51 protein-coding genes and 4 tRNA genes (2 of these 55 cut by a window edge) are annotated in these 55716 nt (G+C 70.6%); 28 read left to right on the top strand and 27 right to left on the bottom strand.

The annotated features are described in order from the left end of the window. The 4 genes from ACIHCM_RS05010 to ACIHCM_RS04995 form a co-directional block, all read right to left on the bottom strand. A protein-coding gene (locus ACIHCM_RS05010; protein ID WP_399889220.1) for a copper chaperone PCu(A)C crosses the window boundary here: on the bottom strand, positions 1 to 409 show its 5' portion. 35 nt of this gene lie to the left of the window's left edge; 409 of the gene's 444 nt are visible here — the first part of the coding sequence; its start codon is at positions 407 to 409; the stop codon falls past the left edge of the window. Further along, on the bottom strand, positions 406 to 1059 hold the full coding sequence (locus ACIHCM_RS05005; protein WP_399889217.1) for an SCO family protein: 654 nt from the start codon (positions 1057 to 1059) through the stop codon (positions 406 to 408). Before ACIHCM_RS05005 ends, ACIHCM_RS05010 begins: the two co-directional genes overlap by 4 nt. Before the next feature lie 121 nt (positions 1060 to 1180). Beyond that, positions 1181 to 1930: a YcnI family protein gene (locus tag ACIHCM_RS05000; RefSeq protein WP_399889214.1), complete on the bottom strand. Its 750-nt coding sequence runs from the start codon at positions 1928 to 1930 to the stop codon at positions 1181 to 1183. Between the two features lie 182 nt (positions 1931 to 2112). Then, on the bottom strand, positions 2113 to 2940 hold the full coding sequence (locus tag ACIHCM_RS04995) for a hypothetical protein (protein ID WP_399889211.1): 828 nt from the start codon (positions 2938 to 2940) through the stop codon (positions 2113 to 2115). 268 nt (positions 2941 to 3208) lie between these two features. Between ACIHCM_RS04995 and ACIHCM_RS04990 the strand changes: the two genes are divergently transcribed. Next, positions 3209 to 3658, top strand: coding sequence for an ATP-binding protein (locus ACIHCM_RS04990; protein WP_399889208.1), 450 nt, complete (start codon positions 3209 to 3211; stop codon positions 3656 to 3658). Between the two features lie 64 nt (positions 3659 to 3722). Here ACIHCM_RS04990 and ACIHCM_RS04985 read toward each other — a convergent pair whose 3' ends face one another. Both ACIHCM_RS04985 and ACIHCM_RS04980 read right to left on the bottom strand, forming a co-directional pair. After that, positions 3723 to 5189 carry an aminopeptidase P family protein gene (locus ACIHCM_RS04985; RefSeq protein ID WP_399889205.1) on the bottom strand — a complete coding sequence of 489 codons (1467 nt, stop codon included), beginning with the start codon at positions 5187 to 5189 and terminating at the stop codon, positions 3723 to 3725. 111 nt (positions 5190 to 5300) lie between these two features. After that, on the bottom strand, positions 5301 to 6809 hold the full coding sequence (locus ACIHCM_RS04980; protein WP_399890539.1) for a PP2C family protein-serine/threonine phosphatase: 1509 nt from the start codon (positions 6807 to 6809) through the stop codon (positions 5301 to 5303). 504 nt (positions 6810 to 7313) lie between these two features. Here ACIHCM_RS04980 and ACIHCM_RS04975 point away from each other — a divergent pair. Both ACIHCM_RS04975 and ACIHCM_RS04970 read left to right on the top strand, forming a co-directional pair. After that, complete coding sequence (locus tag ACIHCM_RS04975; protein ID WP_399889202.1) at positions 7314 to 7979, top strand: bifunctional DNA primase/polymerase; 666 nt, start codon at positions 7314 to 7316, stop codon at positions 7977 to 7979. 55 nt (positions 7980 to 8034) lie between these two features. Continuing rightward, the gene (locus ACIHCM_RS04970; RefSeq protein WP_399889199.1) at positions 8035 to 8622 is read left to right on the top strand and encodes a hypothetical protein; all 588 of its coding nucleotides are present in this window, start codon (positions 8035 to 8037) and stop codon (positions 8620 to 8622) included. Between the two features lie 255 nt (positions 8623 to 8877). Here ACIHCM_RS04970 and ACIHCM_RS04965 read toward each other — a convergent pair whose 3' ends face one another. The 3 genes from ACIHCM_RS04965 to ACIHCM_RS04955 all read right to left on the bottom strand — a co-directional run bounded on the left by ACIHCM_RS04965 (position 8878) and on the right by ACIHCM_RS04955 (position 11859). After that, entirely contained in the window at positions 8878 to 9843 is a 966-nt protein-coding gene (locus tag ACIHCM_RS04965) for a DUF5926 family protein (protein ID WP_399889196.1), read from the bottom strand. 410 nt (positions 9844 to 10253) lie between these two features. Beyond that, entirely contained in the window at positions 10254 to 10892 is a 639-nt protein-coding gene (locus ACIHCM_RS04960; RefSeq protein WP_399889193.1) for an ATP-binding protein, read from the bottom strand. A 139-nt stretch (positions 10893 to 11031) separates the two neighbouring features. After that, complete coding sequence (locus ACIHCM_RS04955) at positions 11032 to 11859, bottom strand: glycerophosphodiester phosphodiesterase (protein WP_399889190.1); 828 nt, start codon at positions 11857 to 11859, stop codon at positions 11032 to 11034. Positions 11860 to 12096: 237 nt separating this feature from the next. On the opposite strand from ACIHCM_RS04955, the gene ACIHCM_RS04950 reads away from it, so the two are divergent. The 5 genes from ACIHCM_RS04950 to ACIHCM_RS04930 all read left to right on the top strand — a co-directional run bounded on the left by ACIHCM_RS04950 (position 12097) and on the right by ACIHCM_RS04930 (position 16293). Next, complete coding sequence (locus ACIHCM_RS04950; protein WP_399889187.1) at positions 12097 to 13587, top strand: S1C family serine protease; 1491 nt, start codon at positions 12097 to 12099, stop codon at positions 13585 to 13587. A gap of 218 nt (positions 13588 to 13805) precedes the next feature. Further along, the gene (locus tag ACIHCM_RS04945) at positions 13806 to 13976 is read left to right on the top strand and encodes a hypothetical protein (RefSeq protein ID WP_399889184.1); all 171 of its coding nucleotides are present in this window, start codon (positions 13806 to 13808) and stop codon (positions 13974 to 13976) included. A 174-nt stretch (positions 13977 to 14150) separates the two neighbouring features. Continuing rightward, a tRNA-Ser gene (locus ACIHCM_RS04940) sits at positions 14151 to 14234 on the top strand. A gap of 130 nt (positions 14235 to 14364) precedes the next feature. After that, positions 14365 to 15045, top strand: coding sequence for an HdeD family acid-resistance protein (locus ACIHCM_RS04935; RefSeq protein WP_399889181.1), 681 nt, complete (start codon positions 14365 to 14367; stop codon positions 15043 to 15045). Positions 15046 to 15291: 246 nt separating this feature from the next. Further along, positions 15292 to 16293: a diacylglycerol/lipid kinase family protein gene (locus ACIHCM_RS04930; protein WP_399889178.1), complete on the top strand. Its 1002-nt coding sequence runs from the start codon at positions 15292 to 15294 to the stop codon at positions 16291 to 16293. Here ACIHCM_RS04930 and ACIHCM_RS04925 read toward each other — a convergent pair. Continuing rightward, the gene (locus tag ACIHCM_RS04925; RefSeq protein ID WP_399889175.1) at positions 16221 to 17348 is read right to left on the bottom strand and encodes an AI-2E family transporter; all 1128 of its coding nucleotides are present in this window, start codon (positions 17346 to 17348) and stop codon (positions 16221 to 16223) included. The genes ACIHCM_RS04930 and ACIHCM_RS04925 overlap by 73 nt on opposite strands. A gap of 542 nt (positions 17349 to 17890) precedes the next feature. On the opposite strand from ACIHCM_RS04925, the gene ACIHCM_RS04920 reads away from it, so the two are divergent. After that, complete coding sequence (locus ACIHCM_RS04920; protein ID WP_399889172.1) at positions 17891 to 18307, top strand: hypothetical protein; 417 nt, start codon at positions 17891 to 17893, stop codon at positions 18305 to 18307. Positions 18308 to 18434: 127 nt separating this feature from the next. Here ACIHCM_RS04920 and ACIHCM_RS04915 read toward each other — a convergent pair whose 3' ends face one another. Then, positions 18435 to 18899, bottom strand: a complete 465-nt coding sequence (locus ACIHCM_RS04915) for a hypothetical protein (protein WP_399889169.1) — start codon at positions 18897 to 18899, stop codon at positions 18435 to 18437. Positions 18900 to 19681: 782 nt separating this feature from the next. On the opposite strand from ACIHCM_RS04915, the gene ACIHCM_RS04910 reads away from it, so the two are divergent. Next, positions 19682 to 19766 (top strand) — tRNA-Ser (locus tag ACIHCM_RS04910). A 715-nt stretch (positions 19767 to 20481) separates the two neighbouring features. Here ACIHCM_RS04910 and ACIHCM_RS04905 read toward each other — a convergent pair. From ACIHCM_RS04905 to ACIHCM_RS04895, 3 genes are all read right to left on the bottom strand, one after another. After that, a complete protein-coding gene (locus ACIHCM_RS04905; RefSeq protein ID WP_399889166.1) occupies positions 20482 to 21147 on the bottom strand; it encodes an FMN-dependent NADH-azoreductase in 666 nt (221 codons plus the stop codon). Positions 21148 to 21217: 70 nt separating this feature from the next. Continuing rightward, positions 21218 to 21949 carry a DsbA family protein gene (locus ACIHCM_RS04900; protein ID WP_399889163.1) on the bottom strand — a complete coding sequence of 244 codons (732 nt, stop codon included), beginning with the start codon at positions 21947 to 21949 and terminating at the stop codon, positions 21218 to 21220. Between the two features lie 45 nt (positions 21950 to 21994). Further along, on the bottom strand, positions 21995 to 22837 hold the full coding sequence (locus tag ACIHCM_RS04895) for a patatin-like phospholipase family protein (RefSeq protein ID WP_399889160.1): 843 nt from the start codon (positions 22835 to 22837) through the stop codon (positions 21995 to 21997). A gap of 198 nt (positions 22838 to 23035) precedes the next feature. Between ACIHCM_RS04895 and ACIHCM_RS04890 the strand changes: the two genes are divergently transcribed. Next, a complete protein-coding gene (locus ACIHCM_RS04890) occupies positions 23036 to 23641 on the top strand; it encodes a TetR-like C-terminal domain-containing protein (protein WP_399889157.1) in 606 nt (201 codons plus the stop codon). 133 nt (positions 23642 to 23774) lie between these two features. On the opposite strand, the gene ACIHCM_RS04885 is transcribed toward ACIHCM_RS04890, so the two are convergent. Further along, the gene (locus tag ACIHCM_RS04885; protein WP_399889154.1) at positions 23775 to 24206 is read right to left on the bottom strand and encodes a hypothetical protein; all 432 of its coding nucleotides are present in this window, start codon (positions 24204 to 24206) and stop codon (positions 23775 to 23777) included. 42 nt (positions 24207 to 24248) lie between these two features. After that, entirely contained in the window at positions 24249 to 25112 is an 864-nt protein-coding gene (locus ACIHCM_RS04880) for a bifunctional DNA primase/polymerase (RefSeq protein ID WP_399889151.1), read from the bottom strand. Between the two features lie 361 nt (positions 25113 to 25473). On the opposite strand from ACIHCM_RS04880, the gene ACIHCM_RS04875 reads away from it, so the two are divergent. The 7 genes from ACIHCM_RS04875 (at position 25474) to ACIHCM_RS04845 (ending at position 32208) form a co-directional block, all read left to right on the top strand. Further along, a complete protein-coding gene (locus ACIHCM_RS04875; RefSeq protein ID WP_365452897.1) occupies positions 25474 to 25797 on the top strand; it encodes a hypothetical protein in 324 nt (107 codons plus the stop codon). Positions 25798 to 26067: 270 nt separating this feature from the next. After that, positions 26068 to 26988 carry a bifunctional MaoC family dehydratase N-terminal/OB-fold nucleic acid binding domain-containing protein gene (locus ACIHCM_RS04870; protein ID WP_399889148.1) on the top strand — a complete coding sequence of 307 codons (921 nt, stop codon included), beginning with the start codon at positions 26068 to 26070 and terminating at the stop codon, positions 26986 to 26988. Then, positions 26985 to 27380, top strand: coding sequence for a MaoC family dehydratase (locus tag ACIHCM_RS04865; RefSeq protein WP_399889145.1), 396 nt, complete (start codon positions 26985 to 26987; stop codon positions 27378 to 27380). Before ACIHCM_RS04870 ends, ACIHCM_RS04865 begins: the two co-directional genes overlap by 4 nt. Next, positions 27377 to 28516, top strand: a complete 1140-nt coding sequence (locus ACIHCM_RS04860) for a lipid-transfer protein (RefSeq protein ID WP_399889142.1) — start codon at positions 27377 to 27379, stop codon at positions 28514 to 28516. The genes ACIHCM_RS04865 and ACIHCM_RS04860 overlap by 4 nt, the downstream gene beginning before the upstream one ends. A gap of 522 nt (positions 28517 to 29038) precedes the next feature. Next, positions 29039 to 29596, top strand: coding sequence for a SigE family RNA polymerase sigma factor (locus tag ACIHCM_RS04855; protein ID WP_399889139.1), 558 nt, complete (start codon positions 29039 to 29041; stop codon positions 29594 to 29596). Between the two features lie 128 nt (positions 29597 to 29724). Beyond that, on the top strand, positions 29725 to 31401 hold the full coding sequence (locus tag ACIHCM_RS04850) for a long-chain fatty acid--CoA ligase (protein WP_399890536.1): 1677 nt from the start codon (positions 29725 to 29727) through the stop codon (positions 31399 to 31401). A gap of 108 nt (positions 31402 to 31509) precedes the next feature. Next, positions 31510 to 32208 (top strand): hypothetical protein, encoded by a 699-nt coding sequence (locus ACIHCM_RS04845; protein ID WP_399889136.1) that lies wholly within the window; start codon positions 31510 to 31512, stop codon positions 32206 to 32208. Positions 32209 to 32274: 66 nt separating this feature from the next. Here ACIHCM_RS04845 and ACIHCM_RS04840 read toward each other — a convergent pair whose 3' ends face one another. Continuing rightward, positions 32275 to 36600, bottom strand: coding sequence for a PAS domain-containing protein (locus ACIHCM_RS04840; RefSeq protein ID WP_399889132.1), 4326 nt, complete (start codon positions 36598 to 36600; stop codon positions 32275 to 32277). A 608-nt stretch (positions 36601 to 37208) separates the two neighbouring features. After that, entirely contained in the window at positions 37209 to 37685 is a 477-nt protein-coding gene (locus ACIHCM_RS04835) for an SSI family serine proteinase inhibitor (protein WP_399889130.1), read from the bottom strand. A gap of 169 nt (positions 37686 to 37854) precedes the next feature. Here ACIHCM_RS04835 and ACIHCM_RS04830 point away from each other — a divergent pair. Both ACIHCM_RS04830 and ACIHCM_RS04825 read left to right on the top strand, forming a co-directional pair. Next, positions 37855 to 37945 (top strand) — tRNA-Ser (locus ACIHCM_RS04830). Positions 37946 to 38138: 193 nt separating this feature from the next. Continuing rightward, positions 38139 to 38211: transfer RNA gene (locus ACIHCM_RS04825), tRNA-Arg, on the top strand. A 91-nt stretch (positions 38212 to 38302) separates the two neighbouring features. On the opposite strand, the gene ACIHCM_RS04820 is transcribed toward ACIHCM_RS04825, so the two are convergent. From ACIHCM_RS04820 to ACIHCM_RS04805, 4 genes are all read right to left on the bottom strand, one after another. After that, positions 38303 to 38434: a hypothetical protein gene (locus ACIHCM_RS04820; protein ID WP_399889127.1), complete on the bottom strand. Its 132-nt coding sequence runs from the start codon at positions 38432 to 38434 to the stop codon at positions 38303 to 38305. A 607-nt stretch (positions 38435 to 39041) separates the two neighbouring features. Further along, a complete protein-coding gene (locus ACIHCM_RS04815) occupies positions 39042 to 39884 on the bottom strand; it encodes a protein kinase (RefSeq protein WP_399889124.1) in 843 nt (280 codons plus the stop codon). A gap of 72 nt (positions 39885 to 39956) precedes the next feature. Then, entirely contained in the window at positions 39957 to 40400 is a 444-nt protein-coding gene (locus ACIHCM_RS04810; RefSeq protein ID WP_399889121.1) for a glycine-rich domain-containing protein, read from the bottom strand. Between the two features lie 206 nt (positions 40401 to 40606). Then, positions 40607 to 40849, bottom strand: a complete 243-nt coding sequence (locus ACIHCM_RS04805) for a hypothetical protein (RefSeq protein ID WP_391253035.1) — start codon at positions 40847 to 40849, stop codon at positions 40607 to 40609. A 113-nt stretch (positions 40850 to 40962) separates the two neighbouring features. On the opposite strand from ACIHCM_RS04805, the gene ACIHCM_RS04800 reads away from it, so the two are divergent. Beyond that, positions 40963 to 42303: a hypothetical protein gene (locus ACIHCM_RS04800; RefSeq protein ID WP_399889118.1), complete on the top strand. Its 1341-nt coding sequence runs from the start codon at positions 40963 to 40965 to the stop codon at positions 42301 to 42303. On the opposite strand, the gene ACIHCM_RS04795 is transcribed toward ACIHCM_RS04800, so the two are convergent. Next, positions 42281 to 42814: an NUDIX hydrolase gene (locus tag ACIHCM_RS04795; protein ID WP_399889116.1), complete on the bottom strand. Its 534-nt coding sequence runs from the start codon at positions 42812 to 42814 to the stop codon at positions 42281 to 42283. The genes ACIHCM_RS04800 and ACIHCM_RS04795 overlap by 23 nt on opposite strands. A gap of 391 nt (positions 42815 to 43205) precedes the next feature. Here ACIHCM_RS04795 and ACIHCM_RS04790 point away from each other — a divergent pair, with 391 nt between their 5' ends. Continuing rightward, a complete protein-coding gene (locus ACIHCM_RS04790; protein ID WP_399889113.1) occupies positions 43206 to 44048 on the top strand; it encodes a DUF4231 domain-containing protein in 843 nt (280 codons plus the stop codon). Between the two features lie 139 nt (positions 44049 to 44187). Here the strand turns inward: ACIHCM_RS04790 and ACIHCM_RS04785 are convergent, their stop codons facing one another. Together ACIHCM_RS04785 and ACIHCM_RS04780 are read right to left on the bottom strand one after the other, a co-directional pair. Continuing rightward, positions 44188 to 44703 carry a hypothetical protein gene (locus ACIHCM_RS04785; protein WP_399889110.1) on the bottom strand — a complete coding sequence of 172 codons (516 nt, stop codon included), beginning with the start codon at positions 44701 to 44703 and terminating at the stop codon, positions 44188 to 44190. A 378-nt stretch (positions 44704 to 45081) separates the two neighbouring features. Continuing rightward, a complete protein-coding gene (locus ACIHCM_RS04780) occupies positions 45082 to 45642 on the bottom strand; it encodes a hypothetical protein (protein WP_399889108.1) in 561 nt (186 codons plus the stop codon). Between the two features lie 597 nt (positions 45643 to 46239). On the opposite strand from ACIHCM_RS04780, the gene ACIHCM_RS04775 reads away from it, so the two are divergent. Further along, positions 46240 to 46632 carry a hypothetical protein gene (locus tag ACIHCM_RS04775; RefSeq protein WP_399889105.1) on the top strand — a complete coding sequence of 131 codons (393 nt, stop codon included), beginning with the start codon at positions 46240 to 46242 and terminating at the stop codon, positions 46630 to 46632. A 148-nt stretch (positions 46633 to 46780) separates the two neighbouring features. Here ACIHCM_RS04775 and ACIHCM_RS04770 read toward each other — a convergent pair whose 3' ends face one another. Together ACIHCM_RS04770 and ACIHCM_RS04765 are read right to left on the bottom strand one after the other, a co-directional pair. Beyond that, positions 46781 to 47446, bottom strand: coding sequence for a 1,4-alpha-glucan branching protein (locus ACIHCM_RS04770; RefSeq protein WP_399889102.1), 666 nt, complete (start codon positions 47444 to 47446; stop codon positions 46781 to 46783). Positions 47447 to 47519: 73 nt separating this feature from the next. Further along, the gene (locus ACIHCM_RS04765; RefSeq protein WP_399889099.1) at positions 47520 to 47885 is read right to left on the bottom strand and encodes a DoxX family protein; all 366 of its coding nucleotides are present in this window, start codon (positions 47883 to 47885) and stop codon (positions 47520 to 47522) included. A 100-nt stretch (positions 47886 to 47985) separates the two neighbouring features. Here ACIHCM_RS04765 and ACIHCM_RS04760 point away from each other — a divergent pair, with 100 nt between their 5' ends. From ACIHCM_RS04760 to ACIHCM_RS04740, 5 genes are all read left to right on the top strand, one after another. Further along, entirely contained in the window at positions 47986 to 48885 is a 900-nt protein-coding gene (locus tag ACIHCM_RS04760; protein ID WP_399889096.1) for a DUF2797 domain-containing protein, read from the top strand. Between the two features lie 120 nt (positions 48886 to 49005). After that, positions 49006 to 49746: a response regulator transcription factor gene (locus ACIHCM_RS04755; RefSeq protein ID WP_399889093.1), complete on the top strand. Its 741-nt coding sequence runs from the start codon at positions 49006 to 49008 to the stop codon at positions 49744 to 49746. After that, a complete protein-coding gene (locus ACIHCM_RS04750; RefSeq protein WP_399889090.1) occupies positions 49743 to 51368 on the top strand; it encodes a sensor histidine kinase in 1626 nt (541 codons plus the stop codon). The genes ACIHCM_RS04755 and ACIHCM_RS04750 overlap by 4 nt, the downstream gene beginning before the upstream one ends. Before the next feature lie 883 nt (positions 51369 to 52251). Further along, positions 52252 to 53652 carry a glycosyltransferase gene (locus ACIHCM_RS04745; RefSeq protein WP_399889087.1) on the top strand — a complete coding sequence of 467 codons (1401 nt, stop codon included), beginning with the start codon at positions 52252 to 52254 and terminating at the stop codon, positions 53650 to 53652. Beyond that, positions 53649 to 55716 carry the 5' portion of an ArnT family glycosyltransferase gene (locus tag ACIHCM_RS04740; protein ID WP_399889084.1) on the top strand. Its footprint extends 86 nt past the window's final position, so 2068 of the gene's 2154 nt are visible here — the first part of the coding sequence; the start codon lies at positions 53649 to 53651; the stop codon falls past the right edge of the window. Before ACIHCM_RS04745 ends, ACIHCM_RS04740 begins: the two co-directional genes overlap by 4 nt.

Genomic DNA, 55716 nt, shown 5'->3' with positions numbered 1-55716 from the left:
TCACCGGCATCCTCACCGTGACCGTGCCGGAATCGGCGAAGCGCAGTTCGACGGAGACCGTCTCGCCCTGCTTCGGCCTGCGCGTGAGGTTCTCGAACATCAGGTGGTTCCCGCCGCTCTCCAGCACGAGTTCACCGTGCGCGGGCACCGGCAGTTCCCTGACCTCCCGCATCGCGGAGTCGACCGTCTCGTGCACGGTCACCTCGCCGATGTCGCTGGTCACGGACGTCAACTCGTCGTCCGTACCACCCTTGTTGGCAATGGTCAGAAAGCCGGCCGCCATCGAGTCCGAGAGGGGCTGCGGCATGTAGGCGGCGCTGACGGAGACGTCGGCCCCGGAGTCCGAGCCACAGCCCGTGAGTACCAGCGCACCCGTCAGCAGGGCCGCCGTCACCGTCGTGCGCCTCACGGCTTCTCCCCTTCGGCCAGCTTGGGGAGGTCCTTGATGTAGTCGTCGACGGTGGCGTCCTCGCCGTACAGGACGTAGCCCGCGTCGGTCCTCGGGGAGAAGGCCACGACCTGGGTGCCGTGCGTGGAGACGATCTTGCCCTTCTCCTTGTGCGGCGGCTCGATGGAGATGCCGAGCGTGCGGGCGGCGGCCTGGATGGTCGCGAAGTCGCCGGACAGGCCGACGGCTTGCGGATCGATGCCCTTGAGCCACTTGCCGAGCGCGGCAGGGGTGTCCCGGTCGGGGTCGGTGGTGACGAACACGATCCGCAACTCGTCCTGCTGCGCCTTGGGCAGCTTGGTCTTGGCGACGGCGATGTTGTTCATCGTCAGCGGGCACACGTCGGGGCAGTTGGTGTAGCCGAAGTAGATCAGTGTCGGCTTGCCCGCCGTCTCCTTGCGGAGGTCGTACTTCTGGCCCTGCGTGTCCGTCAGTACCAGATCCGGCTTCTCGAACGGCTGGTCGAGGACGGTGGCCGCCTTGGCGTCGCCGCCCTCCTCGGAGACCACGGAGACGGGCGAACCGCCGTCGTCCGCTCCGCCCCCGCAGGCGGACAGGGTCAGGGTGGCGGCGGCGATCAGCGCGGCCGCCGCGAACGTCTTCTTACGCATAGAAAAATGTCCCAGAGGTGAGATCTCCGGCATCCGCCAGGTGGCGTACGGCAAGCGTGTCACCCGTGGGTGGACCCGTGTGCCGTACGCCTTCCGGCGCACACCGTCGGAGCGGGAGGCTTCAGGCGGCGGTGCCGCGCCGGCGCCCGGCCAGCACGCCGTACGCCACACCGGCCGCGCCGACGACGATGCCGACGACGCCCAGGACACGGGCGGTGGTGTCGGTGCTGTCGGCCGGCTCCGCGGCCTCGGAGGTGGTCTTGGCGGCGGCCGAGGCGTCGGCGGCGGGCTCCTCGGAGTCCTTCTCGGGCCCGGCGGAGCCGTGGTGGTCGTCCGTCGCGGCGGACAGCTCCAGCACCGGCGCCGGGTTCTCCGGCTCCTCCTGGCCTTCCTGGGGCACCTCGATCCAGCGCACGACCTCGTCGTTGGAGTAGGTCTGGATCGCCTTGAAGACCATCTCGTCGGCGTCCTCGGGCAGCGCGCCCACGGAGACCGGGAACTTCTGGAAGTAGCCCGGCTCGACGCCCTTGCCGGTGGCGGTCCAGGTGACCTTGCTGACCGCCTCGGTGATCTGGTGGCCGTGCGACTCGATCGGCTTGTCCAGCTTGGACTCGGTGACCTGGACCTTCCAGCCCGGCACCGGCTCCGGCATCACCGAGGCGAGCGGGTGCTCGGTCGGGAAGCTGACCTCCAGCTTGGTGGTCGAGGCGTTGTCGCGCTCGTTGGGGACCTTGAAGTTCACGACCGCGTAACCGCCCTTGGCGGCCTCGCCCTCCGGCTGCACGCTGACGTGCGCGAAGGCGGGGGCGGACAGGACGACGACGGCCGAGGCGGCGACGGCACCGGCGGCGGCGAGACGGTAAGCCTTCATGGGGATGAGCACTCCACTTCGAGTGAGGGTTCCGTTGGTGAGGAGGGGTACGCGCGCGGGGAGGTGCCCGTTGCGGGCATCGCCGATCAGCGGGCCTGCCGGGGGGCGTTCGCCGGCAGGCGGGTACACGCGCGTGCCGCGCGACGGCGGCGGACCACGGAAGGAAGTGGCGGCGCGTCGCGTCAGGCGGCGAGAACGAGCACGGCGGCGGGCGGTCCGCGCCGGATCACGGTGTGCTGGAGTGCGGTGGTACGAGGCTCAGGGACGCCGCGTGCGGGAGCGCGCCCAAGGCGGCGCGCACGGGCGTCGGGCACCGTCGGGAGCCCGGTACGCAGGGCGCGCGCCAGCGCGAACGCCGCGCGCAGGGAACGTACGAGCGCCCCCTCCGCGATCGAATGCGCTGAGAGCGCCGAGAGTTCGGTGATCCGCAGCAGAGCGAGGTCACCGCGACGCAGCAGCCAGCCCGCGACGACCGCCGCGAGGACATGGCCGAGCAGCATCGGCAGGGACGGCAGGTGTGCGGCCGAGGAGCCGACGGCCGTGGACATGGCGTCGGCGGGGTGGTGCATGGCGTGCGCACCCGAATCGCCGCCCTGAGGGACCCGGGCCTCCACGAGGATCCGCTGGGCCTGCGCCGGGCTGATCGCCGCCGCGGTGCTCCCGCACACCAGCCGCGCGGCCCGCGCGACCAGCGCTGCGTCGGTCTGCGCCGCCTCGGAGGCCGCGGCCGCGGCGTGCTGACCCAGCCCGAACACGGTGTGCAGCACGGCCTGCCCGACCGCCAGCAGCGCGGCGATCCCCGCCAGCGAGCGCTCCCGCCCGGCGAGCGGCGCCGCGACCAGGAGCACGCCCAGGAACCCCGCGCCCAGCGTCCACAGCGGAACGGCGGCGCAGGAGGCGATGGCGTGCCCGGCCCCGGACAGCACGACGCAGACCGCGGCGAAGACCGCGGCCCGCGGGATCCGGAGCCCGGCTCCGGGGTGCGCTGTGCGCGGGTGGGGGGCAGACATGGCGGCCTCATCATCGCACTGCTCTTATGACGGCCATACGGCAGGTCCGCAAGATTCCGTACGATCCGGAAGGTCCGCCTCTGTGCCGTCCTGTCCGGTGCGGCTGCTCCCGCCGGTCACCCATCCGGAACACTCATGCCCCACATACACCGTTCGCCACCCTCGGCGCATCCCCCGTATGGGCGGCATCACGTTGATTCCGCGCTTACATACGCGTACGGGCGGTAATACGTAACGGTATGTCGAGCCGCGGCCAGGAGGCTGGAGCATGAGCATCTGGTGGTCACTCCATCTGCGGCGCGACGCCGCGAGCGTGCCGCTCGCCCGGCGCCTGCTGCTCGGCACGATGGAGACGGCGGGTGTCGACCCCGACGTCTCCTACGACCTTTCCGTCGCCCTCACCGAGGCCTGCGCCAACGCCGTGGAACACGGCGGGGACACCGCGCACGGCGTCTCCACCGGGGCGTACCGGGTCACCGCCTACCTCGACGGCGAGAAGTGCCGTATCGAGGTCACCGACTCCGGGCCGGGGTTCGCCCGCCCCCATCCCCGGCCACTGCCCGCCCGCCCCGACGCCGAACACGGCCGCGGCCTGTGCCTCATCGAGGAACTCGCCGACCACGTCCACATCGGCAACAACCCGGACCGGGACGGGGCCGTGGTGAGCTTCGACAAGATCCTCAAGTGGAGAGAGGACGCTCCGCTGATGGCGGTGTAGCGCCCCGAACCCGGCCCCTGGAGCGCGACGACGGCCGGGCGCCCGGCCGTCGGTCCGCTCCGGCTCAGCCCTTCAGCGAGGCCATCCACTCCTCGACCTCGTCCGACCGGCGGGGCAGCCCGGCCGACAGATTGCGGTTGCCGTCCTCGGTCACCAGGATGTCGTCCTCGATCCGGACGCCGATGCCCCGGTACTCCTCCGGGACGGTCAGGTCGTCGGCCTGGAAGTACAGCCCCGGCTCCACGGTCAGGCACATCCCGGGCTCCAGCACGCCCTCCACATACGTCTCGGTCCGCGCCGCGGCGCAGTCGTGCACGTCCATCCCGAGCATGTGGCCGGTGCCGTGCAGCGTCCACCGTCGCTGCAACCCCAGCTCCAGCACCCGCTCGACCGGGCCCGCGACGAGCCCCCACTCGACCAGCTTCTCGGCGAGCACGCGCTGAGCGGCGTCGTGGAAGTCCCGGTACTTCGCGCCCGGCTTCACCGCCGCGATCCCGGCCTCCTGGGCCTCGTAGACCGCGTCGTAGATCTTCCGCTGGATCTCGCTGAACCGCCCGTTGACCGGCAGCGTCCGCGTCACGTCCGCGGTGTAGTACGTGTGCGTCTCGACGCCCGCGTCCAGCAGCAGCAGATCGCCGGAGCGCACCGGCCCGTCGTTGCGCACCCAGTGCAGTGTGCAGGCGTGCGGCCCGGCGGCGCAGATGGAGCCGTAGCCGACGTCGTTGCCCTCGACGCGCGCGCGGAGGAAGAAGGTGCCCTCGATGTAGCGCTCGCTGGTCGCCTCCGCCTTGTCGAGGACCTTCACGACGTCCTCGAAGCCGCGCACGGTGGAGTCGACGGCCTTCTGCAGCTCGCCGATCTCGAACTCGTCCTTGACCAGCCGGGCCTCGGAGAGGAAGACCCGCAGCTCCTCGTCGCGCTCGGCGGTGACCTTGTCGGTGAGCGCGGCCTCGATGCCGGCGTCATGGCCCCGCACGACCCGCACCGGGCCGGTGGCCTCGCGCAGCGCGCCGGCGAGCTCGCGGACGTCGGAGGCGGGGATGCCGTGCAGCTGCTCGGCCTCGGCGAGCGAGTGCCGGCGGCCCACCCACAGCTCGCCCTGACCGTCCAGCCAGAACTCGCCGTTCTCCCGGTCGGAGCGGGGCAGCAGATAGATCGTGGCCTCGTGGCCGTCGCCCTTGGGCTCCAGGACCAGGACGCCGTCCTCGGTCTGGTTGCCGGTGAGGTAGGCGTACTCGACCGACGCGCGGAAGGGATACTCCGTGTCGTTTGAGCGGGTCTTCAGCTTGCCCGCGGGGATCACCAGGCGCTCGCCCGGGAAGCGGGCGGAGAGCGCGGCGCGGCGGGCGGCGGTCTCGGCGGCCTGCGGGATCGGCTGCAGGTCGTGCAGCTCCGTGTCGGCCCAGCCGGACTTCATGTTCTCGGCCAACTCGTCGGACACGCCCGGGTACAGTCCGTTCTTGCGCTGCTTGACGGGCTCTTCCTCAGAAGCCTCCACCGGGGTCTCCGGGAGCTCTTCGGCCACGGTCATCCTCCTAGATACGGCACTCGACCTCCTCCATCGTACGGTCGCACGAAAGGAGGCCCAGGGCCGTAGGACCCGTGACCGGCGCCGCCGGGCCGCCGCGGCCGCCCGGCGGCGTCACTCGAACCGCGCCGCCAGCAGCACCACGTCCTCCGCGCTGTCCGCCGAGTCCAGTCCGTCGGGGAGCATCGTGCGCAGGACGTGGTCGGTGAGGGCGTCCGGGTCCCGCCGTTTGGCGCGCGGCACACCGGCCGCCGCCGCGTGCAGCCGTGCGAAGGCCCGGTCCATGGGGTCGCCCGTGCGCTGGAGCAGCCCGTCGGTGTACAGCAGAACCGTCTCTCCGGGCTCCGCCTGCACCTCCACGCTGGGCGCCTCCCAGCAGGCGAGCATCCCGAGCGGCGCCGAGACAGACGTCTCCACGAACTCCGTGCGCCGCTCCCCGATCAGCAACGGCGGGCAGTGCCCGGCACCGGCGAGCGTGACCTTGTGCAGGGCGGGCTCGGCGTAGCCGAACAGGGCGGTGGCCGACCGGGCGGGCTCGGTGAGCCGGAGCAGCAGCTCCAGGTCGGACAGGACGGCCACCGGGTCCTCGCCCTCCATCACGGCGTACGCGCGCAAGGACGCCCGCAGCCGCCCCATCGCGGCGATCGCGCTGGGCCCCGCCCCGGTGACCGACCCGACGGCGAGCCCGAGCGCGGCGTCCGGCAGCGGCAGCGCGTCGTACCAGTCGCCGCCGCCGCGCGGACCGGTGCGGTGCCGGGCGGCGAGCTGGACGCCGGAGACGCGGGGGAGCCGGGACGGGAGCAACTCCTCGGAGATGGTCGCCATGCACGCGCGCGTGCGCTCGACCTCCAGCAGCCGGGCGAGGTGTTCGCCGGCGTAACGGGTGTACAGGCCCGCCAGATGGCGCTGTCGCTCCACCGGCTCGGCGGGTTCGTCGTAGAGCCACACGGCGGCACCGAGGCGGGCCGCGGCGTCCGTGGCCAAGGGGAGCGCGTAGCTCGCGGCGTAGCCGAGACGGCGGGCCACCTCGCGGTGCCGGGGGTCGAGGCCGTCCTCGGCGAGCAGATCGGGCCGGACGATTTCCCGGACGCCGCCCGGCGGCCCCAACGGGGCGTCCAGCAGATCGCCGTACGGCATCGCACCGCGCGGCACGGTCTCGATGTGTCCGAGATCCGCCTGGGCCAGGCCCAGACCGATGGTGCTGCCCGGTCCGAGGCCGTCGGCCGGTTCCAGTACGACGAGACCGCGCCGCGCGCCGACCAGGGCCGCTCCGGCACGCAGCAGCTCCTGGAGCGCGTCGGCCAGGGTGTCCGTACGGGCCAGGCGTTCGGTCAGTTCGTGCAGCGTGGTGAGGTCGGAGACCCAGCCGGCGAGCCGGTCCTGGAGGAGGACGCCGGGGCCGGTGGTGACGACGGCGGCGGCCGGTGAGGAGGGCGCGACAGTGTGTGCGGGGCTCGGAACCGCTGAATCGATTCCAGCCACTTTCGGAGGGTGCGGGGCGTTCATGGTGTCCGGCTTTCCGACCGGCGCGTTTTGCTCAGAAGCATCGCAAACCCCCATGTCATTTTGCGCCGCTAGCGGTGTCTCCACATGTACACGCACTCGTGAGGGGATGTCCAGCATTGTCCTGCTGGGATTCCTGGTGTCCATGGGCTTGTTGTGGTTCGGGGACGGATCTCCCGGGATCTCTTGCGGAAAGCGGAAGTTGGCTGAAAACTGCTTCAGGTAATGCCCTATTGCGGTCGACTGGGCTTGCTCGACGGAGCGTCACAGCGGTCGTGATGGGTACGTACTCGGTGAAGGCCAGGGGTGGTTGGGGAGCACCCGGAACCTGGTGACGGACCCGGGCGTCTTAACCACCGACGACCGAGCCCCATCCTCCCGTGACGGCGGCGAAGAGAAATGCGCGGGACGGCAAACGCCACACTTCGCCACCCCACGCCACGCCCGTGCTTCTGATGGACTCGGAATGGGCGCGGGCACTGCCAACGTTCGGCCCATAGGGGTTACCCGTGCTCGAGAGCCGGGATGTGATGCGCCAACAGGTACGCACAGTGAAGTGATCGACACATGATGTGATGTGGACCACGGTGTTGCCAGGCGTGCAACGGAAAGGAACGAGCGCTGATGCGCGAGATCCTCGGAAGGCGACGCAGGCTCCTGACCAGGCGGAACTATGGGAGGCCTGAGATGATCAGCGCGGCCCTGACCTTCGCGACGGAATGGAAATGGCCCGTACTCCCGGGCGTCACGGCGGACCCGCGGGGCGGAGCCCGCTGCGGCTGCCCCGACCCCGAGTGCACGGTGCCCGGCGCGCACCCCTTCGACCCCGGCCTCCTTGCGGCCACCACCGACGAGCGCATGGTGCGCTGGTGGTGGACCAACCGGCCCACGGCGCCGATCATCCTGGCCACCGGTGGCACGGCGCCCTGCGCGGTCAGCCTGCCGGCCCCCGCGGCCGCGCGCGCCCTGGCCGCGCTGGACCGCACGGGCATGCGCCTCGGCCCGGTCCTCGCCTCCCGCACCCGCTGGGCCGTGCTCGTCCGGCCGTACTCGATGGAGCAACTGGGCGAGCTGCTGTACGCGAAGGACTTCGTTCCCGGTTCGCTGCGCTTCCACAGCGAGGGCGGCTATGTCGCGCTGCCGCCGTCCCCGACCGGGGCGGGGCAGATCCGATGGGAACGCGCACCACTGCCCGGTTCGGCCGCTCCGTGGGTGCCCGACGTCGAGGCCGTGGTGGACGCCGTGGTCGACGCACTCACTCGTACGGGTGTGAGCGCACCCGAGTTCTGAGGGTGTCGGGCGCGCGCGGAACCGGGCGCCCGGCCCCAGTCGTTATCGTCCCCTCATGAATCTCCGCCTGCTCGCTCTCGCGGCCGTCGTGACGTGCGCGGTGGCGCTGCCGCTTGCCATGGCGTCCGCGGGGCCCGCGGGTGACGACCGCGATGCCAAGGCCGTGACGGTCCCTGGGCGCGGGGACGCCAGGGTGCCGCTGGAGGAGGAGCCCCGCCGTGACGCCGGGGCTCCCGGCGAGGACCCCGCCGCGCCCGGCCATGCCCGCTCCCCCCATCTCCTCGGCCTCGGCCTGGCCACCGCCACCCGCTGCGGCCCCGAAATCACCTCGCCCGACGGCATCGAGGCGCAGACCTGTGTGCTGACGCAGGGCGAGGAGACCTGGGCGCGCACGTACTACCGCAACGCGACCGGCGACGCCCTGGACGCCGTGCTGAGCATGATGGGTCCGGCCGGGCGGACGGTGCAGATGCGCTGCCAGGTGGGTGCCGAGGACGAGCCGGCCAGCTGTGAGACGCCACGGGAGCGGACACAGGGGGAGCCCGGGGCGTATGCGGCGATCGCGGAGTTCGCGGCACGTGGCGGACAGGGGCCGTCCCTGCTGCGCTCGGGAAGCAACTCCGGCGTGTCTACGGACAGTTGACCGACATCATCGGTGCGTGAGCGACTCCGCACATGGAAAGACCCGGTTGCTGGCGACGGGGGATGCACCAGCAACCGGGCTAATGAAACGGTAACAAGAGATCGGCGGTTCGCAAATTCGATCTCCCGTTTTCCTTGGCCTTTCGGACACCGACTGGCTTGTCAGCAGCGGGAGTTGCGCCTGAAGGCACCCGTTCCGAGGGAGCCTGTTCGGCTGACCGACCGGTCAGCCGAACGTCGGTGAGAAGGCTCTGCGTCAGCTGAGCGTGACCTGCCGGTTGGTCAGGCCGCCGCGCGCACGTCGCTCGTCCGCGGTGAGCGGCGCGTCCGAGGCCAGGGCGGCCGCGAGCCGCTCGGCGAACTCGGCCGCGGGCTTCTCGACGTCCTCGGCGGTGACACCGCTCGGCAGGTCCCACACGGGCACGGTCAGGCCGTGCGCCCGGAAGGAACCGACGAGCCGCGTGCCCTCACCGAGGCTGGACCGGCCCGCCGCGTGCAGCCGCGCGAGGGCGTCCAGAAGCTGCTCCTCCGGGTGCGGCATGACCCAGCGCAGGTGGTTCTTCTCCGGGGTCTCACACCAGTACGCCGAGTCGACGCCCTGGAGCTTGACCGTCGGGATGGCGGCGGCGTTGGCCCGCTCCAGCGAGGCGGTCACGTCCGGCGTGGCGTTCTCCGGATCCGGCACCCAGAACTCGAAACCGGGGTGCACGACCGGCTCGAACGGCGCCTTCGGGTCGAGCAGATCCTGCAGACGGGGCCCGTCGGCGGGGGCGCGGCGGCCCTTCACCGGCGTGCCGGGCTGTGCCTCGAGCGCGCGCGTCAGGGTGTCGGCGAGGTCGCGGCTGATGTCGCCGGACGCCGTGTCGTTCTGCAGGCCGAGCAGGACCGAGCCGTCGTCGCGGCGCAGCGCCGGCCAGGCCATCGGCAGCACCGTGGCGAGCGTGACCGAGGGGACGCCCTCGGGGAGGCCGGCCTTGAGGGTCAGTCCGGCGGTGGCCGCCGGAACCAGCTCGCGCAGGGCGACCCAGTCGCACTCGCCGGGCAGGCCCTCGAACGGGCGGTGCACCAGCTCGGTCGCGGCCTGGGCGGCGGCCCGGCCGTGGCACGCCTTGTAACGGCGCCCGCTGCCGCAAGGACAGGGCTCACGGGCACCGACGACCGGGATCTCTCCATCCGTGAGCTGCGGGCGCGTGGCCTTCGTCTGAGGTCGCTTCTTGGCCATGGTGGGTGTCTCCCGGTTACGGCTCTTCTCGTACGTCGGGAGCCTAGCCGTTTGTGCGCGGGGTGACGGGATCCTGTGGATGAGCGGGGCGTTGTGGACAACCGGGGCCCGGCTTTTGAGCTCGGGCGTCATCAGGGCCGGGCGCCGAACTCAGGCGCCACCAGCGCCGGGCATCGAGCCCGGGCGTGTTCGAGTCCCGTTGTCGCGCTTGGCGGTCCTCGAGGCCGGGGACGGCTGAGTCCGGGCTCCCCGAGCCGACGCATCCCGCGCCCGTCTCGGCCTCCTGGAGTCCGGGCGTCGCGCGCCCGTCTCGGCCTCCTGGAGTCCGGGCGTCGCGCGCCGTCTCGGCCTCCTGGAGTCCGGGCGTCGCGCGCCGTCTCGGCCTCCCGGACGCGCCCCCCGCCGAGACCTCAGTCCAGATCCTCGAACGCGTCCGCGAAATCCAGATCGGTGATGGCGGACACCGGCGGGGCAGTTACACGCGTAGCGAAATCGTCGCGGCGGTGCCCCGCACCTGGATCGTGTACGCCGTCATGGACCACCACCCACACGGTGACCTCGCCCTGGGTGTCGTCCCGTACGCCCCAGTCGTCGGCCAGTGCCGTGATGATGTTGAGCCCGCGGCCGCCGTGCGCGGTGACCGAGGGTGTCGCCGGGGCCGGACGTGTCGGCCCGCCGCCGTCCGTCACCTCGACCAGCAGCCTGCCGTCCGTGTCCACGCGCCATGCCGCCCGGACGTCACCGTCCCCGGCCAGGGCGTCGCCCAGCGGCCGGCCGTGCTTGCACGCGTTGCTCAGAAGTTCGGAAAGTATCAGTACGGCATCGTCGATGACCGACTCCGCGACACCGCCGTTGCGCAACTGATCGCGCATCCGGTGTCGCGCCTTGCCCACGCCCGCAGGGCCATGGGGTACGGCCATGCTTGACGACGTGGGCACCTCCTGTGCCACCACCAACGCCACCCCCGAGACCTCCTTCGCCCCACGCCACGGTGTGGATGCCCCATTGGCCTGTACCGGAAACCGGCCAACCCACGTCCGGCGACGCATTCGCAACGATCGAACACGGAACGAACGCGCCGGAGCACTCCCTGTAATGGACCTGTCAGTGCATGGCCGGATTTCGACGGTGTGGCCGAGATCGGAGAATGGTGCAGGCGGGCCCGGAGGTCAAGCTTCGTTTCATGGCTCAGCGACCCAGCTGGTCGAGAACCGCGCGCGGGCGGTTGGTGATGATGGCGTCGATGCCCAGGTCGACGCAGAGATTCACGTCCTCGGGCTCGTTCACCGTCCACACGTGTACCTGGTGGCCGGCCCGCTTCAGGCGCTGGACGTACGTCGGATGATTGCGCACGATCCGCATCGAGGGGCCCGCGATCCGGACACCCGCGGGCAGCCGTCCGTCACGCAGACGGGGCGAGACGAACTGCATCAGATACACGACCGGCAACGTCGGCGAGGCGGCACGGACGCGGTGCAGGGAGCGCGCCGAGAAACTCATGACCCGTACCGAGGACTCCCCGGGAGCGGCCGGAGCGTCCAGACCGAAGCGCTTCAGGAGCGTCAGCAGCCGCTCCTCCACCTGCCCGGCCCAACGTGTGGGGTGTTTCGTCTCGATGGCCAGCTCCACCCGCCGCCCGGCGTCCGCGACGAGGCCGAGCAGCCGCTCCAGGGTGAGTACGGAGGTCTCCGCCGGGTCCTCCGGCCGGTGCACCCAGTCGGGCTCCTCGTCCCGGTGGTGCAGTGACCCGCGGTACTTCCAGGAGCCGAAGTCCAGGGTGGCGAGATCGGCGAGCTCCAGGGCGGAGACCGCGCCGCGGCCGTTGGACGTACGGTTGATGCGACGGTCGTGGACGCACACCAGGTGTCCGTCGGCTGTCAGCCGCACATCGCACTCCAGGGCGTCCGCGCCGTCCTCGATCGCCTTCTTGTAGGCGGCGAGGGTGTGCTCGGGGGCGTCCTCGGAGGCCCCGCGGTGGGCGACGACCTGGGGCTTGGGCTGTCGTGCGTGGGTCACCCGCGTCATGGTGCCATCGGCCCTGGGTAGCCGTGAGGGCGGAGGCAATTTGGCCGCGGTCGGAATGCGGCCTTTTGACCGGACTGCTCCCATATAAAGGTAAGTCGAACACCCACAGCAACCGCTTATGGTGCCCTGACGGCCTGTGGGAAAAGCTGACGGCATACAAACTCACAAGCGAGCAGAGAAACAGTCGCATCGCGCCTGACCAACAGCAGTTGACCGAGGAGAAGAGCTGTGAGCACCGAGAACGAGGGCACTGCGGTACCCCCGGCCCCGTCTGCACCTCCCGTGCCGGTGGACATTCCCGCAGCCTCCCCGCAGCACCCCGCGCACGCCCCCGCCTACGCGCCCACCGACGACGACCCGACGGCGCAGATGCCGGTCACGCCCCCGGGCGCGCCCGGCACCCCGGGCGCCCCGGGGCAGCCGCCGCACGCACCCGGCGCGCCGGCGTACGCGGCGGCGAACTCCCAGGGCGGCTCCCCGGGTGCTGCCCCCGAGGGCGGCTGGCCGCCCCCGCCGCCCCCGCACGCGTACCCGGAGCCGGGCGCGGGCGGTCCGGGCGACGGATCCGGCTGGGGGACGTCGTACGCACAGCCCGCGCCGAAGCCCGGCGGCCGGCGCGGTGGCCTGCTGGCCGCGGTCCTGGGGGCCGCACTGGTCGCGGGCGGCCTGGGCGGTGGCATCGGCTACACGCTGGCCAAGGGCGACGACACCAGCTCCACCACCGTCTCCGCCTCCGACAGCGGCGGTGACCTCAAGCGCGACGCCGGTACGGTCGCCGCGGTGACGGCCAAGGCGCTGCCGAGCACGGTCACCATCGAGGCCGAGAGCAGCAGCGGCGAAGGCGGCACGGGCACGGGCTTCGTCTTCGACACCGAGGGCCACATCGTCACCAACAACCATGTGGTCGCCGAAGCGGTGGACGGCGGCAAGCTGTCGGCCACGTTCCCGAACGGCAAGAAGTACGACGCCGAGGTCGTCGGCAACGCACAGGGCTACGACGTGGCGGTGATCAAGCTCAAGAACGCCCCCTCCGGCCTGAAGCCGCTCACCCTGGGCAACTCCGACCAGGTGGCCGTCGGTGACTCGACCATCGCCATCGGCGCCCCCTTCGGTCTGTCGAACACGGTCACGACCGGCATCATCAGCGCCAAGAACCGCCCGGTGGCCTCCAGCGACGGCACCGGCAGCCAGGCGTCGTACATGAGCGCGCTGCAGACCGACGCCTCGATCAACCCCGGCAACTCCGGCGGCCCGCTGCTGGACGCCAAGGGCAATGTCATCGGCATCAACTCCGCGATCCAGTCCAGCAGCAACGGCGGCTTCGGCACCGGCCAGTCCGGCTCCATCGGCCTGGGCTTCGCCATCCCGATCAACCAGGCGAAGTACGTCGCCCAGGAGCTGATCAAGACGGGCAAGCCGGTGTACGCCAAGATCGGCGCGTCCGTCTCCCTGGAGGACACCAGCGGCGGCGCGAAGATCACCGACACGGGCGCGGGTGGCACGGACCCGGTCGAGGCGGGCGGCCCCGCCGACAAGGCCGGCCTGAAGCCCGGCGACGTCATCACCAAGCTCGACGAGACGGTGATCGACAGCGGCCCGACCCTGATCGGCGAGATCTGGACCCACAAGCCCGGCGACAAGGTCACGATCACCTACGAACGAGGCGGCAAGACCGACACGGTCGAGGTCACCTTGGGCTCCCGCGTCGGCGACAGCTGATCCGCTGCGCGCTTGTCGACCGACCTATAAGGGGTGCCCCCTCATCGGGGGCGCCCCTTGTGTATTGGCCCATCGCGTCCTCATCTCCCGCTCCGGGGGCAACGATCGGTGACGGTCATCACGCCGAACCAGGCGCCCGGCGCCGTCACCGCGACCAGCGGGCGGTGTGGCGAGGGTAAAGGTGTGCGCCGGCACCGTCGGACATCGATCGTGTCGCCGTGGCGAAACACTCGATCGCAGCCGGTGCCCTGGTGACGATCGCCGTCTGTGCGGTGGCCGCCACGGTGGACGTGGAGTGCGGGATCGCCCTCAGTTCCGCCCTGCCGTGGCTCACGGCCGCGATCACTGGCGTCCACGCCGTCCGGGAAGCCCTGCGCTCCCACGGCTGACGACAGCGTACGGCTGCCCATGCCTCGCTCGGCCGCGCATGGAGCCGACGCGACCCGCCCAGGCAGGCGCGCGACGAGGGACGGCGGACGTCCTCCGCCCCACAGCCCCCGGGAACCGGCCGCTCCCGGTACGGTGACCCGCTCCGCCCCTGGTGGGCGGCGCGAAGGTGGGTTGCCCGAGCGGCCTAAGGGAACGGTCTTGAAAACCGTAGGGACGTGAAAGCGTTCCCGTGGGTTCGGATGCCGGCCTGAGAACCACGCACGCCCCTGAGTGGTGCCCTGCCGCACCGCCCGAGGGACCACTTCCTCGCCAGGCGATACGGAGCCGGGCGGGCGACGATGGAAGGGAACAGACCCGCTTCCGTTGTTTCCGGAAGGGTGAGCTGATATGGCATCCTCCCCCGATTCGCACACCGGCACCGCGCATCCCTACGGCACCGAGCCACGTGACACCTCCCTCGACAGAAGTCTGGCGGCCTTGGCGAACACGGGCTGGCAGATCCTTCTCACCACCGGCCTGGCCTCCATCGCCCTCGGCGTCGTGGTCCTCGCCTGGCCCGAGGAGACGCTGAAGGTCGTCGGCATACTCTTCGGCGTCTACCTGCTGGTCATCGGTGTCTTCCAGCTGGCAGCCGCCTTCGGCACGCACATTCCCGGGCATCTTCGAGCGTTGCACTTCCTCACGGGTGCGCTCTCCGTCCTGCTCGGGCTGATCTGCTTCCGCGGCACGATGCAGTCGATCCTGCTACTCGCCCTGTGGATCGGCTTCAGCTGGCTGCTGCGCGGCACCATGGTGACGGCCACGGCGGCCACCACCCCGGCCACGCCGGCGCGCGGCTGGATGCTCTTCACCGGGATCGTCGGCATGCTGGCGGGCATCGTGCTGATCGTCTCGCCGTTCACCTCGATCGGCGCGCTCACCCTGGTAGTGGGCGTCATGGCCATCGTCCTCGGCGTGGTCGAGGTGTTCCACGCCATCAGGATGCGCATCGAAGTCGGTCATCTCGCTCCCGGGGGCACTGCCAAGCGGCGGCCTGCGTTCCGCTCCCAACCGCACCCCCAGCACTGATCTCGGCTGGAGACTCCGGCCGTCCCGCTGCCGCAGGCGTCCGCCGTGCCGGACAGACGTCTGCGGCGGACACATCTGTCCGGCTGCCCGCAGCGCACGGAGGCGCCTGGCCGGTGCTCCTCAGTGACGCCGCCACGTCTCAGGAGGCAGCGATGCCCTACGTCGGCCGGTGGTCGTAGACCGCCCAGAACGGTGAGAGTGGGTGTGCCAATGGCTGTTGGTCGGATGGGTGCCCGGGTGGTGATCGTGACGAACCCACGCTCGGGCGGCGGCAAGACCGCTCGTTACAGCCTGGTGCAGCGGGCCGAGGACATGGGAGCGCAGGTCTGGATGACCAGCGCGGAACGGGACGCGGCGTCGCTTGCGAGAAGGGCAGTCCGGGAGGGGGCGCAGCTGTTGGGGGTGGCGGGCGGCGACGGCACCGTGTCGGCGGTCGCCGCGGTGGCCGCGGACGAGGGCCGACCACTGGTCGTGGCCCCGGCGGGCACCCGGAACCATTTCGCCCGGGACCTCGGCCTCGACCTCCGGGATCCGGGGCGGGCACTGGACGCCCTGATCGAAGGTGAGGCGATGCAGGTCGACCTGGGGGTGCTCGGCTCGCGTGTCTTCGTCAACAACGTCTCTTTCGGCATGTACGCCGACGCCCTGCTGGAGCCCGGGTATCGGGAGGACAAGCCGCGCGCGTTCGCCACGGTGGCCCCCGACTATCTCAAGGGCAAGCAGTGGGTTGAGGCCCGTGTGGACACCCCGTGGGGGACCGTCGAGTACCCGCAGGTGGTACTGATCTCCAACAACCCCTACCACCTGGCCACACCGCGCTGGCTGGGGCGTCGCTTCTCCCTCGCCACGGGAGAGCTGGGCGCCATCGTCCTCAAGCGCCCGGCACAGGCGCCCCCGGACCTCCTGCGGCACCTGCGCGACGAACTGCGGCTCCGCAAGCGTGATGTGAGCCCGTCAGATGATGGGGTGGTCGTCTGGTCGGCTCCCGGCATCACGCTGCACGGTGACGTGCGGCACCTGGAGGCGGGTGTCGACGGCGAAGCGGTGCGGCTCCCTCTCCCCGTCGTTTGCGGAATCCGGCCGGGCGCCCTGCGGGTGCTGCTGCCGAAGGACCGGCCGGGGGTCCCTGGAGCTCCTGCCGCGTCAGCGCGTGGCGAAATCCTTGACAAGCCCGGTCAGGACCGGCCGCGTCCGCGCAGCAGACCACGCAGTCGTGCGGGCAGCGAACGTCCCTCCCTGTGCGGGTAGCGCTGGGCCTCCTCTCCACGCAGATCTTCCGCCACGTCGTACCGCTTCACATACACCCCGAGGAACGCCTGCAACGTGGCCACCACCGGAATGGCGATCAGTGTGCCGGCCACACCGAGCAGCGCGGTGCCCGCGACCACGGAGCCGAAGGCCACCGCCGGATGGATGTCCACCGTCTTGGAGGTGAGTCGCGGCTGGATCAGGTAGTTCTCGAACTGCTGGTACACCACGACGAAGATCAGCACCCACACCGCGTACCAGGGGTCGACGGCGAACGCGACCAGTATGGGCAAGGCCGCGGCCAGATAGGTCCCGATGACCGGGATGAACTGCGAAACCACGCCCACCCACACGGCGAGCGCCGGGGCGTACGGCACGCCCAGCAGGGCCAGCATGACGAAGTGGGCGACCGCGGATATGAGGGCCATCAGCCCGCGGGAGTAGAGGTAGCCGCTCGTCTTGTCCACCGCGATCTCCCAGGCCCGGAGCATCTCCGTCTGCTTGGCCGGAGGCAGCAGCGAGCACAACGCGCGGCGCAGCCGGGGGCCGTCCGCGGCGAAGTAGAACGCGAACAGGAAGATCGTCAGTATCCGGAACAGGCCGCCCAGCACGGAAGCAGAGAAATCGAACACTCCGCCCGCGCTCTTCTGTATGTACGTCCGCAGCCAGCCGGAGCGCGCCAGCCGGCCCTGGATGTCGACCCGTGACAGATCCGTGTGGAACGTCCGGTTGATCCAGCCGATGAGAGAGTCGGCGTACCTCGGGACGTCATCGGCGATGCCGCTTATCTGGCCCGCCAGGAGCGAGCCGAACAACGCGAAGAACCCCGCCGCCACCAGGGCCAGGACGAGGCACACCAGGAGGGTGGCCGTGCCCCGGCGCATCCCCCGGGCCACCATCCGGCTGACCGGCGGCTCGATCCCCAGCGCGAGGCAGGACGCGATCAGAATGCCGACCAACAGACCGGTGAGTCTGTGGAACGCCCAGCTGCCGAGCTGGTAGACGGCGACCAGCGCGAGAGCGAGCACCATGGCACGCGGCAGCCACCGGGGCATCCGGCCGCCACCCGCCGCTTCTGCGGCCCCGGCCTCGGAAGGCGAGGTTCTTTCAGGCGGCTCCGACTCCCGGCCGGGATCCGGCTGCGTCATCCGCGTTCGCAGTGGAGAGGAAGGGCTGCAACTGCCGACAGGGCGGCCTTGACCTCACCTGGGGGCGGGTGCACCGCCCGAACCGCTTGCCTGAAGAGCTCGCGCACAGGTGAACGGCAGAGCGCGGCTACTACTCGCCCGCCACCGGGCCCCGGCACGCGAGCATGCATGTGCGACGGATGCGGCACCGGCAGGGGCGCCCGGGCGCCCGACCGGGCACAGAACAACGTTCCACGCAGAGCGGGCGGTTCGGGAGGAATCTCGACTTCGTCCGGCCTGTTGACCCTCACCCTTCCTGTGTAACCTCTGCCGCGTTCCCGCGCATGTCCGCGCTGTCAGGAGCGGGCCGACCTGCAGCTTCCGTGCGAGTAGCAGCCCCTTGTCGGATATGTTCGAATTGATGTAAGTCCTCCTTTTGTTGCAATCGGAAGGGTCGGGCCATGTCGGAGATGACTGACCGCATCAACCAACTGACGGATTGGTCGAGGCAGGCACAGCAGCAGGTGGAAAGTGCCATCGCCAAGAACCAGGAGGAGCTGTCGGTCGCGATCGAACAGGTTCAGCGGGAGACGGAAGAGCGGGCAGAGCAACTCCGTCGGGAAGCGGCCGAACAGAAGGCCGCTGACGCCGCGTCACTGGAAGAGGCCAGGAACAAGTGGCAGGAGCACGTGGCGAAGGTCAAGAGCCGTATCCATGAGCAGAAGAGTGAGGATGACCTGACGCGTGCCGAGCTCAGGGCGGAGGACGCGGAGGGATACGCGTCGATGGCGATCGACTTCGCCGGATCCGCGATCCTGGAGGCGGAATCCGCTGCGCTGGAGGCATTGCGGGCCCGTGCGGAGGCCGAAGCTTTGGCCAGCAGGTAGGAACCCATGTCGGAGAAACGGCCTGCCTCAACCGACGCTCACCCCGGGGTCGGCAGAGAGCCTGCTGCATATGAGTCCCGCTCACCCTCCACATCGGTGAGCGGGACAGCTCGTGCTCTTCCGGGCGTCAGTCAGTGGCTTCCAACGCGCGTTCGATCTGTTGGTTCGCACGCGCCTGATTGCGGTGGATGGCCTTGGCGTAGAAGCGGAACAGGACCGCGATGCTGTGGCATGCCCGTCGTGCCACCTCAGCCGGGGTGACGCCGGACTCCAGCCAGAGTGAGACGCCCGCGTGGCGCAGGGAGTACGGCACGTCAGCCAGCGGCGAGGATGCCCCCGACTCCGTGAGCACCGCGAGCCGGGCCGCCTTCCACACCTCTCCGTACTCCTTGGACAGGAGGTGGCCGCCCTGTGCGGCACGGAACAGCCGGCCATCCTCGGCGGTGCCGAACTTCCTGATGTGCTCGCGGACCAGGCGCACCAGGACGGGCGGGACCGGAACGGGCAGGGTCGCCTTGCGAGCCCGCTTCTTCAGGCCGCGCGTACCAAACGACTCGCCTGTGTCGGTCCAGCCGGAGCCGACTCGCGGCATGCTCGTCGACAACAGGACTTCGCCCCAGCCGTCTTCCGAAGAGTGAAGTCGTCCTCACGGAGACTGGCGGCCTCCCCGGGGCGGTTGGCCGCGTAGTAAAGGCAGCCGAAGAACGCCATCAGGTGTCGTCCGCGTGCGCCCTGCTCACCGACGGCGTCAATCAGCGACTTCGCCAGCTTTGGCCCTGGGACGAACCGGAAGCCGATCTCGTCGTCAGTCTCGGGCGGGGTCCAGTCGACCTTGTCCAGGGGCAGAACCGTCAGCAGCTCCCTTTCCACGGCGTACCGGCGACAGTTGCTGAAGACCGTCCGCTTGCGGTTCACCGTGTTCTCGGCAGCGGCTGGTGCCGTCCTGCTCCAGTAGATGGGCAGGACTTCGCCGCAGAGCGGCGGGTGTGCGTTCAGCGGTAGAGCTCCGGTTGGTGGTGAGCCCGCCCCCGCGCCGGGGGGAACCGGGAAAGACGCGGGGGCGGAGGTCATCGGGGCGCGGGGACGGGGCTTGCGGGGGTGCCGGGCGGCGTGTGGGCAGCGGATACACCCGGAGGGAGTACCGGGCGTCGTAGTCGGGTGAGGCGCCGGCGGTCCAGAGGGCGGCGAGGCATCGTGCTCCATCCGTCGGGGCTTCTACCCGTGACGGTACCCAGGCCGCATGCCGCGTGTGGAGTTCTGCCGGTCACGAAGTGCCGGGCAAGGGTGCCAGTGGACCCCGTGTGGACCACGGAGCCCGCGCGGCGCACGAGCCCGGTACTCTGTAGCCGTTCCGCCGCTGGTAGGCGGGACGGAGGTGGGTTGCCCGAGCGGCCTAAGGGAACGGTCTTGAAAACCGTCGTGGCGCGAGTCACCGTGGGTTCAAATCCCACACCCACCGCTTGGCAGGTCAGAAGCTTGCAGGTCAGATGGGGTGCCACTCTCCGGAGCGGCACCCCATCTGCGTGACCTTGTCTCACCTCGGCTCGCCGGTTTCCCTGCTCTGACCAGGGTGTGCGGCCAACCTGCGGCCAGGAGTGACCGGAAACGCCCCCGCCCCTCCGGCGGAACTCTCACTGGTCCGCGCTCAGCACGGATACCTCCTCGGGACGCATCGCCGCATAGCGGATGCAGGCGGAGAACGCGGCCAAGTGGGCACCGTGTGGACCTTGCGCGCGGGCCGCGTCGAGCAGGGTCCGCGCCGGGCGGGCGTGGCGACGCCGCGTACGTCCAGCCCTCCCCCGCCTTGGGTGTCTCCCAGTGCGCACGGTCCAGAGGCTGCCGGGCAGCAGTTCGTGTTCCACGGCAGGCGCGTTGCGTTCCACCCGTCCCCACGCCCTTGGCCTCTGCCTCCGGTGGGTCCTGGTCGTGGCGGCCCGTGTTGAATCGGGTCGCGCACGACATTGTTCGGCCGGGTGGGGTTCCCGCCGCTCAAGGGGAACCCCACCCGGCCAGGGTGCGCCGCGCCCGTCCCCACGGTGCGGCGCCTTCAGGCCGGTCGTCCAGTCATCCCGGTGGACGGCGGCCTGGGTCTGGGATGAGGCGCCGATACGTACTGCAACGCCCTTTGACCGGGGGCGACTTCCTGTGGCCGGCCCAGCGCCGCAGCGGACGTGTCACGCGGTGAGCTGCTGGCTGATCTTCTCGGCGTGCAGGCGGGCCTGCTCGTGGGCGTTGGCCAAGGAGGCCTCGTGGACCGGGATGAGGTGGGCGAGCGCCGGGACGACAGGAGCCTTGGTCAGGTCGGCGGTGAGGGTGGTGATCTCGAGGCCGAGGTAGGCGGTGTCGCTCAATACGGACTCCAGCGCCGGGACGAGGAAGTCCTTGCCGTGGTTGGGGGTGCCGGGGCCGTAGCCGCCGCCGCGAGCCGAGATCAGCACGGCCGGGCGGCCGGCGGCAGGGGCGTCGCCGGAGGGGTCGATCGTCCGGCCCGGGACGATGATCTGGTCGAGCCAGGCTTTGAACACCGAGGGCATCAGGCGGTTGTACATCGGCACGGTGAAGAGGTAGGCCCTCGCCCCGAGGAACTCCTCGACGAGTTCGTCTTGCACAGCGGCGGCTTCGGCCTGCTCAGCAGTGTGCTGGGAGGGGTCGGTCGATCGGGCGGCCAGGGTCGCCGCGCTCAGATGCGGCACGGGTGAGGCGGCCAGGTCCCGGTGGACGACGTCGCCGGTCCAGGCGCTGCGGAAGGAGTCGGCGACCTGGCGGGAGACCGAAGCGGTACCGAGGGAAGAGGAGTCGATGTGCAACAGGTAGGACATGGAGAACGGTGCCTTTCGCACGGTGTGATGCATGGTGGGCCGCGATTCCTGCGGCGCACCGGGCCATGAGCGGAGCGGACCGGAGCGACGGTCAGTCACGGGCAGCGTGATCGGCGGGCAGCACGCATCCGTCAGGCCCGCAGATCGCCTCGTTGTCCTCGGCCAGGCTCTGGATGACCGGCGGGTGGGCGGCGTCCCACACCTGCTGGAAAACGCGGAGGAGTGTGTCGGTGTCCTGGGCGCCGGAAAGAGTGTGCCGGCCTTCGACAAGGAGGAAGGGCACGCCCTTGGCGCCGAGGGTGGCGGCGCGGCGGACCTCGTCGTGGACCTGCTGCCGGTAACGGCGTTCCAGCAGCGCCTGCCGGGTCTCGTCCCGGTCCAGTCCGAGTTCGTCGCTCAGTTCGAGCAGGGCGTCCACGTCGAACAGCGAGCGGGCCTCACCGAAGTAGGCGCGAAAGCTCAGGTGCCACGCCTCCGCGTGCTTGCCCTGGGTGGTGGCGTGGGCAAGGAACTCGTGGGCCAGTTGGGTGTTGGCGACCGTGTTGTCCAGCACGATGTACGGCTTCAGCCCCTCGCCCTCGGCCAGCACCTCGACCCGGTGGGTGGCCGCTTCGGCCTGAGCGCCGTTCATTCCGTACTTCTGCTTCAGCAGCTGCCGGGTGGGCAGCGCGGGGCTGGTCGGCAGATCGGGGTCCAGCGGGAAAGAGCGATGGATGAGCTCGATGTCGCCGCCATGGGCGAACCGCTCCACCGCCTTGTCGAGACGATGATTGGCCAGACCGCACCACGGGCACGTGAGGTCGGACCAGATTTCCACGTTCATGACGGGCATCTCCGATACATGACGTTCTGGATGTGAGGGTCGGGGTCAGACGCGCCAGGCGATGGACAGCCCGCGCCCCTGCGCGCGGCCGGCTTCGGCGGCGGGGGTCCGCGTGGCCGGGTCCAGGGCGTTCGGACCGATCGCCGCGAGCGAAGCCTCGTCGGGTTCGAGGACCGCGACCTCGGCACCGGCGGCCCGCAGTTCCCGGACGGCCACATCGAGAGGCTTCTCGCTGGGGAAGAGCCCCTTCGCCCCCGTGGGGGCGATCACAAGCACCCGTGACGCGCCAAGGGCGTAGTCGGCGTTCACGCTGGACCGCACGCCACCGTCGACGTACCGGCGCCCGTCGATCGTCACGGCAGGCCAGATGCCTGGTACGGCGCAACTCGCCGCTACCGCGTCGACCAGACTCACCCCTGAGGCGCGGTCGAAGATCCGGGGCTCCCCGGTCTCGGCGTCCACGGTGACGATCCGCAGCGTGTGCGTGGTGGGCCACTCGTGCGACGGCAGACGGGACTCGATCACCGCGCGCCGAGCTGTTTCGGACACGGTCTCTGCTGCCATGGCGAACCTGCCGAGCGCACGCCGCATCCCGGGCAGTGCCCCGTCCGACTGCAGTACGTCGGTGAGGTGCGCGCGATAGTGCGCCAGGTCCACCTTGGCTGCGATCTCGGTGGCCTGCGATGCGGGCTCGGCCTGTCTGGTGTAGAGCTCTTCAAGGGAGAGCCCGCTGCCGAGTTGTGCCGCGACCGTGGCCCCTGCAGAGGTCCCGATGATCAGATCTGCCGAGGCGATGCCCTGTCCGGTCTCATCGAGGCCGGTGAGTAGCCCCGTCATCCAGGCGATCGCTCCTACGCCTCCGCCACCCATGACCATCGCGTCACTCACGTTGTGTCCTTTCCACGATCGCTGCTCCTCCTGCCGGGGGCCACGGAGGCGCCGGATATCCCGTGCCACCGCGGCGGAGCCCGAATGCGGCGCGGCCTGGGCTGCTCGCGACGATCGAGACCTCCGACTAATGTGGACAACCTGTCCACTAATCACGGTACACAGAAATGTACAAGAAGTCCACAAGAGGGGTTGTCCATGACCGAGGACACAGGCGCCCGTCGGGGGCGAGGCCGACGTCCGGCAGCAGAGGTGCGCGCCGGCGTGTTGGCGGCTGCGGGGCGAATCCTGCTGACAGACGGCCTGCGGGCTGTCACGTTCGACCGCGTCGCGACGGACGCGGGATCCAGCAAGATGACTCTCTACAAGTGGTGGCCGTCGCCGGGTGCCCTGGCGGCCGAGGCGTACTTCGCTCAGAGCAACCTCGTACTGGACTTCGCCCACACCGACGATCTGCGCGCGGATCTGCTCGCTCAACTTGGCTCTTTCGTGCGCTGGTTGACCGAAGAGGGGGCGGGGAGGCCCGTGTCCGAGCTCATCGGCGCCGCCCAGATGGATCCGGAGGTCGCACGCGCGTGGACGGAGAGCTATGCCCTGCCCCGCAGCGAACTCGTCCGGGGGCGGCTACGTGCTGCTCAGCAGGATGGTCAGCTGCGTGAGGACGCGGACCTCGACGTCATCATCGATCAACTGTGGGGAGCCTGCTACCACAGGTTGCTCGTGCTGAGGGCCCCACTTGACGACTCGCTCGTCGAGCGCCTGGTCGACCAGGCGCTCAACGGTGCGGCGCCACGGCAAGCGTGACCGGAGCCAGCTCGGTCGGTATCCGGCAGATGCCACACCCGCCGCCGCCCACTGAATCGGCCGCTGACCTGGTGTTCGGGTCGGCGGCCGACGGGCTTCCGGGGCACAGATGGGGCCTGGCTCGTACCGGTGATCAGAGCTCGTCGTCCTGGGCCAGTTCCTCCCAGGCCAAGCCGAGCAGCCCGGCATCGGCCTCGTGGCCCGACGGCGGTGTCGGGGCCGGCTGGAACCACACCAGCGTGAGGCGGGAGCGGTAGAGGGCGGGGTCGTGGGACTGGTCCACCGGCGAGGAGCAGAACGCCCCGACGCACCCCACCGCCGGCAGCACCTCCACCGGCCCGAAGGCGCCGCCGTCCTGGCCGGGGTAGTCGCGCTGCGGTGGGATCAGGTGGACGCGCGTCGTGGGGTAGGCCCGTTGTGCGCCCCGTATCAGCGCGTTGATCTTCATGTCGTTGACCGGTGCGCAGGGATAGCCCTCCAGCATCCCGCCGTACGTCGAGGACATGCGCAGCTCGGTCAGTTCGATCGAACGGCCGGAGGAGAGGACGACCCGGGTCAGCGACATGGCCCCACCCTAGGGCGGGGTCCGGGGCCGATCAGCCGGTTTTCACGGGTGGTGGCCGGTCAGGCGGGCCGCCGAGGCGATGGTGGCGCGGGCCTCCCGTTCGCTGAGGCCCGTTCCGAGGGCCGCCTCGATCAGTGCGGGGACAAGGTCCGGAGCGAGCCCGTTCTCGTAGGCGCGGCAGGCCGCCCAGAAGAGGCGGGTGTTGCGCTGCCCCTCGTGCGCCGCGAGGACGAACTGGACGAGGCCCTGGCCGTGACCGGCCCTGGCAGCTGATGCGGCCGGCGTGCGCGGCGGGGGGAGGAGCAGGCGGAGCAGGGCCGGGGGGCAGGTGGCCGGGGTCAGATGGGCCGTGCCGGGTGCGGTGCCGTACACGCCGTGGTCGGTGCGGGAGCCGGGGCCGACGAGGTAGCCGCCGGCGCCGCGGACGTCGATGCCGGGGGCGAGGCGGCCGGCCGAGTTGGGGACGGCGGTGTCCGGCGGGCCGGTGAGCCACAGGTGGCGGCCGCCGCTGGGGGTGAGGACGACCACCGTCTGCGGGATCGTGAACAGATGCCGCAGCGCCAGTTCGCGCAGGGCGGCCGAGGAGTCCGTGCCCGACTTGGTGTCCAGGTCGATGCCGATCAGATGGTGCGGGGGCAGCCCGCAGGCGATGCCGTACCCGGTGGCCCAGGGTGCGGCGGCGAACAGTTCGCGGATCCGGCGCGGGTCGGTCGAGGCGTCGTACACGCCGTGTCCGAAGCGCCCGCACTCACCGTGGCAGGGCGGGGTCGCCGGGTCGGTGCGGTGGGGGGAGCGCAGGGCCGGGAGTTTGGTCCGGGAGAGGGGGATGACGGCCAGACCGCGTTCGGCGGCTGACAGGGCGTGCGCGAGGGCCAGCGTCGTGGCCTGCCGGTCGATGGTGGCCATGCCCTCATTTTCGTACGAGTGTTCGAAGAAGGGAAGAGGGGGCGCGCCCGACCCGCCGGTGACCAGCGGATTGGCGGAAAAGTTGATGGAACGCTTCGCCTCTTGTGCCGCTTGGTGTCGAGGCGTCCTGTGTGCCCCGAAGCGTGGTGTCGACGTGACCTAAGGGGTTTATCGACTTGTCATCACGCTTGAGGTTGAATCACCGCTTCCGGGATGGTTCGCCGGGGATTCGGTGGGCAATCCTGATCTCGCGACGTCGTGCTCACACAGCCGGGGCGGTCGGCCAACTGCCCTGGTGAAAGCCGTACTTCACGCGCTCGAGGCCGTCCGGCCGGGCGTATTGCTACTGGAGGAACCCAACATGGCAAGCATCCGTACCGCTCGCGTAGTCGCCGCCGTCTCCGCCCTTCCGCTCGCAGCCGCCCTCTTCGCCGGTGTCGCGACGGCGGACAACGGCTCCTTCGCGGACAACGGATCGACCGCCTCCGTCACCAACGCGTTCGCGGGCATCATCGGCAGCGGTGTCGGCGACGACAACAACGGCAACTCCTCGACCACGCAGCAGCAGGCCGTCGGCGCCGGCGCCTCGAACCAGAGCAACACCGCGCAGGTCGACGACTCGGCGTACACGGCCATCCAGCAGGGCAACGAGAACGTCGCCGTCAACTTCTACCCCTGGTGGTGATCTGAGGGGGCGGGCGCACCGGCGCCGCCCTCTCAACTCACGTGTGGGGCGTGTTCAGTGGGGTGAACAAGGTCAGTCCGCGCGGCGGTGCTTCGGCGCCGCCGCGCAGGCGTTTCCCTCAGGGGCAGGTGCCGACCCCGTGCGGGCCGGGTGGATTTCGGCCTTGACAGAGACCTTTGCCTGACGGACAGTCAGATTTCTGAGGGTGCTGATCGGTGGCACTCCTGATGGAACGTCAGAAACTGTCCACGGGAGGCGGGTACGGCTGCCATGACCGACCACGACGGCGACCTGACCGCGCGCCTCAAGGCCTACGAAGGGCGCCCCGCCACGCTCGCCGGGACCGGCAAGGACCCCGTCAATCTGCCCATGATCCGCCACTGGTGCGAGGCCCTCGGCGACACCAACCCGGCGTACACCGGCCCCGGCGCCGTCGCCCCGCCCACCATGCTCCAGGCCTGGACGATGACCGGCCTCTCCGGGCACCCCAGCGGCTCCGGCCCCACCACCCGTAGCCAGGCCTACGACGCACTCCTCGCCCTGCTCGACGAGGCCGGCTGCACCTCGGTCGTCGCCACCGACTGCGAGCAGGAGTACCTGCGCCCCCTGCGCCCCGGCAACGAGATCACCTTCGACACGGTGATCGAGTCGGTCTCGGCGAGGAAGACCACCAAGCTCGGCACCGGCTACTTCGTCACGACCCGCACCCGCGTCCACGCCGCCGGCGAACTCGCCGGCGCCCACCGCTTCCGCATCCTCAAGTACGCCCCCGCCCGGCGGAAGCAGTCCCCGGCCGAGACCCGCCCGCGTCCTGTCGTGAGCCGCGACAACGCCGGCTTCTGGGAGGGCGTCCAGCGGCACGAGCTGCTGATCCAGCGCTGCGCCGGCTGCCAGGCCCTGCGCTTCCCCTGGCTCCCCGGCTGCGACAGGTGCGGCGGCCTCGACTGGGACACCGTCCGGGCGGCCGGGAACGGCACGGTCCATTCGTACGTCGTCATGCACCATCCGCCCTTCCCTGCCTTCGAGCCTCCGTACGCCGTCGGCCTGATCGAACTGGCGGAGGGCGTGCGCATCGTCAGCAACGTGGTCGGGGTGCCGTACGACAAGGTCCGGATCGGGATGCCGGTACGGCTGGAGTTCCGGCGGTACGACGACGTGGTGCTGCCGGTCTTCCGGGGAGGACTGTCATGAACGTGGGCGACGCACTGCCGCCGCTGGAGATCGGGATCACCCGCACGCTGATCGTGGCCGGGGCGATCGCCTCACGCGACTACCAGGACGTCCACCACGACCCGGAGCTCGCCCGGCAGAAGGGCTCGCCGGACGTCTTCATGAACATCCTGACCACGAACGGCCTGGTCGGCCGCTACATCACCGACCACTTCGGCCCCACCGCCGAGCTGCGCAAGGTCGCCATCCGGCTCGGCGCGCCCAACTACCCGGGCGACACCATGGTGCTGAACGGCCGCATCGAATCGGTCGACGGCGGGACGGCAGTGGTCCGGGTGACCGGCGACAACGGCATCGGCCGGCACGTCACCGGCACGGTGACGGTCACGCTGCCCGCCGGGAGCACCTCGTGAAGGCCGCGATCGCGGGCATCGGCGCCACCGAGTTCTCCAAGGACTCCGGGCGCAGCGAACTGCGCCTGGCCGTCGAGGCGGTGCGGGCCGCGCTCGACGACGCCGGGCTGACGCCGGCCGACGTGGACGGCATGGTGACCTTCACGATGGACACCAACCCGGAGATCACCGTCGCCCGGGCGTGCGGCATCGGCGAGCTGTCCTTCTTCTCGCGCGTCCACTACGGCGGCGGCGCGGCGTGCGCGACCGTGCAGCAGGCGGCGCTGGCGGTGGCCTCCGGGGCGGCGGAGGTCGTGGTCTGCTACCGGGCGTTCAATGAACGTTCGGGCCGCCGCTTCGGTTCCGGCGTCCGGCACCGGGAGCCGACGGCGGAGGGGGTGGCGCTGGGCTGGGTGATGCCGTTCGGGCTGCTGACGCCCGCGTCCTGGGTGGCGATGGCGGCGCAGCGGTATCTGCACACGTACGGGCTGACGTCCGAGGAGGCCTTCGGGCCGGTCGCCGTCATGGCCCGGCGGCACGCAGCGTCCAACCCCGCGGCGTACTTCCACGGCCGCCCCATCACGCTCGCCGACCACGCCGCCTCCCGCTGGATCGCGGAACCCCTGCGGCTGCTGGACTGCTGCCAGGAGACCGACGGCGGCCAGGCCCTCGTCGTCACCTCGCCCGAACGCGCCCGGGACCTGCGGCACACCCCCGCCGTGATCGCGGCGGCCGCCCAGGGCGCGGGCCGCGCCCAGGAGCAGATGACGGGCTTCTACGCCGGTGACCTCACCGGGCTGCCGGAGGCCGCGGTGGTGGCGCGCCGGCTGTGGCGCACGGCGGGCTGCGGGCCGGCCGACATCGACGTGGGGATCCTGTACGACCACTTCACGCCGTTCGTGCTCATGCAACTCGAGGAGTACGGGTTCTGCGGGCGGGGCGAGGCGGCCGGCTTCGTCGCCGAGGACCGGCTGCCGATGAACACGCACGGCGGCCAGCTCGGCGAGGCGTACCTGCACGGCATGAACGGGATCGCGGAGGCGGTACGGCAACTGCGCGGCACGTCCGTGAACCAGGTGCCGGGGGCGGAACGGGCGCTGGTGACGGCGGGCACGGGCGTGCCGACGTCGGGACTGGTGCTGACGGCGGCGGGGTGAACGTCCGTTGGCGGCCGTCGACGCAGTGCGCAGCGAGGCTCCAGGAAGGCAGTGCCCCCTCTGGGGGCAGCGGCGATGACGGGGGCGCTTGGGGTGTGCGGCGACGACGGGCGGCGCTTCGGGTGCGGCGGCGATCGTGGGCCGCGCCTGGGGGTGTGGCGCCGATGACGGGAGCCCCCGGACGCCGGTCGCCCAGGGTGGGAGCGCCCTGGACGGCAGTGCCCTGCGCCCTGTGCCCGGTGCCGGTGGCGGCGCTTGGTTGGTGGTGCCTGATGGTGTCGGTGTCCTTCGTTGCGGCGTCCCGGTGCTGGTGGCGGCCCCCGGAAGCGGCGCCAGGGAAGGAATCAGCAGCCCGGCAAGGGTGCCCCTTGCGTGCCCCCTAGGGGTCGCACCCGCAGGGGGGTCCACCCCTGGTCCACCTCCAGGAGGTGCAGCCGGCCCCACCTCTACACCCTGAGGGGGACCCCGCTTCGGGACCTGCGGGCGATCCGCGTGAGGGGGCCCGGAACCTAGCTTGGAGCCATGACCACACCCGTCTGCACCACCGCCTCGAACGCGGCCGCACCTCGGACGCAGACCCTCACGTACCCGTCGTTCGCGTCGTACGTCCGGGCCCGCCAGCCCGTGCTGCTGCGTACCGCCCGGTCGCTCACCGCGAACCCGAGCGACGCGGAGGACCTGCTGCAGACCGCGCTCACCAAGACGTACATCGCCTGGGAGCGCATCGAGGACCACCGCGCGCTGGACGGCTATGTCCGCCGCGCGCTGCTGAACACCCGTACCTCGCAGTGGCGCAAGCGCCGGGTGGACGAGTTCGCCTGCGACGAGCTGCCCGAGCCCGAGCCGGTGCCCGGCGGTGACGACCCGGCGGAGCAGCAGGCGCTGCGCGACGCGATGTGGCGGGCGATCATGAGACTCCCGGCCCGGCAGCGGGCGATGGTCGTCCTCCGGTACTACGAGGACCTGAGCGAGGCTCAGACGGCCGAGTTGCTCGGCGTGTCCGTCGGCACGGTGAAGTCGGCGGTGTCAAGGGCTCTGGGCAAGCTGCGTGAGGACGCCGAGCTCGGGCTGATCCGGTGAGCTGAGCTGGGCATTGTTCGATTCAGCGTCGTTCTGTCCGGCAACGTGAAGTGATCGATCAGCCGGATCTAGTGACATACCGCTCGGTATGTGCGCAGAATCAGCGCACAATGACCGCCGCGCAGGCAATGTCGCCCCGGGAGGACGCCGTGCTGAGCACCATGCAGGACGTACCGCTGTTGATCTCAAGGATCCTGACCCATGGGTCCACGATCCACGGATCGTCGCAGGTGATCACCTGGACGGGCGAAGGGGACCCGCAGCGCCGCTCCTACGCAGAGATCGGGGCCCGCGCGGCCCAGTTGGCGCACGCCCTGCGCGACGAACTCGGGGTCGAGGCCGACGACCGGGTGGCAACCCTGATGTGGAACAACGCCGAGCATGTCGAGGCGTACTTCGCGATCCCCTGCATGGGCGCGGTCCTGCACACCCTCAACCTCCGCCTGCCCCCGGAGCAGCTGGCCTGGATCGTCAACCACGCCGCCGACCGGGTGGTGGTCGCCAATGGCTCCCTGCTGCCGCTGCTGGCGCCCCTCCTGCCGCATCTGAAGACGCTCAAGCACGTCGTCGTCACCGGCCCGGGCGACCGCTCGCTCCTCGCCGAGGCCGACGTCCAGGTGCACGAGTACGAGGACCTGATCGCCGGCAGGCCGGACACCTTCGACTGGCCGGACCTGGACGAGCGGCAGGCCGCCGCCATGTGCTACACCTCCGGCACCACGGGCGACCCCAAGGGTGTGGTCTACAGCCACCGTTCGGTCTACCTGCACTCCATGCAGGTCAACATGACCCAGTCCATGGGCCTGACCGACGAGGACACCTCCCTCGTGGTGGTCCCCCAGTTCCACGTCAACGCCTGGGGCCTGCCGCACGCCACCTTCATGACCGGCGTCAACATGCTGATGCCGGACCGCTTCCTGCAGCCCGCCCCGCTCGCCGAGATGATCGAGCGGGAGAAGCCGACGCACGCCGCCGCGGTCCCCACCATCTGGCAGGGCCTGCTCGCCGAGCTGACCGCGAACCCGCGGGACGTCCGTTCCCTGACCCAGGTCACCATCGGCGGCTCGGCCTGCCCGCCCTCGCTGATGAAGGCGTTCGACGAGCTGGGCATGCGGGTCTGTCACGCCTGGGGCATGACCGAGACCTCCCCGCTCGGCACGGTCGCCCGCCCGCCGGCCCACGCGGTCGGCACGGACGAGGAGTTCGGCTACCGGCTCACCCAGGGCCGTTTCCCGGCCGGCGTCGAGGCCCGCCTCACCGGTCCCGGTGGCGAGCGCCTGCCCTGGGACGGCGAGTCCGCGGGCGAGCTCGAGGTCCGCGGCCCCTGGATCGCGGGCGCCTACTACAACGGCCCCGACGCCGAACCCCTGCGCCCCGCCGACAAGTTCAGCGAGGACGGCTGGCTCAAGACCGGCGACGTCGGCACGATCAGCGCCGACGGCTTCCTGACCCTCACCGACCGCGCCAAGGACGTCATCAAGTCCGGCGGCGAATGGATCTCCTCGGTGGACCTGGAGAACGCCCTGATGTCCCACCCGGAGGTCGCCGAGGCCGCCGTGGTCGCCGTCCCCGACGAGAAGTGGGGCGAGCGCCCGCTGGCCACGGTCGTGCTGAAGGAGGGCGCCACCGCCGACTTCGAGACCCTCCGTGCCTTCCTCGCCGACGAGGGCAGGATCGCCAAGTGGCAGCTCCCGGAGCGGTGGACGGTCATCCCGGCGGTCCCGAAGACGAGCGTCGGCAAGTTCGACAAGAAGGTGCTGCGCAGGCAGTACGCCGCAGGGGAACTGGACGTCACCCAGCTCTGAGCCACGCCCACGCCCGCACGGCGGTGACCGGCACCGCCGTGCGACGGCGTCCACAGCGCTCCGAGAGTGATCCACAACGCACCGTGTCCGGCGCACCGGAGCGGCCGGGTGATCGTCTACTACGTCATGAACCTGACGTACTCGGCCTGTGGCGTCCCGCCCCGCCCCGTCGCGCTGTTCCTGGCCCTCGCGGGTGTCGCCGGAGCCGTGCTGGTCGGCCGCGGCGGGCTGGACACGGTGGTCGGCTGCGGTCCGGCGCAGGATTCCTACCCCTCACAGACCGCCGAGGACTGGATCGGGAACGCCGGCCACGTCGTCGTCGCCACGCCGGTCCGTGAGGAGGAGACCGGCAGGCGCGAATTCGAGAAGGGCACGTACCGCTACGAGACCGACCGGACGGTCACCTTCCGTACGGATGACGTCCTCTGGTCCGGCCCGCGTCCCGGCCGGTCGATCGACGGCACCTTCGAGCTGACCGCCCCCGGCTGGCGCGTCCACCGCGTGAGCGGCGCGCGCCTGAAGCGGACCGCAGGCTACGCGCCCCGCCTGGAGCCCGGCCACACCTATCTGCTCGCCGTGCGCCGCACGGCAGGAGGCTGGACCGTCCTGGGCGAGGGCGCCGCCGTCCCGTTCGACGACCGCACGGCAGGGCGGGGCGAATGGTGCGGGCGGGTCCTGTCCGAGGAGGACGTGGCGCGCGGCGAACGCTTCTCCCGCCGCTCCGACGGAAGCCTGGAGAAGGCCGTCAACGGCCGTGACGAACAGGCCGTCGTCCGTGCCCTCAAGAGCGCCGGCGCGCCCGGCTGACCGGGTACGCCGCCGCCTCTGACCAGCCCCGCAGGGCCTACGCCTCTTACCGGCCCCGCGGGACGGTCAGTTGGTCCCGATCCGCGACAGCAGGTCCACGATCCGGCTCTGCACCTCCGTGCTGGTGGAGCGCTCGGCGAGGAACAGCACCGTCTCGCCGGACGCGAGCCGCGGCAGGTCGGCCTGGTCGACGGCGGCCGTGTAGACCACCAGCGGGGTGCGGTTGAGCTGCCCGTTCGCGCGCAGCCAGTCGACGATCCCGGCCTGGCGCCGATGCACCTGCATCAGGTCCATCACCACCAGGTTCGGCCGGAACTGCCCCGCCAGCGTCACCGCGTCCACGTCGCTCGCCGCCCGCGCCACCTGCATCCCGCGCCGCTCCAGCGTCGCCGTCAGCGCCAGCGCGATCTCCGCGTGCTCCTCGATCAGCAGCACCCGCGGCGGATGCTGCTCACTGTCCCGCGGCGCGAGCGCCTTCAGCAGGACGGCGGGATCGGCACCGTAGGCCGCCTCGCGCGTCGCCTGGCCGAGCCCGGCCGTCACCATGACCGGCACCTCCGCCGCCACGGCCGCCTGCCGCAGCGACTGCAGCGCCGTCCGTGTGATCGGCCCCGTCAGCGGGTCCACGAACAGCGCCGCCGGGAACGCGGCGATCTGCGCGTCCACCTCCTCGCGCGAGTGCACGATCACCGGCCGGTAGCCACGGTCGCTGAGCGCCTGCTGCGTCGACACGTCCGGAGCGGGCCAGACCAGCAGCCGGCGCGGGTTGTCGAGCGGCTCCGGCGGCAGTTCGTCGTCCATCGGCTGCGGCCGTGGCGGGTCCGCGACCTCGACGGCCCCACCGGGACCATCCAGCGGTTCGGGGCCCTCGGCGGCGTTCTCGTCCGGTGCGCCTATGGCGTACGACCGTCCCGCGCCCTCACTCGCCGGCCCGCTGAGCCGGGACTGTCCGGACTGCTTCTGCGGGGCGGACGGCTGCTCGCCCTGGGGGTGCGGGCGCCCGGCGGCAGGCTCCGGCGGTGTGCCGAGCTTGCGTCGCCGGCCCCCGCCCGCCGTCTGGTGCGGAGGGGGCGTCGCCCCGGCCGGCGGCTGCTGCACCTGGGCAGCCTGCCGCGTGAACGGCACCCCCTGACCCAGGGTCCGCACGCTGATCGCCCGGCCCTGCGTGGAGTTCGGATCCACCGGCGCACCGGCACCGCCGGCCTCCGCGGGCAGCGGCTGTGCCATCCGCGCCTGCGTCGCGGCGGTCGGCCCGGCAACTGACTCGGGCGGCAGCGGGCCACCGGCCGAGGGGTGCCGCGGTGCGGGCGCCGCCTGCGTGCCGGCCCCGGTCCCGGGCTGCGGCTGCGGTACGGGAGTGCCCGCGCCGGGCGTCTCGTCCGCACCGGCACTGGCGGGCCACTGCTGCGGGGGCGGCGTGCTGCCTGCCGGTGCCGCCTCGGCGGGCAGAGGCTGACCGGCGGCCGGCGTCTGCGCCGGCTGGGGGGCGGGCCGCCCGGAGGTGGGCCGTGCCGGGGACTGCTGACCCGGCAGCGGCTGTGCGGCACCCGGCGCGGCGGGCTGCTGCGCGGGGACGCCGCGCGGCTGGGCGGCCGGTGCGGTCTGGGGAGCCTGGGCCACCGAGGCCGCGGTGACCGGCTGCGGCTGGCCGTGGACGACGGGCTGCGCCGACGGCGCCGGAGTCGCCTGGACCGGAGTCGTCTGAGCCGGAGTCGCCTGGACCGGGATCGCCTGCGCGGGCGCCCCGTTGCCCTCCGCCTGCGGGGCGGCCACCCGGCGGCGGCGGCCCGTCGGGGCGCTCGCCGGATGCGGCTGCGGCGGGGTGTGGTCCCCGGACTGGTCATGCGCCACGGCGTCATGCCGGCCGCGGTCGTCGGCGGGCGGAGCACCGGGCGTGCCCTGGCTCGGCACCTGGGCCTGCGCCGCACCGATCTGCGGAACAGCCTGCGGACCAGCCTGCCCCGGTACCTGAAGGGCCGCCGGTCCCGGATCCTGGGGCTGCGCGGGCGCGGGAACCGTCGCCTGAGCGGCCGCCCCCCGATCCGCGTCGGCGGGAGGCAGCGCGAACACCGTACGCGGACCCGTCTCCTGGGCTGCGGCGCGTTCCTGGGCCGCGGCGAGCGCCCGGCGCCGGCGGCCGCTCGACTGCTGCCGGTTCTCGGCACCGGCACCGGCACCGGCGGGAACGACCGCGGCGGCAGGGTCCGGCGCGGCTGCCGCCGGAGCGTCCGCGGCAGCCGCGGGCAACGCCGCCGGCAGAGCGTGCTGTTCGCCCGCCGCGCGCCGGGCCCGCCGCCCGCCGCCGGGCGCGGGCACGCCCTGCGGCGGAACCGTCCCGCCCAGGCCGTTCGCGGCCGCGGCCGTCCCCGCGGCGTGCTCGGCCGCGGTGAGGACGGCGCCCTCGCTCACTCCGTCCTGCGCCGCACCGTCCGGCGTGGCGTCCGGCAGGGCGAGCTCGGCGCCCTCGGCCGGCCGTCCGCGCCGCCGCCCGGTACCGCCGCCGGCCTCGCCCGCGTCGACGGCCTCGGGCGCCGGTGCCGCCTCGGGCGCGGCCCGCCGCCTACGGCGTCCGGTCGGAGCGGCGGCCTCGATCTCGGCGGCGGCGGCCTGCGGCACCTCGCTCTCCAGGAAGGCGTCCACGGAGGCCCGCCGCGCGCGCCGCCGCCCGCCGCCGGAGGTCTCCTCGCCCTCGGGCGCGGTTTCTGGCGCGGCGGGAGCGGCAACGGCCCCCGCCCCGCCGCCGATCGGCACTTCGAGCACGTAGGCGCTGCCGCTCATGCCCGGTACCTCGTGCGTCTGGAGCACACCGCCGTGCGCACGCACGATCCCGCGCACGATCGGCTCGTGCACCGGGTCTCCCCCGGCGTACGGCCCGCGCACCTCGATCCGTACGACCTCGCCGCGCTGCGCCGCCGCGACCACGACCGTGTTGTCCATGTAACCGCCCGCCGAGACGGGCGCGTTGCCGGTGGCGTCGACGCCCGCGACGTCCGCGACGAGATGCGCGAGCGCGGTGGCCAGCCGCTGCGGGTCGACCTCGGCCTCGATGGGCGGCGCGTGGACGGCGAACTGCACGCGCCCCGGTCCGACGAGTTCGACGGCGCCGTCGACACCGGCCGCGACGACGGCGTCGAGCATCACCTTCGTACGCGTGATCGCCTCGGCCCCGGCGTCGATCCGCTGGTAGGCGAGGACGTTGTCGATGAGCTGGGTGATCCGGGAGTACCCGGCGGAGAGGTGGTGCAGGACCTGGTTGGCCTCGGGCCACAGCTGACCGGCGTCGTCGGCGGCGAGGGCCGCGAGATCGCGGCGCAGCTCGTCCAGCGGCCCGCGCAGCGAGCGGGCGAGCAGCGTCAGCAGCTGGTCGTGGCGCCCGGCCAGCGCCTCGTACCGGTCCTTCTCCCGCTCGGCGAGCGCGGCGTACCGCTCCTCGCTCGCCGCCACCTCCTCCATGTGCTGCTCGCGCAGCTCCTCCAGCTCGGTCACGTGCTGCTGGCGCAGGGCGGTGAGATCGGAGGCGTGCTCCTCGGAGAGCCGCTCCAGTTCCTCGGTGTGCCGCCTCTCGACGGCGGCCTTCTCCTCGGCGAGGACGTCGTACGAGCGCCGGTCGGCGAAGGTCATCACGGCGCCGACGAGCTGGTCGCCGTCCCGGACGGGCGCGGTCGTGAGGTCGACGGAGACCTTGTCGCCGCCCTTGGACCACAGCACCTGCCCCCGCACCCGGTGCTTGCGCCCCGAGCGCAGCGTGTCGGCCAGCGCGGACTCCTCGTACGGGAAGGGGGACCCGTCGGCACGGGAGTGGAGGACGAGGTGGTGCAGCTCCTTGCCGCCGAGTTCGCCGGCGCGGTAGCCGAGGATCTGGGCGGCGGCCGGGTTGACGAGCACGATCCGGCCGTCGGTGTCCGTGCCGACGACGCCTTCGGAGGCGGCCCGCAGGATCATCTCGGTCTGCCGCTGCGAGCGGGCCAGCTCGGCCTCGGTGTCCACGGTCCCGGACAGATCGCGTACGACGAGCATGAGCAGCTCGTCGCTGCTGTAGCCGTAATTGTCGTAGGCCTGCTGACCGTTCTCGAGGTTGGCGCTGGTGACCTCGACCGGGAACTCGCTGCCGTCCGTGCGCCGGGCGATCATCCGGGTCGGCTTGGTCCGCCCGCGCGGGTCGATGTGGTCGGGGCGCCGCATGGAGCCCGGGATGAGCTTCGAGTCGAACTGCGGGAGCAGATCCAGCAGCCCGCGCCCGACCAGGGCGGTGCCCGGCGCCTCGAAGGCCTCCAGGGCGATGGTGTTCGCGTTGACGACGGTCCCGTTGGCGTTGACCAGCACCAACGCGTCGGGCAGCGCGTCCAGTATGGCTGCGAGGCGAGCAGCGCCTCGGGATGGCCTGCTGCTCACGAGACGCTTCCCTCCTGTTACCGCACCTTGCCGACCGCTCGGGCCATCTTGCCAACCGGCCCGCGACGTGTCACGCGAGGGAGTCTAAGGGCTGGGGTTGTCCTCGCGACGCGGGATGAGAGAGAGGTCGCACGACGAAGTGACACCGAACGGGAGTACGTCCCGGGCCCCGCCACACCACCGCCACGCGCCGTTCGCGCCCCCTGTGCCGGATCTTTACGTGCGGGGTGGTCGGGGGGTGGCTTCGGCCGGTGTCGGGAGCCGGGGGAGGAGGCCTCCCGGCGGGGGCGGTGGTGAGCAGCCTTGCCTGCGGGGATGCGGGCCCGGTGGCGGGGAGACCTCCCGGTGCGGGTGCGGGAGGTCGGCGGTGGTGGTCCGGACCGACCGGCGGGGGCTGGCCGGACCGGCCGCGGTGGAGCGACAGAGTGGGGGCGCGTGCACCGGCGGTGAGGCTACGGGCGGGATGGTCTTCGCCGCCTGCGGTGGCGGCGAGGCGACAGCGGGGGCGGGGGGCGGGGGCGTCGGAGCGGCGGCATCAAGGCCTAAGCGCGGGCCGCCCCCGGCAGGAGCGGCACGAGCTGGTCCCGGCGGGCGGGCGGCATCAAGGCCTATGCGCGGGCCGCCCCGGGGAGCAGTGGCACGAGCCGGTCCCAGCGGGCGATCTCACACCCGTTGCTGCGGTCGAACGTGGCATCGACGGGTCGTCCGGCCCACGTCCCGGTGACGCGGGCGGTGCCGGGGCCGCCGTACTGCATGGTGCACATGCCGTCCCGGGGCACCGGCGCGAAAACGTCCTGCCCCCACCGGGTCTCCCGCTCCAGCGCCTGGCAGGCGCCGTCGGCGTCCGGATGACTCCCGCCGTTCGGGTGGCACCGCACCTCGAAGGTCCCGTCAGCACCACTGCTCACACCGCTGACGGTGACTGTGAGGTAACCGGTGTCACCGAGGGGAGGTTCGAGGTGCGGCCCGGAAAAGGGGGAGGGCGCGGCAGCGGCCGGGGCGGCGGAGAGGGAGGTGAGCGCGGCGAGGGAGGCGCCGGCGGCGAGGGCGAGCCGGGGCAGCGTGTGGCGCATGACCTGCAACATGACCTGACTAACGCCCCACGCCCCGGTACGTTGCGCGGCGCCCCACCGGCGGGGAAGGCCTTTGCCCTGCGGCCCGCCTGCCTAGTACCGTAGGGGGCGATTGGTGACAGCGCGCTCGACTGTGTCATCATCTGCACACACCACTCGCGCACGCGTGAGCGGCTGTGCTGGAGGCGTCGCCTAGTCCGGTCTATGGCGCCGCACTGCTAATGCGGTTTGGGCCTTAAAGCCCATCGAGGGTTCAAATCCCTCCGCCTCCGCGCAACACCGAAGCCCTGGTCCTCCCCGGACCGGGGCTTCGGTCGTTCCAAGGGCCTCTGAGTGACGTTTTCGCAGGTCACAAGGGGTGCGGCTAACGGATTTCACATGACGGCGGCAGTCATGTAATGTTCTTCCTGTCGCCGCGAGCGGGCCGAAAGGGCCGGGAGCGGCGGGACAATAGAACAAAGACAAGCACTCGTAGCTTAACGGATAGAGCATCTGACTACGGATCAGAAGGTTGCAGGTTCGAATCCTGCCGAGTGCACAGCATGTCAGAGGCCCTGGGGATCACTCCACAGGGCCTCTGCTTTATGCCTTGACGGCAGTGTTTGACGGCAACCGGTTTCGGTGGCCGATCACACGGCTACCGGGACACCGGCCGCCCCGTCATTGTCGTCCGGATCGTTGCCGTCACCCCTCAGCGCGTCGCCGACGCGATCGAAAGCGGAACGCTGGGAGTCGAGCCGCACGAAGGTGTAGATGTCCATGGTCACGCGGATCAAGGCGGCCCGCCTACGGCGGGCCGCGCGCGCGGGCGGCCCGTGGCCGCCGCCGCTCCTTGTCTCCGCCACCGCTCCGGCGGCCCCCCGGCCGCTCAGCGCGCACAACCGCCAGGGCGGACAACCAGACCAGGAAGCAACGCGCCCACTCCGAGCACCAGGACCAGGCCGGGACGCGTCAAGCTCGACCGCGCCACCAGACCGCCCCCAGCTCACATCCGCGCGGCCGGTGGAGTCGCAGGGCATGTCGGCAACGCTCATGCAAGATCGAGGGCCAGGCCGTGACGTTTGGAAGAAGCGTGGTTGAGGCCGGCGAGTGGTTGCTGGAAGCACACGTGGCGGGTGCTCGTTCGGCTCGCCCGCCGTCATGGCTGACTTTCGGTGGCTCAGGTCAAGGCCCTTCCTCGTTGGACAACATGAAGCCGAGGGCCCGCACCCGCATCCGAGCACGCCAACTGCCCCGGCTACCATCGGCACCGGGGTCCTGATCAGGGCTTCCGCGACCGGACCACCCGGAATGCTGTCCAGGCTGAGGGGTGGTCCGGTCTCTTGTTGTTGGTCTTGGTTATGCGAGCGTCGCCGGGCGAACCAGGCTCTAGAGGCGGCTCAGGGCCTTACCCACCTCGTAGATGGTCGGCCGGTCTTGGGGGACATGGCTGAGCATGGCTTCGATCAACTCGCCCAGCTCACCGCGCGCCTTGACGGGGCGGCGTCTGCCGTTGGCCACGGCCTCTCTCTGGACGGGGCGCGGAGCGTCGTCCGGATACTCGACAGCCCGCCAACCAGTGGCCGAGATGAGCAGTGAGGCGCCGAGGGCGTAGACGTCGGCTTCGGGCGTGGGCTCGGCTTCGCCCGTGGCGAGCACGCTGCGCGCGATCTCCGGTGCTTCGTAGTGGACGAGGCAGCCGCGGAACGGGAAGTCGTATCCCTCGGGGACGTGTCCGCCTCGGGACAGAGCCAGGTCGATGAGATGCGTCCGTTCCGGCCCGATGATGAAGTGGGCGGGCTGCACGTCGCCGTGGGCCCATCCCTTGGCGTGCAGTTCGGCCAGGGCCTCGACACAACCCAGAGCCACGCTGGCGTGCGGTGCGACGGACGAGCCTTCGCTACGGCAGGGCTCCCACAGCCGGTACAGGTCCGGCCCTTCATGCCACGGCTGGAAGTTCCACGTCCCGCTCTCCCATTCTCCGTACGCGAAGTCGTCGAAGCCGAGGCGATGCAGCACGGCCCCTTCGCGTGCGGGTGCGAGGGCGGTCCAGGGCTGGGCAGGCCAGTCGGCCGTAGCCTCGATCGGATAGCCGACCTTGACGGCGTAGTGACCTCGATGGCTCTGCACCTCCCAGACCATGGAGCCCCGGCGGTTCAGGACCAGGCGCTGAGACGTGGGCATCAGGGCGTCGAGCACCACGATCGGCAGTTCAGAGGGTGAGCCGGACAACGTCTGTTCTCCTTCCGGGGGCGAACGCGGCCGACCACGAGTCGTGGCCGGCCGCGCTGCCGCTGTCTGGTGCTACGCCTGGCCGTACGGGCGGCCGCAGTCGGAGTCGCACTGGGCAAGGTTCGTGCCGTTCACGGTCCACAGGTCATCGAAGACCATGAACCCGGCCGTCTTCATGGCGCGTGCCGAAGCGGCGACCTGCTTCGGGTCACGGGCCCCGCCGCCGGGCTTCGGGTTGTGGTGCAGGAAGCGGCCCGCGTACCGCTCGCACAGCTCGGCGTACTCCTTCGTGTGCAGGATGAGCGCGTGCAGACCCAGGTCCACGTCGTCCGACGGGACCATGGGGACGATGGCGGTGGCTGCGGTGACCACGAAGGCCACCGCCTGGTCCGCGATCCGCTCGGCACGCTCGGGTGACTGCCTGCTGTGGACGACCACGAAGTGGGCGAGGCTCTGGAACAGCTCCTCGCCAGCCACCGCGCGGCCGGTCCTCTGGTCGTTGGCCGTTGCCGTCATGCGAGTACTCCCTTATGGGTAGTGGAGCGTGGCATTTACGGAGATGGGAGGCCGCCCCGAACGGTGGTGGGGGAACCGGGGAATAAGCACCCGTCCGGGGCGGCCGGTCTACTGGCCGACAGCGAGAGCCATGCCGATCACCAGGCCGCATGACCCGCTGATCATGATGACGAAGAGGACTCCCGCGTATCGGCCGATGGCGCGCATCACAGCCCGTCCCTGCTGTTGCCGTTCCTGATGGCCAGGCGTGCGCTCAATTCCTCCCGAGCACTCGGCTGCACCACCATGTCCGGCATGGCGTCCCACTCCCGGCCGCCGCCGATGGGCCGTATCTGCACTCGGCCGCCGAGCTCACCCATGACGATGCCGATACGTCCCTTGGCGGTGTCCTTCGCCAGTTCACCGATGCCTGGTCTGGTCTGCTGGTTGCTCGCCATGCACACGAGCATCGCCATCGGAGGGCCGCCGCTAAAAGGTCAGGCTGATTACCCAACTTGGGTAACATCGCGGGAAGTAGAGAACCAGCGACGTTGCGTAGCCCTCGCAGTTTGGGAGCTTGCCGATGCCCGACCCGGACCGGCCGCAGGAACTGCCGGCCAGGCTGCTCACCGATCCCGAGATGATCGATGCGTGTCGGGTCCGGGACTTCGCCAGAGTCTTCCGGCTGGTGAAGGTCCGGGCGGGGATCTATCCGTCGATGATTGCCAGGCGTTGCGACCTGACGCCGAGCCGCGTGGGCGAAGTCATCTCAGGCCGCCGGCACTTGCTGCACATGGATGTCATCGAGCGAATCTCGGACGGTTTGCGCATCCCAGGGGACATGCTCGGGCTGGCCCGCCGTGCGTGGGAGACGCCTCAGGCCCTCGTGGTCGACGAGCGCGAGGCACCCCAGTTGTCGGAGCCGGAGCAGCGGCTACCCGCGTCTCTGCCAGGTCCTGAGGTGGACAGCATCTTGGCGCTGGCAACGCGAACCAGTCTGAACAAGGCCACGCTTGAAGCTTTCCGCTCTTCGATCGAGGACTACTGGCGACGGGACGACCAGCACGGTGGCGAAGCACTACGGCCCGCCATCGTTGGCCAACTCCGTTATGTCGTCGGAATCTTGAAGGAGAGCCGACCGCCGTCGATTCAGAACGGCCTGTACGGCATCGCGGCCGAGCTGGCACGCCTGACAGGCTGGACCTACTTCGACGCCCGCCAGTACAACCAGGCTCGTGCCTACTTCACCGAGGCTCTGCAACTGGCGAAGGAGATCGACGACCGGCAGTTTATGGCCAACGTCCTCGCCTGCATGAGCTTGCAGGCGACCTACCAGGACAAGCCTGCGGACTCGTTGGCACTCGTGACCGCCGCCCAGGACCAGGCTCGATCAGCACTCGGCAGCACGCCGCGCGTTATGTCGATGCTGGCCATGCGGGAAGCCTTCGCCCACGCCACCCTCGGCAACCGTGATGACACGCATCGGGCGATCGGAGAAGCGCACAGCCAATTCGAGCAGATCGGGGCGAGCGATCCCGACCCCTCATGGGTGACCTACTTCGACGAGCCGAAGCTCATCGTGGACACGGGCATTGCCCATGGCCGTCTGGGCGAAGCGGCAACCGCCGAACCCTTGATCGCCGATGCCCTGCGGCGGGAGCACCACACGAACCAGCGAGGCCGCGCGTTTCACTCGTTCTGGCTGGCTCGTACGCAGTTGGACCAGGGCAAGCTTGACCAGGCGTGCCACACCGCCACGCAAGCCTTGGAGCCCGCGTCGGCCGTGGCCTCCGAGCGGGTGTCAGGGCATTTGCGAGAGTTCTACGAACAGTTGGCCCCGCACAGGCAGGAGCCCGTAGCCCTTGCCTTCGAGGCGCGGCTACGGGAACTCCTCCCGCCGGTCAGCGGATCGCTTCATCCATGAGCAGGTAGAGCAGGCCGACGAGCGATCCGCTGCTCACGACCTCGCGGCGGTCTATCATCCCGCGCACCTCTGAGAGGGGGATCCACTCGATGCGGTCGGACTCGTTCTTCTCCGTGGGCGGACCGGCGTAGGTGGCGCCGTCGATGCGGAAGACGTGGTGCTGCGAGTCGGTGATGCCGTTGGCCGGCTCGGCGTAGATCAGGGGCTTAACGGGGCCGGGGCGGTAACCGGTCTCTTCCAGGACTTCGCGGGCAGCGGCTTCCTCCGGGGTCTCGCCGTCCTCGACCAGGCCCATGGGCAGTTCCCATGCCCACGAGTCCGTGATGAAGCGGTGTCGCCACATCATCAGGACCTCCTGGCGGTCATTGACCACGGCGGCAACGGCCAGGTGCCGGAGGCGGACGACGTGGTACTCCCACCTGCGTCCGTCAGGCTGTTGGACGTCGACCAGACACAGATTCACCCAAGGGTTGGTGTAGACCTGTCGCTCACCGTGGGTCTTCCACTCCATACCTGCGGCCCCTCTCGATCGGTCTCCAGGATCTCAGACCGAGCCGCAGGGAGGTGCATGTTCCCCCCTTTTCGCGTCACATTGACGAGATGCAGGAGAGACTCCGTCCTCCGAGCACTGCGTGTCAGGGAGACGAGTTCAGGAGCAGTGCTAAGCCCGAGGGCGCTCGTGGACCCAACAGCTGGCTGAGGTTCGTGGACTCGCCCCTCTTCCACCGAAACGCGCCGTACGATCTTCGCTCAGGCTTGGACGACTGCCCGTCCGGTGGGGAAGTGGAGGCTTGCGCTGCGGGGATGTACACGTCTCGGCCTCGACGCGCATCGGAAAACGGTTCCTGATCCGTCTAAGTTCACAGGTCAGCGAGCATAGTTGCGCGAATCGGGGGATGAACATGGCAAATTCGGTAGATGCACTGAATGATGGGACCGTAACTGACGAGATCATCGGCTATCGACGTGAAATTGCCAACCTCACTCAGAGGGTAAAGAACCGACGTCTTCAGATTCTAGGGCTGTACGGAACCCCGGTAGCGCTTGTAATTCTTGCCCTGTCATGGGCTGGGTTGAAGATTTTTGTGTGGCTGCATGGTGATACACCGTCGGCCGTAAATGGTATCTGTTTTGCGGGTATCGCCGTCTTGGGTTTGGCTTCTGCGGCGCAATTTCTCGTGGAGTTCGACAGTGAATATTGGAAGGATTCCGGGAAGTCATTGAGGGAGCTCAAGCTCGAACTCTCCTTGACTGAGGAGCGTCATGTCCTTGAGATTCGTCGGCGAACACCACCACCTGAAGATCGGCAAGCATCTTACAAAGAGAAGCTCCCTTCGGAGATTTCTCGGCTGCGGCAGGATTCGCGTCATTATCGGCGCATGCATTTGGTGATGCAGTGGCTTTTGTTCATTAGCTCGGCGGCTATCTCGGCGGTAACGGCTTGGTACGATCCGCCGCAGCCAGCCAAGGGAGTTCTTATTGGCTTAGGCTTCACTGTCACGGTCACTACGGGAGCTGCGGGGTATTTTAAGCCGCGCGAGAGAGCGTTCAATTTGCAACAGACTGCTGACAGTATCCAGCAGCATGTTACAGCGCTGGAGTTGGGGATCGCTCCCTACAATTCTCCCGAAGAGAAGGTTAACCTTGAGGTCTTCGCGACAACTGTAGAGAGGCTGCGCGCAGAACAAAGGATGCGTGAACAGCAGCTTGATCAACCGCAGCAAGGGCAGCAGCAGGTTATTTAACTCGGGACCGTTTCCCTGTTCGCCGCTTATGCAATGAGGCAGACCGCCGAGTCCCTGACAGTTGGACCAGAGCCGGAGTCGCCCTGGCTGGGAGGTTCGTTCCAGAGGCGACTGTCGACGGCTGTACGGTTGGCCTAGCCTAGCGCATAGCGAGCACGTCTGCGACCCTCTGCAGAGCTTTTGCGCAATTGAGCATTGACAGGTAGTTGGTTTCGGCATATGTGAATATGTGTGCCAGGCTGGCCACTTCATCACTGTCGGGTCCGAGAATTGTTTGCGCAACAGAAATCATTCTGGAAACCCGTGGAGCGATTTCTTCATGATAGGCGGCCCTTCGGAGAGTGGAGTGTTTAAGTATCCTCTCGGTCATTTCGTTGAAGGTGAATTCAGAGGGCCACTCGTTTGAAGGGTCGGCGGCTTGCCAGTATGAACAGAAGCGAATTAGATCCATGCGTGCGGCCTCTATCTCTACGAGGAGAGTTCCCACGTGATCGGCCGTGACTTTGGAATCCCTCGCAGCCAGCATCTCTGCGTTCTTTTTCCAGGCAAGGAGCCCGTCGACGGTGAAAGCTGCCGGAGAAGCATCGATCACTTTCGAGCAACTAAGGCACAACCAAAGTGCATTCTCCGGTGACTTGCGCTGTTCGGTGGACATGTCGGCGTCGTAGCGTGGCCCTCCGGGGCTTGCAGCTCGGATGTGGGAAGCCACTCCAAGATTGAGAAATTTGTCGATGTGTACCGGGTCTGGCCTATTGGTGAGAAGTCGGCATGTGGGATTGCTGCACCGATTCCCGGCCCTGTTCGCTACGGCCTTTTTGGTAGCGGCGGTAAAATCGTCCCTGCTGCTCATTCTCATTCTTTCTACGCTCGTGCCAAACCCAGGGGAGTGAACCGCCCTCAACAGGCTAATGTGTCGCGTCGAAGCAGTCGCTAAGGGCCGTCTCAGTCCGCATCCGTGTCTGTGGGTGTCATCCACCCATTCCAGTCACCATCGGTGGAGTCGTTCTGAAGTGGGCGGCGAGTAAGGATGTGATCACTCGCTAGGAGCACGCTCCGTTGGTGCTTCGCCCGAATCGCCAACGCTGGTCTCGACGCTCGTTTGAACCCGATGGTTGATGTGCTCGACCATCCAAGTCATGACCAACGACAAGGCTCGGTCGAGTCCGTGAATAAGATCTGCCAGGTCGTCGATGGAAAGAGGAGCGAAGGTTGGAGCCTGCTTGCCTCGCGTGAAGCGCATGGTCTGCCAAGCCTCTGATCCAGCCGGATTCGAACCGTCCACTGACCAAACTCCGTGGACGTAACCATGCCTTCTGTTGAGGAGGATCGTGCATTCCTTGAGGGTCACCTGTAGTTCTTCAAGGCGGCTGGGTGACACTGCCGGATGTTCCTTGGCGACATCACCGATGAGCTTGATCACCCTGCTGCTGTTCTCGCCGTTGATCCAGTGAGCTGCATACGGCGTATCTACGAGACACTTTGCAAGCATCTGGAGGCGCATCTCCAGGTAGGCGGCCATGGACACCATTTGCCCAAGCAGCTCATGCATTGCCCGTTTGTGGGGGGACTCTCCCTGGCCGGTCGTCATCGCCATATCTTCGTCCCCATGCTGCCTCCGCGCTGACTTTTTTCATCACCCAACGCCCTCGGCAGCCCGCACCTGTCTCCCGTTGATCCATACCCCGCGAAGCAGTTGTGGTTCCTGGCGTCCAGTTGGAGCGCGCCTCTGTATGAGCGACCTGGACGCCCGTGGGCTCGTCTGCTCGGCTTGTCTGGACGATGGCAGGGGTTGCGCATGGCACTCCGGCCGGCAGTCGCGCTGCTACCTCGCCAGTGGGTTGGAACGAACAGCTTTGCCGGGACCGAGGTGGAGGCGAGCACTCGGCGATGGCGTGATGCGTCGATTTGACGGCAGTCCTGACGGCAACGACGGCACACGCTCGCACTCGATCGCCAACCTGGGCGATCGGGGTCAGAGGCTGTCGGCGGCTGGCACGACACCCTGCCCGATCCTACGGATCAGAAGGTTGCAGGTTCGAATCCTGCCGAGTGCACACAGATCGAAGGCCCCGGAGAGATCCGGGGCCTTCGGCGTTGAATCGGCGGGGAAACGCTCTGCCGCGACCATCGACCAGGGCTTGATATCGGATGGGTACTGTTCGGAACTGCCGTCACGCTGGGGGAACATGACATGGCCGTCATCAAGCTTCTGAGAACCGCCCTTGCCGTCACTTTCCTGGCGTCGGTCGCTGCCTGCGGATCGTCATCCGTGCCGGCCGTCTCGGCGAGCACCCCGGCCAGCTCGGGCGCCGCCGAGACGCTTCGTTCGGCAGCCCCCGAGCCCGTCGCAGCCGTCATGCCCGATGTCATCGGCGGCAATGCCGGGCGGGCGTACGAGCAGATGAGCTCCGAACTCGACATGGTCTTCAAGGACGCGAGCGGACGGGGGCGCGCGGTGGATGACCCCGCCGCGTGGAAGATCTGCGACTCCCAGCCCGGCCCGAACCAGCAGATCACCGCGTACCCGGTGGTCTTCGAGGTGGTGGAGGTTTCGGAGAGCTGCGAAGACGCGACGCCGAAGTGATGCGTGCCCCACGGCGCGGCTCCCTTGCCGAGACCGAGTGCGGCGGCCGGCAGCAATAGTTGACACCGGCGAGGCCGAACAGCAGCGGTCCACGCCGGACCCCGGTGGACCATCGGCCGAGACGCAGTGGGCGGACGGCCGAGTGCGGCTAGGCGCGAGGGGTGGTGTGCAGGGTGGCGAACAGTCCTCGTGTGCGGGTGCCGTCCGGCAGGTGCCAGGAGCCGGCGACGTGGCCGATCGCGTTCGGGGGGAGGAGAGGCGCGTCGTCCGGGGCGGGGCGCAGCAGACGGTGCAGGCGGAATGTCGTGCCGTGCGGGGCGGGCAGCTCGGTGCCTTCGTGGTCGTCGGTCGCGGCGGTGGTGAAGTCCGTGGGGGCAAGGCCGCCACCGGTGCAGGAGCGGGCTACCTCGCGGTCGGGGGTGTCGCTGGCGTTCTGGTCCTGGGCCTCGACCTGGCCTTCGAGCAGGGCCAGCAACTGGGCGACCATCACCGGGTCGTGGCAGCCGTCGTAGGCCCAGCGCCGTCCCAGCACCCCGTGCTCCATGGTGCCGACGAGGGCGTGCCCGGCCTCGTCGAGCGGGGCGCCTCGGTAGGTCAGGGGAACCAGGTAGCCGGCCGGCTGCGTGCCGGAGGTGTCGGTCACGACCATGAACTCGATGCCGACCTCACCCCGGGGGTCGTCCAGCCGGAAGCCGCCTGCCTTGGCCAGTTCGGGTCCGCCCGTGCCGCCGGAGTACCACGGCCGGGAGGGCAGCCAGGAGGCGAGCAGTTCCAGCTTGGCCGGCTTGAGGTCGGTGCGGTGGATGACTGCCATGCCGAGGTTCTCCTCCGTGGGCGGGTGCGCTCCGCACACCTTCCCATCCGCGGGACGCCGGCAGCGAGCCACTTCATCGAGTGGCCTGGTACGTGACGTTCAGCAGCAGTGTCGCCAGGGACAGCGTGAAGTACGCGGACCAGGGACCCAGTTGGATGTCGTGGACCTTCAGGTGCGCGCCGAGGGCGGCCAGGAAGTACAGCACGAGGCCCGCCGCGGCGACGGTGCCGAGTGGGGGGACGGCCAGGCCGGTCAGGAGGCCGAACGCGGCCGCCGCCAGGAGTGTGCCCAGGGGACGGATCCAGGAGTGGGGGATACCGAGGCGGTCCGCCTGGGTTCTGGGGTAGGCGTGGCCGCTCAGATTGGCGACGGCCGCGCCGGCGGTGGCAGTGGCGGTGAGGAGGGTGACTACCAGGTAGGGGAGATAGGGGGTGGACATGTCGGCTCCTGCGGGTCGGTCGGTTACCGGGGTGACGGTTCGGGTGGGGCAGAGGTGACCGGAAGGCGTTGTCAGTGGCTCCGCCTACGCTCGGATGTCGATGGCGGACGTGTGGAAGTGCTCGGGGCTGCGCTGGGTGGGCGGCGGGCCCGTGCTGGCGTGGAGCGGGGGCCGGCGCAGCGCGCTGAGCTGGGGGAAGCGAGTGGCCTTCGCGGTGGCGGAAGGGGGTGTCCGGACGTGCGTCGGGGCTCGGGGGCACGCGTGCCCCATGGGGGCCGTGGTGGCGGGGCGGAGTACGGGGGCGAGGTGCGAGGAGTGTGCTCGGCTGGACCGGGCGCATTCCGTGGCCGCCGACGCCGTCCCCGACGATCCGCGGGCCTATCACGTGTATCTGGCGTGGTTCGGGCCCGGGATGGTGAAGGTCGGGATCACCGCCGTCGAGCGAGGTCAGGCCCGGCTGCTGGAACAGGGGGCCGTCTGTTTCAGCTGGCTGGGTGCGGGCCCCCTGATGGCCGCGCGGCGGGCCGAGGAGATGCTGCGGGCGGCCCTGCGGGTGCCTGACCGGATTCCGTACGCCGCCAAGCGGGCCGTGCGGGCCGGGTTGCCCCCGACCGAGGCGGAGCGCGCGGCCGAGATCGCGGAGTTGCACGGCGCGGCCCTCGCCCTCGCCGCGTGGCCGGAGTCGCTGGAGCGCAGGCCGTTCCGGGCCGTCGATCAGGTGCGGGCGTTCGGGCTGGCGGGGGCGCCGGGTGCCGTCGGGGAGGTGGGTGAGCTCGTCGCCGGTGGTGTGGTCAGCGGCGAGCTGGTGGCCGCCGCCGGGCCCGACCTCCATCTCGACGTCGGCCTGCGCGTCGTGGTGCTGGACACGCGGCTCATGAGCGGGTGGGAGTTGATCGCGTCGCGTGCCGGGGCGGGGTCCTCCGTGGGGCAGGCGGGTGCCCTCTCCCTTCCTGTGCGTGGGTTTCCGCAGGCGGAGGTCCTTCAGGACGGCTTGTTCTGATCCCCCCACCGGGCTCCTGAGGACCTTCCCGGTGGCCGCTGTCACCTCACTGTGCGTTTCTCAGGGAAATCACAGGTTGCCGAAAGGACGCTCTCAGAGCCGGCCGCCAAGGTGTCCAGCATGACCACGATCTCGCCCCAGGGGCGCACCGAACTGCTGAGGCCGGACGGGAGCCCCGTCCGGGTGCTCGTGGTGGACGACGAGATGTCGATCACCGAGCTGCTGTCCATGGCCCTGCGCTACGAGGGCTGGCAGATACGCAGCGCGGGCGACGGCCAGGGCGCCGTACGGACCGCCCGGGAGTTCCGGCCGGACGCGGTCGTGCTCGACATGATGTTGCCGGACATGGACGGGCTGGCCGTGCTCGGCCGGCTGCGGCGGGAGCTGCCGGATGTGCCGGTGCTGTTCCTGACCGCCAAGGACGCCGTCGAGGACCGCATCGCCGGGCTCACCGCCGGTGGCGACGACTACGTCACCAAGCCGTTCTCGCTCGAAGAGGTCGTCGCACGGCTGCGCGGCCTGATCCGGCGCTCCGGAGCCGCCGACCGCCGCTCCGAGTCCGTGCTCGTCGTCGGCGACCTCACCCTCGACGAGGACAGCCACGAGGTGACGCGGGCGGGCCAGGGCATCCACCTCACGGCCACCGAGTTCGAGCTGCTGCGCTTCCTCATGCGCAATCCGCGGCGCGTACTCAGCAAGGCGCAGATCCTCGACCGCGTGTGGTCGTACGACTTCGGCGGACAGGCCAACGTCGTCGAGCTGTACATCTCGTATCTGCGGCGGAAGATCGACGCCGGGCGGGAGCCGATGATCCACACCCGGCGCGGGGCCGGTTACCTGATCAAGCCCGCCGCTTCATGACCCGGCGGCGACAGCCGCGCACACGCGGGCGCGCGGGGCGGGAGGGCAGGCCGCGCACCCTGCGGACCCGGCTCGTCGTCGCGTCGGTGGTGCTGATCGCGGTGGTGTGCGCGGTGATCGGGTCGGTGACGACGCTCGCGCTGCGGTCGCATCTGTACGACCAGCTGGACGGCCGGCTCGGTGAGGCCATGGCCCGGGCGGTGGGAAGGCCGCCCGGCGGCAAGCCCGACGGCGACGGTGTCCAGGGGAGTCAGGGGAGTCAGGGGAGTCAGGGGAGCCAGGGACAGCTCAGGACCGACCTCGCCGAGTTCGTCACGCGCGGCCCGCAGCCGAGCGGCACGATCGCGGCCGAGGTGCACGGCGGCACGATCACAGACGCCAAGGTCGGCGAGAAGACCGACACGTACCAGATGAGTGCCGGGACGCCGAGCGCCGCCCAGATCGAGGTGCTCAACTCCGTGGCCCAGGACGGCCGCAGGCACACCGTGGACATCCCGGGGCTGGGCGGGTACCGCGTCGAGTACCGTACCGCCGCCGACGGCACCGGCTACTACGTGGCCATCTCCACCGCCGACGTCACCAGCACCATCCGGACGCTGATCCTCGTGGAGATCAGCGTCACCGCCGCCGGCCTGATCGCCGCCTCGCTGGCCGGCGCCGTCATCGTCGGCGTCGCCACGCGCCCCCTGCGCAAGGTCGCCGCCACCGCGACCCGGGTCTCCGAACTCCCCCTGCACACCGGCGAGGTCAACCTCAGCGAGCGGGTCCCCGAGTCCGAGACCGACCCACGGACCGAGGTGGGACAGGTCGGCGCCGCGCTCAACCGCATGCTCGACCATGTGCACGCCGCGCTGCACGCACGGCAGCGCAGCGAGACGCGGGTACGGCAGTTCGTCGCGGACGCCAGTCATGAGCTGCGCACGCCCCTCGCCTCCATCCGCGGGTACGCCGAGCTGACCCGGCGGGGGCGGGAGCAGGTCGGGCCGGACACCCGGCACGCGCTGGGCCGGATCGAGTCCGAGGCGGGCCGGATGACCCTGCTCGTCGAGGACCTCCTGCTGCTCGCCCGCCTGGACGCCGGCCGGCCGCTGCGGTTCGAGCAGACCGACCTCGTACCGCTCGTCGTGGACACGGTCAGCGACGCCCGGGCCGCGGGGCCGGACCACATCTGGCGGCTCGACCTGCCCGACGAACCCGCGCAGGTGCCGGCGGACGCAGCCCGGCTGCAGCAGGTGCTGGTCAATCTGCTCGCCAACGCGCGTACCCACACGCCGGCCGGTACGACCGTCACCGCGCGGGTCCACAGGAGCGGGCCGTGGGTGTGCGTGGACGTCCGGGACGACGGGCCGGGCATCCCGCCCGAGCTGCTCCCGCACGTCTTCGAACGGTTCGCGCGCGGCGACTCCGCCCGCTCCCGGGCGACCGGTTCGACCGGCCTGGGGCTCGCGATCGTACAGGCCGTCGCGGCCGCGCACGGCGGTGCCGTGAGGGTGGACAGCGCGCCCGGACGGACCGTGTTCACACTGCTCCTGCCCACACCCGGCCCGCGTCCCGGCCCCGCCCTGGGGCCCGGACTCACGTCGGAGCCGGTGCTCGCCCCGCAGCCCGGCCTCGCCCTGTAAGCGGGCTTGAGGTCAGCCTTGCCGGTCGGGCCTGGTGCCACCTCGGAGCCCGTGCGCGCGTCGCAGCCAAGTCCCGCCGGGTGGTGCCCGGTCTCGGCCCGGTGCCCGGTCTCGGCCCGGTGCCCGGTCTCGGCCCGGTGCCCGGTCTCGCCTCGAAGGTGGGCCCTGCTTCGGAGCCCGTGCTCGCCGCAGCTCTGTGCCCCCGCCTTATCCGGGGATGGGCCTTGCCCTCGGGCCCGGTGTCGCCTCGGAGCCCGTGCCCGCGTCGCAGCCGGGACCCGCATCGTTGCCCGTGCTCGCTCCGTAGCCTTGCCCTGCCTCGGAGCACCCGGTTCACCCGGTCAAACCGGTCCCGCCCGGTAACCCGGCCTCCTGCCCCGACGCCCCGCTCCGCTCAGCAGCCCGGGCTCGCTCGCCGGCGCGATCGGACCCTGCCCAGCAGACCACGCTCGCCGACGCAACCGGCCCCGCTCAGCGGCCCGTACCCGGCGCCCAGCGCGCGCCCCCCGGCAGCCCTCCTCACGCCGCGCAGCCCGGCCGCACGTCCGGACCCGCTCACCCCGGCCCCCGTCCCCGACGCGCAGCCCCCCCGCAGCCCTCCTCACGCCGCGCAGCCCGGCCGCACGTCCGGACCCGCTCGCCCCGGCCCCCGTCCCGGGGGGCGCGCAGCCCGGTCCCACCCGGTTGCCGCTCGCCCCGCATCCCGCCACCGCCGCGCAGCGCGCGCTCGCCCCGTACCCCGCCACCGCCGCGCAGCGCGCGCTCGCCCCGCACCACCTCCCCACCCCTGCCCACTCCGCGCCGTACCGCAGACGGTGGACTCACAGCCGTGCCACAGCGCCACCACACGGGTGCGACAGGGGGCTTGAGGAGGGTCGGGTGCATGCGAACCGACTCTTCTCCCGGCGCCCTGCCGGCGCGGGAGCACCTCCCGGCCACAGACGCCGGTGCACCTGTCCTGGACGTGGTGATTCCCGTCTTCAACGAGGAGAAGGACCTCCAGCCGTGTGTGCTCCGGCTGCACGAGCACCTGACGCGGACCTTCCCCTACCCCTTCCGCATCACCATCGCGGACAACGCCTCGACCGACACCACCCCGCAGGTGTCCGCGCGGCTCGATGCCCGGCTCGCGGAGGTGAGGGCCGTCCGGCTGGAGCAGAAGGGCCGCGGGCGCGCGCTGCGTGCCGTCTGGTCGGCCTCCGACGCGCCGGTCCTCGCCTACATGGACGTCGACCTGTCGACCGACCTCAACGCGCTGCTTCCGCTGGTCGCACCGTTGATCTCGGGCCACTCCGACCTGGCGATCGGCTCCCGGCTCGCCCGCACCTCACGGGTGGTGCGCGGCGCCGGGCGGGAGTTCGTCTCCCGCTCCTACAACCTCATCCTGCGCGGCTCGCTCCAGGCCCGCTTCTCCGACGCCCAGTGCGGCTTCAAGGCGATCAGGCGCGAGGTCGCCCAGGTGCTGCTGCCGCTTGTCGAGGACACCGGATGGTTCTTCGACACCGAGATGCTGGTGCTCGCCGAGCGGGCGGGACTGCGCATCCACGAGGTGCCGGTCGACTGGGTCGACGACCCCGACTCCAGCGTGCGCATCGTGCGGACGGCGACCGACGACCTCAAGGGTGTCTGGCGGGTGGGCAGGGCTCTGGCCACCGGTTCGCTGCCGCTGGACCGGCTGACCCGGCCGTTCGGCGACGACCCGCGGGACCGCGAACTGACCGGCGTACCCATGGGACTGGCCCGGCAGCTGCTCGGATTCTGTGCCGTGGGCGGCCTGTCCACCCTCTTCTACCTGCTGCTCTACTCGGTCTTCCGCGGCTTCACCGGGGCGCAGGCCGCCAACGCGCTCGCCCTGCTGGTCTCCGCGGTCGCCAACACGGCCGCCAACCGCCGGCTCACCTTCGGGGTGCGCGGACGCGCCGGAGCTGTCCGGCACCAGGCGCAGGGCCTGGTCGTCTTCGGCATCGGTCTCGTGCTCACCAGCGGCTCGCTCGCCGCACTGAACACCGCGACGGCCGGCCCCGCCCACTCCACCGAGCTGGCCGTCCTGATCGTCGCCAATCTCGCCGCGACCGTGCTGCGCTTCCTGCTCCTGCGGGCCTGGGTGTTCCCGGAGCGCCGGGAGCGGCGCACGAGGGCCGTCGCAGCGAGCGGCCCGGCGTATCCGTACACCACCCATCCGGTCCGCGCCGGCGCCGCCCCGGACCGCGCCACCTGGGGGGACGCCACCCTGCGACCGCAGCCGGTGCCCCCGCACGACGCCCGTCAGGGGGACCTGCGATGACGACCACCACCGTGCTGCCCCCGCCGTCCGGTACGCCGGCGGCGGCCGGGTCCGCCGCACCCGGGCAGCCCTTCGTACGGCGGCTCTGGCGCGGCCGCCCCGAGGACCCCCGCTGGGTCCGCCCCGCCTTCCTCGCCGCACTGCTCGCCGTCGGCGCGCTGTACACCTGGAACCTCACCGCCTCCGGATACGCCAACTCCTTCTACTCGGCGGCGGTTCAGGCCGGCAGCCAGTCGTGGAAGGCGTTCTTCTTCGGCTCGCTGGACGCGGCGAACGCGATCACCGTCGACAAGCCCCCGGCCTCGCTGTGGCCGATGGCGCTGTCCGTGCGGCTCCTCGGGCTCAACTCGTTCGCGATCCTGTTTCCGCAGGTGCTGATGGCGGTGGCGACGGCGGGTGTGCTGTACGGGTCCGTGCGCCGCGGGTTCTCCGCCGCTGCCGGGCTGCTCACCGTGGCGGTCTTCGCGCTGACGCCGGTGGCCGCGCTCATGTTCCGCTTCAACAACCCCGACGCCGCGCTCGCCCTGCTGATGGCCACCGCCGTCCACTGCACCCTGCGCGCGCTGGAGGAGGCGCGGACCAAGTGGCTGATGTGGGCCGGGGCCGCGGTCGGGCTCGCCTTCCTCGTGAAGACGCTCCAGGCCTTCCTGATCCTGCCGGTGCTCGCGCTGGTGTACATCGCCCTCGCGCCGACGGCCCTGCGCAGGCGGATCGGGCAGGTGCTGCTCGCCGGGCTCGCGATGGTGGTCGCGGGCGGCTGGTGGGTGGCGGTCGTCGAGCTGTGGCCGGCGTCCTCGCGTCCGTACGTCGGCGGCTCGCAGAACAACTCCTTCCTTGAGCTGACGTTCGGCTACAACGGCCTCGGGCGGATCAACGGCGAGGAGACCGGCAGCGTCGGCGGCGGCCGTGGCGGCGGTCAGGGCGGTGGCTGGGGTGAGACCGGCTGGGACCGGATGTTCGGCCCGGCCGTCGGAGGCCAGATCTCGTGGTTGCTCCCGGCGGCACTGATCCTGCTGGTGGCGGCCCTGGTCCTGACACGCGGGCTACGGCGCACGGACACCACCCGCGCCGCCTTTCTGCTGTGGGGCGGCTCGCTGCTGATCACCATGGTGGTCTTCAGCTTCATGCAGGGCATCTTCCACGAGTACTACACCGTCGCCCTGGCCCCTTACATCGCCCCGCTGATCGGCATGGGTGCGGCCCTGCTGTGGCGGGAGCGCCGCCGGATCTGGGTCTCGCTGACACTCGCCACCGCGACGACGGCCACCGCGGCCTGGGGGTACGTCCTGCTGAACCGCTCCACCGGCTCCTACGCCTGGCTGAAGTGGGTCGTGCTGGTGGGCGGGCTCGCCGCCGCGCTGGGGCTGGTGTTCGCCGAGCGTCTCGGGCGCCGGCTCGCCCTCGGTGTCACGGCGTTGAGCGTCCTGACCGGGCTCGCCGGTCCGGCCGCGTACACGGTCACGACGCTGGGCGAGGGTCACACCGGCTCGATCGTGACGGCGGGTCCTTCCGTACGGGGCGGCATGGGCGGCGGTCCCGGCGGGGGCGGCTTCCCGGGCGGCGGCCAGAACCAGGGCCGGCAGGGGCAGAACCAGCCGGGGCAGAACCAGCAGGGCCAGGGCGGGCCGGGCCAGGACGGCGGCACGGGTGCGCCCCCGGCCGGCGGCACCGGCGGCGTCACCGGCCAGAGCCCGCAGGGCGGGAACGCCCCGAACCAGCAGGGCGGCACCTTCCCCGGCGGCGGCTCCCGCGAGGGCGCCGGCGGTACGGGCGGAGCCGGTGGCCTCCTGAACGGCGCCGACGTCACCGGCGAGGCAAAGGAGCTGCTGGAGAAGAACGCCGGTGACTACACCTGGGTCGCCGCCGCCGTCGGTGCCCAGAGCGCCGCGAGCTACCAACTCGCCACCGGGGAGCCGGTGATGGCGATCGGCGGCTTCAACGGCACCGACCCGGCGCCGACGCTGTCCCGGTTCCAGCAGTACGTGGCGGACGGAAAGATCCACTACTTCGTCGCGGGCGGTGGCGGTGGCGGCATGGGCGGCGCCTCGAACGGCACGTCGTCAC

Source organism: Streptomyces sp. NPDC052023 (assembly GCF_044548465.1).
Taxonomy (GTDB): domain Bacteria; phylum Actinomycetota; class Actinomycetes; order Streptomycetales; family Streptomycetaceae; genus Streptomyces.
This window is presented reverse-complemented; position numbering and strand designations above follow the sequence as displayed.

Excerpts from the sequence above, each read along its gene's own strand:
- ACIHCM_RS05005 (WP_399889217.1), bottom strand. The coding sequence starts at position 1,059 with ATGCGTAAGAAGACGTTCGCGGCGGCCGCGCTGATCGCCGCCGCCACC.
- ACIHCM_RS05000 (WP_399889214.1), bottom strand. The coding sequence starts at position 1,930 with ATGAAGGCTTACCGTCTCGCCGCCGCCGGTGCCGTCGCCGCCTCGGCC.
- ACIHCM_RS04995 (WP_399889211.1), bottom strand. The coding sequence starts at position 2,940 with ATGTCTGCCCCCCACCCGCGCACAGCGCACCCCGGAGCCGGGCTCCGG.
- ACIHCM_RS04990 (WP_399889208.1), top strand. The coding sequence starts at position 3,209 with ATGAGCATCTGGTGGTCACTCCATCTGCGGCGCGACGCCGCGAGCGTG.
- ACIHCM_RS04985 (WP_399889205.1), bottom strand. The coding sequence starts at position 5,189 with ATGACCGTGGCCGAAGAGCTCCCGGAGACCCCGGTGGAGGCTTCTGAG.
- ACIHCM_RS04980 (WP_399890539.1), bottom strand. The coding sequence starts at position 6,809 with ATGCTGGACATCCCCTCACGAGTGCGTGTACATGTGGAGACACCGCTA.
- ACIHCM_RS04975 (WP_399889202.1), top strand. The coding sequence starts at position 7,314 with ATGCGCGAGATCCTCGGAAGGCGACGCAGGCTCCTGACCAGGCGGAAC.
- ACIHCM_RS04970 (WP_399889199.1), top strand. The coding sequence starts at position 8,035 with ATGAATCTCCGCCTGCTCGCTCTCGCGGCCGTCGTGACGTGCGCGGTG.
- ACIHCM_RS04965 (WP_399889196.1), bottom strand. The coding sequence starts at position 9,843 with ATGGCCAAGAAGCGACCTCAGACGAAGGCCACGCGCCCGCAGCTCACG.
- ACIHCM_RS04960 (WP_399889193.1), bottom strand. The coding sequence starts at position 10,892 with ATGCGTCGCCGGACGTGGGTTGGCCGGTTTCCGGTACAGGCCAATGGG.
- ACIHCM_RS04935 (WP_399889181.1), top strand. The coding sequence starts at position 14,365 with ATGGCATCCTCCCCCGATTCGCACACCGGCACCGCGCATCCCTACGGC.
- ACIHCM_RS04925 (WP_399889175.1), bottom strand. The coding sequence starts at position 17,348 with ATGCCCCGGTGGCTGCCGCGTGCCATGGTGCTCGCTCTCGCGCTGGTC.
- ACIHCM_RS04920 (WP_399889172.1), top strand. The coding sequence starts at position 17,891 with ATGACTGACCGCATCAACCAACTGACGGATTGGTCGAGGCAGGCACAG.
- ACIHCM_RS04915 (WP_399889169.1), bottom strand. The coding sequence starts at position 18,899 with ATGCCGCGAGTCGGCTCCGGCTGGACCGACACAGGCGAGTCGTTTGGT.
- ACIHCM_RS04900 (WP_399889163.1), bottom strand. The coding sequence starts at position 21,949 with ATGAACGTGGAAATCTGGTCCGACCTCACGTGCCCGTGGTGCGGTCTG.
- ACIHCM_RS04890 (WP_399889157.1), top strand. The coding sequence starts at position 23,036 with ATGACCGAGGACACAGGCGCCCGTCGGGGGCGAGGCCGACGTCCGGCA.
- ACIHCM_RS04885 (WP_399889154.1), bottom strand. The coding sequence starts at position 24,206 with ATGTCGCTGACCCGGGTCGTCCTCTCCTCCGGCCGTTCGATCGAACTG.
- ACIHCM_RS04880 (WP_399889151.1), bottom strand. The coding sequence starts at position 25,112 with ATGGCCACCATCGACCGGCAGGCCACGACGCTGGCCCTCGCGCACGCC.
- ACIHCM_RS04875 (WP_365452897.1), top strand. The coding sequence starts at position 25,474 with ATGGCAAGCATCCGTACCGCTCGCGTAGTCGCCGCCGTCTCCGCCCTT.
- ACIHCM_RS04870 (WP_399889148.1), top strand. The coding sequence starts at position 26,068 with ATGACCGACCACGACGGCGACCTGACCGCGCGCCTCAAGGCCTACGAA.
- ACIHCM_RS04865 (WP_399889145.1), top strand. The coding sequence starts at position 26,985 with ATGAACGTGGGCGACGCACTGCCGCCGCTGGAGATCGGGATCACCCGC.
- ACIHCM_RS04855 (WP_399889139.1), top strand. The coding sequence starts at position 29,039 with ATGACCACACCCGTCTGCACCACCGCCTCGAACGCGGCCGCACCTCGG.
- ACIHCM_RS04850 (WP_399890536.1), top strand. The coding sequence starts at position 29,725 with ATGTCGCCCCGGGAGGACGCCGTGCTGAGCACCATGCAGGACGTACCG.
- ACIHCM_RS04835 (WP_399889130.1), bottom strand. The coding sequence starts at position 37,685 with ATGTTGCAGGTCATGCGCCACACGCTGCCCCGGCTCGCCCTCGCCGCC.
- ACIHCM_RS04820 (WP_399889127.1), bottom strand. The coding sequence starts at position 38,434 with ATGGACATCTACACCTTCGTGCGGCTCGACTCCCAGCGTTCCGCTTTC.
- ACIHCM_RS04810 (WP_399889121.1), bottom strand. The coding sequence starts at position 40,400 with ATGACGGCAACGGCCAACGACCAGAGGACCGGCCGCGCGGTGGCTGGC.
- ACIHCM_RS04805 (WP_391253035.1), bottom strand. The coding sequence starts at position 40,849 with ATGCTCGTGTGCATGGCGAGCAACCAGCAGACCAGACCAGGCATCGGT.
- ACIHCM_RS04800 (WP_399889118.1), top strand. The coding sequence starts at position 40,963 with ATGCCCGACCCGGACCGGCCGCAGGAACTGCCGGCCAGGCTGCTCACC.
- ACIHCM_RS04795 (WP_399889116.1), bottom strand. The coding sequence starts at position 42,814 with ATGGAGTGGAAGACCCACGGTGAGCGACAGGTCTACACCAACCCTTGG.
- ACIHCM_RS04790 (WP_399889113.1), top strand. The coding sequence starts at position 43,206 with ATGGCAAATTCGGTAGATGCACTGAATGATGGGACCGTAACTGACGAG.
- ACIHCM_RS04785 (WP_399889110.1), bottom strand. The coding sequence starts at position 44,703 with ATGTCCACCGAACAGCGCAAGTCACCGGAGAATGCACTTTGGTTGTGC.
- ACIHCM_RS04780 (WP_399889108.1), bottom strand. The coding sequence starts at position 45,642 with ATGGCGATGACGACCGGCCAGGGAGAGTCCCCCCACAAACGGGCAATG.
- ACIHCM_RS04775 (WP_399889105.1), top strand. The coding sequence starts at position 46,240 with ATGGCCGTCATCAAGCTTCTGAGAACCGCCCTTGCCGTCACTTTCCTG.
- ACIHCM_RS04770 (WP_399889102.1), bottom strand. The coding sequence starts at position 47,446 with ATGGCAGTCATCCACCGCACCGACCTCAAGCCGGCCAAGCTGGAACTG.
- ACIHCM_RS04765 (WP_399889099.1), bottom strand. The coding sequence starts at position 47,885 with ATGTCCACCCCCTATCTCCCCTACCTGGTAGTCACCCTCCTCACCGCC.
- ACIHCM_RS04760 (WP_399889096.1), top strand. The coding sequence starts at position 47,986 with ATGGCGGACGTGTGGAAGTGCTCGGGGCTGCGCTGGGTGGGCGGCGGG.
- ACIHCM_RS04755 (WP_399889093.1), top strand. The coding sequence starts at position 49,006 with ATGACCACGATCTCGCCCCAGGGGCGCACCGAACTGCTGAGGCCGGAC.
- ACIHCM_RS04750 (WP_399889090.1), top strand. The coding sequence starts at position 49,743 with ATGACCCGGCGGCGACAGCCGCGCACACGCGGGCGCGCGGGGCGGGAG.
- ACIHCM_RS04745 (WP_399889087.1), top strand. The coding sequence starts at position 52,252 with ATGCGAACCGACTCTTCTCCCGGCGCCCTGCCGGCGCGGGAGCACCTC.